The 57,671-nt window shown below is 28.9% G+C and carries 58 protein-coding genes, 1 tRNA gene and 1 other annotated feature (1 of these 60 running past the window's edge); of the genes, 9 read left to right on the top strand and 50 right to left on the bottom strand.

The window, feature by feature from the left end; all coding sequences use genetic code 11:
* The 6 genes from hrcA to gpr all read right to left on the bottom strand — a co-directional run.
* Window positions 1-274, bottom strand: partial view of a heat-inducible transcriptional repressor HrcA gene (gene hrcA, locus WJW32_RS08820; protein WP_340257465.1) — the start only. It extends 761 nt beyond the left edge of the window; the window shows 274 of its 1,035 coding nt (coding positions 1-274); it begins with the start codon at window positions 272-274; its stop codon lies off the left edge, out of view.
* Between the two features lie 92 nt (window positions 275-366).
* The gene (gene hemW, locus WJW32_RS08815) at window positions 367-1,503 is read right to left on the bottom strand and encodes a radical SAM family heme chaperone HemW (RefSeq protein WP_340257463.1); all 1,137 of its coding nucleotides are present in this window, start codon (window positions 1,501-1,503) and stop codon (window positions 367-369) included.
* A gap of 65 nt (window positions 1,504-1,568) precedes the next feature.
* On the bottom strand, window positions 1,569-3,368 hold the full coding sequence (gene lepA / locus WJW32_RS08810; RefSeq protein WP_340257461.1) for a translation elongation factor 4: 1,800 nt from the start codon (window positions 3,366-3,368) through the stop codon (window positions 1,569-1,571).
* Window positions 3,369-3,663: 295 nt separating this feature from the next.
* Entirely contained in the window at window positions 3,664-3,873 is a 210-nt protein-coding gene (locus tag WJW32_RS08805) for a hypothetical protein (RefSeq protein WP_340257459.1), read from the bottom strand.
* Window positions 3,874-3,878: 5 nt separating this feature from the next.
* Complete coding sequence (gene spoIIP / locus WJW32_RS08800; protein WP_340257457.1) at window positions 3,879-4,868, bottom strand: stage II sporulation protein P; 990 nt, start codon at window positions 4,866-4,868, stop codon at window positions 3,879-3,881.
* 78 nt (window positions 4,869-4,946) lie between these two features.
* The gene (gene gpr, locus WJW32_RS08795) at window positions 4,947-5,894 is read right to left on the bottom strand and encodes a GPR endopeptidase (RefSeq protein ID WP_340257455.1); all 948 of its coding nucleotides are present in this window, start codon (window positions 5,892-5,894) and stop codon (window positions 4,947-4,949) included.
* Between the two features lie 321 nt (window positions 5,895-6,215).
* On the opposite strand from gpr, the gene rpsT reads away from it, so the two are divergent.
* Window positions 6,216-6,482, top strand: a complete 267-nt coding sequence (gene rpsT, locus WJW32_RS08790) for a 30S ribosomal protein S20 (RefSeq protein ID WP_248478001.1) — start codon at window positions 6,216-6,218, stop codon at window positions 6,480-6,482.
* Between the two features lie 116 nt (window positions 6,483-6,598).
* On the opposite strand, the gene holA is transcribed toward rpsT, so the two are convergent.
* The 6 genes from holA to WJW32_RS08760 form a co-directional block, all read right to left on the bottom strand.
* The gene (holA, locus tag WJW32_RS08785) at window positions 6,599-7,630 is read right to left on the bottom strand and encodes a DNA polymerase III subunit delta (RefSeq protein WP_340257449.1); all 1,032 of its coding nucleotides are present in this window, start codon (window positions 7,628-7,630) and stop codon (window positions 6,599-6,601) included.
* Window positions 7,608-8,870: a ComEC/Rec2 family competence protein gene (locus tag WJW32_RS08780; protein ID WP_340257447.1), complete on the bottom strand. Its 1,263-nt coding sequence runs from the start codon at window positions 8,868-8,870 to the stop codon at window positions 7,608-7,610. The genes holA and WJW32_RS08780 overlap by 23 nt, the downstream gene beginning before the upstream one ends.
* Window positions 8,871-9,080: 210 nt before the next feature.
* Window positions 9,081-9,599: an ECF transporter S component gene (locus tag WJW32_RS08775; RefSeq protein ID WP_340257446.1), complete on the bottom strand. Its 519-nt coding sequence runs from the start codon at window positions 9,597-9,599 to the stop codon at window positions 9,081-9,083.
* Window positions 9,600-9,693: 94 nt separating this feature from the next.
* A complete protein-coding gene (locus WJW32_RS08770) occupies window positions 9,694-9,927 on the bottom strand; it encodes a holin (protein WP_340257444.1) in 234 nt (77 codons plus the stop codon).
* 57 nt (window positions 9,928-9,984) lie between these two features.
* Window positions 9,985-11,133, bottom strand: coding sequence for a GNAT family N-acetyltransferase (locus WJW32_RS08765; RefSeq protein WP_340257442.1), 1,149 nt, complete (start codon window positions 11,131-11,133; stop codon window positions 9,985-9,987).
* Between the two features lies 1 nt (window position 11,134).
* Window positions 11,135-11,971: a DUF2156 domain-containing protein gene (locus WJW32_RS08760; RefSeq protein WP_340257440.1), complete on the bottom strand. Its 837-nt coding sequence runs from the start codon at window positions 11,969-11,971 to the stop codon at window positions 11,135-11,137.
* A gap of 228 nt (window positions 11,972-12,199) precedes the next feature.
* Between WJW32_RS08760 and WJW32_RS08755 the strand changes: the two genes are divergently transcribed.
* Together WJW32_RS08755 and WJW32_RS08750 are read left to right on the top strand one after the other, a co-directional pair.
* Window positions 12,200-13,075, top strand: coding sequence for a ComEC/Rec2 family competence protein (locus WJW32_RS08755; RefSeq protein ID WP_340257438.1), 876 nt, complete (start codon window positions 12,200-12,202; stop codon window positions 13,073-13,075).
* A gap of 5 nt (window positions 13,076-13,080) precedes the next feature.
* The gene (locus WJW32_RS08750) at window positions 13,081-13,296 is read left to right on the top strand and encodes a DUF3006 domain-containing protein (RefSeq protein ID WP_340257436.1); all 216 of its coding nucleotides are present in this window, start codon (window positions 13,081-13,083) and stop codon (window positions 13,294-13,296) included.
* Here the strand turns inward: WJW32_RS08750 and WJW32_RS08745 are convergent.
* Complete coding sequence (locus WJW32_RS08745; RefSeq protein WP_340257434.1) at window positions 13,286-13,996, bottom strand: tRNA threonylcarbamoyladenosine dehydratase; 711 nt, start codon at window positions 13,994-13,996, stop codon at window positions 13,286-13,288. The two genes, WJW32_RS08750 and WJW32_RS08745, sit on opposite strands and share 11 nt — an antisense overlap.
* Window positions 13,997-14,083: 87 nt before the next feature.
* Between WJW32_RS08745 and WJW32_RS08740 the strand changes: the two genes are divergently transcribed.
* Together WJW32_RS08740 and WJW32_RS08735 are read left to right on the top strand one after the other, a co-directional pair.
* Window positions 14,084-14,659 carry a hypothetical protein gene (locus WJW32_RS08740; RefSeq protein WP_340257432.1) on the top strand — a complete coding sequence of 192 codons (576 nt, stop codon included), beginning with the start codon at window positions 14,084-14,086 and terminating at the stop codon, window positions 14,657-14,659.
* A gap of 54 nt (window positions 14,660-14,713) precedes the next feature.
* Window positions 14,714-15,511, top strand: a complete 798-nt coding sequence (locus WJW32_RS08735; RefSeq protein ID WP_340257430.1) for a hypothetical protein — start codon at window positions 14,714-14,716, stop codon at window positions 15,509-15,511.
* A gap of 50 nt (window positions 15,512-15,561) precedes the next feature.
* Here the strand turns inward: WJW32_RS08735 and WJW32_RS08730 are convergent.
* The 7 genes from WJW32_RS08730 to WJW32_RS08700 form a co-directional block, all read right to left on the bottom strand.
* Window positions 15,562-15,658: transfer RNA gene (locus tag WJW32_RS08730), tRNA-Sec, on the bottom strand.
* 215 nt (window positions 15,659-15,873) lie between these two features.
* Window positions 15,874-16,776, bottom strand: coding sequence for a GerMN domain-containing protein (locus tag WJW32_RS08725; protein WP_340257428.1), 903 nt, complete (start codon window positions 16,774-16,776; stop codon window positions 15,874-15,876).
* A 29-nt stretch (window positions 16,777-16,805) separates the two neighbouring features.
* On the bottom strand, window positions 16,806-17,489 hold the full coding sequence (locus tag WJW32_RS08720) for a response regulator transcription factor (RefSeq protein ID WP_340257426.1): 684 nt from the start codon (window positions 17,487-17,489) through the stop codon (window positions 16,806-16,808).
* Between the two features lie 11 nt (window positions 17,490-17,500).
* Complete coding sequence (selB, locus tag WJW32_RS08715) at window positions 17,501-19,381, bottom strand: selenocysteine-specific translation elongation factor (RefSeq protein ID WP_340257424.1); 1,881 nt, start codon at window positions 19,379-19,381, stop codon at window positions 17,501-17,503.
* A 10-nt stretch (window positions 19,382-19,391) separates the two neighbouring features.
* Entirely contained in the window at window positions 19,392-20,795 is a 1,404-nt protein-coding gene (gene selA, locus WJW32_RS08710) for an L-seryl-tRNA(Sec) selenium transferase (protein WP_340257422.1), read from the bottom strand.
* Between the two features lie 81 nt (window positions 20,796-20,876).
* Entirely contained in the window at window positions 20,877-21,914 is a 1,038-nt protein-coding gene (gene selD, locus WJW32_RS08705; RefSeq protein ID WP_340257420.1) for a selenide, water dikinase SelD, read from the bottom strand.
* A 66-nt stretch (window positions 21,915-21,980) separates the two neighbouring features.
* Complete coding sequence (locus WJW32_RS08700) at window positions 21,981-22,673, bottom strand: helix-hairpin-helix domain-containing protein (protein WP_340257418.1); 693 nt, start codon at window positions 22,671-22,673, stop codon at window positions 21,981-21,983.
* Window positions 22,674-22,754: 81 nt separating this feature from the next.
* Between WJW32_RS08700 and WJW32_RS08695 the strand changes: the two genes are divergently transcribed.
* Window positions 22,755-24,020, top strand: a complete 1,266-nt coding sequence (locus WJW32_RS08695; RefSeq protein ID WP_340257416.1) for a D-alanyl-D-alanine carboxypeptidase family protein — start codon at window positions 22,755-22,757, stop codon at window positions 24,018-24,020.
* 29 nt (window positions 24,021-24,049) lie between these two features.
* Here WJW32_RS08695 and sdaAA read toward each other — a convergent pair whose 3' ends face one another.
* From sdaAA to nadD, 9 genes are all read right to left on the bottom strand, one after another.
* Window positions 24,050-24,922: an L-serine ammonia-lyase, iron-sulfur-dependent, subunit alpha gene (gene sdaAA / locus WJW32_RS08690; protein WP_340257414.1), complete on the bottom strand. Its 873-nt coding sequence runs from the start codon at window positions 24,920-24,922 to the stop codon at window positions 24,050-24,052.
* A gap of 25 nt (window positions 24,923-24,947) precedes the next feature.
* A complete protein-coding gene (sdaAB, locus tag WJW32_RS08685) occupies window positions 24,948-25,622 on the bottom strand; it encodes an L-serine ammonia-lyase, iron-sulfur-dependent subunit beta (RefSeq protein WP_340257412.1) in 675 nt (224 codons plus the stop codon).
* 304 nt (window positions 25,623-25,926) lie between these two features.
* Entirely contained in the window at window positions 25,927-26,310 is a 384-nt protein-coding gene (locus WJW32_RS08680; protein WP_340257410.1) for a RidA family protein, read from the bottom strand.
* Window positions 26,311-26,391: 81 nt separating this feature from the next.
* Window positions 26,392-27,609 (bottom strand): threonine ammonia-lyase, encoded by a 1,218-nt coding sequence (gene ilvA, locus WJW32_RS08675; RefSeq protein WP_340257408.1) that lies wholly within the window; start codon window positions 27,607-27,609, stop codon window positions 26,392-26,394.
* Window positions 27,610-28,043: 434 nt separating this feature from the next.
* On the bottom strand, window positions 28,044-30,452 hold the full coding sequence (gene leuS / locus WJW32_RS08670; RefSeq protein ID WP_340257406.1) for a leucine--tRNA ligase: 2,409 nt from the start codon (window positions 30,450-30,452) through the stop codon (window positions 28,044-28,046).
* Window positions 30,453-30,519: 67 nt separating this feature from the next.
* Window positions 30,520-30,709 (bottom strand) — a binding site (T-box leader).
* Between the two features lie 12 nt (window positions 30,710-30,721).
* Window positions 30,722-31,078 (bottom strand): ribosome silencing factor, encoded by a 357-nt coding sequence (gene rsfS, locus WJW32_RS08665; protein ID WP_340257404.1) that lies wholly within the window; start codon window positions 31,076-31,078, stop codon window positions 30,722-30,724.
* A 12-nt stretch (window positions 31,079-31,090) separates the two neighbouring features.
* Complete coding sequence (locus WJW32_RS08660) at window positions 31,091-32,302, bottom strand: LCP family protein (protein ID WP_340257402.1); 1,212 nt, start codon at window positions 32,300-32,302, stop codon at window positions 31,091-31,093.
* Between the two features lie 11 nt (window positions 32,303-32,313).
* A complete protein-coding gene (gene yqeK / locus WJW32_RS08655; protein WP_340257400.1) occupies window positions 32,314-32,889 on the bottom strand; it encodes a bis(5'-nucleosyl)-tetraphosphatase (symmetrical) YqeK in 576 nt (191 codons plus the stop codon).
* A 4-nt stretch (window positions 32,890-32,893) separates the two neighbouring features.
* Window positions 32,894-33,574 (bottom strand): nicotinate-nucleotide adenylyltransferase, encoded by a 681-nt coding sequence (nadD, locus tag WJW32_RS08650; protein WP_340257398.1) that lies wholly within the window; start codon window positions 33,572-33,574, stop codon window positions 32,894-32,896.
* A gap of 177 nt (window positions 33,575-33,751) precedes the next feature.
* On the opposite strand from nadD, the gene WJW32_RS08645 reads away from it, so the two are divergent.
* Both WJW32_RS08645 and recX read left to right on the top strand, forming a co-directional pair.
* Window positions 33,752-34,819 (top strand): M14 family zinc carboxypeptidase, encoded by a 1,068-nt coding sequence (locus WJW32_RS08645; protein ID WP_340257396.1) that lies wholly within the window; start codon window positions 33,752-33,754, stop codon window positions 34,817-34,819.
* 170 nt (window positions 34,820-34,989) lie between these two features.
* Window positions 34,990-35,622 carry a recombination regulator RecX gene (gene recX / locus WJW32_RS08640; protein ID WP_340257393.1) on the top strand — a complete coding sequence of 211 codons (633 nt, stop codon included), beginning with the start codon at window positions 34,990-34,992 and terminating at the stop codon, window positions 35,620-35,622.
* Window positions 35,623-35,678: 56 nt separating this feature from the next.
* Here recX and WJW32_RS08635 read toward each other — a convergent pair whose 3' ends face one another.
* The 10 genes from WJW32_RS08635 to WJW32_RS08590 form a co-directional block, all read right to left on the bottom strand.
* Complete coding sequence (locus tag WJW32_RS08635; RefSeq protein WP_340257391.1) at window positions 35,679-35,972, bottom strand: YhbY family RNA-binding protein; 294 nt, start codon at window positions 35,970-35,972, stop codon at window positions 35,679-35,681.
* 13 nt (window positions 35,973-35,985) lie between these two features.
* Window positions 35,986-37,263 (bottom strand): GTPase ObgE, encoded by a 1,278-nt coding sequence (gene obgE / locus WJW32_RS08630; RefSeq protein ID WP_340257389.1) that lies wholly within the window; start codon window positions 37,261-37,263, stop codon window positions 35,986-35,988.
* 12 nt (window positions 37,264-37,275) lie between these two features.
* Entirely contained in the window at window positions 37,276-37,833 is a 558-nt protein-coding gene (locus WJW32_RS08625; RefSeq protein WP_340257387.1) for a Spo0B domain-containing protein, read from the bottom strand.
* Window positions 37,834-38,050: 217 nt separating this feature from the next.
* Complete coding sequence (gene rpmA, locus WJW32_RS08620; protein WP_248484838.1) at window positions 38,051-38,341, bottom strand: 50S ribosomal protein L27; 291 nt, start codon at window positions 38,339-38,341, stop codon at window positions 38,051-38,053.
* 5 nt (window positions 38,342-38,346) lie between these two features.
* Window positions 38,347-38,667, bottom strand: a complete 321-nt coding sequence (locus WJW32_RS08615) for a ribosomal-processing cysteine protease Prp (RefSeq protein WP_340257385.1) — start codon at window positions 38,665-38,667, stop codon at window positions 38,347-38,349.
* 16 nt (window positions 38,668-38,683) lie between these two features.
* Complete coding sequence (rplU, locus tag WJW32_RS08610; protein WP_340257383.1) at window positions 38,684-38,995, bottom strand: 50S ribosomal protein L21; 312 nt, start codon at window positions 38,993-38,995, stop codon at window positions 38,684-38,686.
* 135 nt (window positions 38,996-39,130) lie between these two features.
* On the bottom strand, window positions 39,131-40,531 hold the full coding sequence (locus WJW32_RS08605; RefSeq protein WP_340257381.1) for an Rne/Rng family ribonuclease: 1,401 nt from the start codon (window positions 40,529-40,531) through the stop codon (window positions 39,131-39,133).
* 11 nt (window positions 40,532-40,542) lie between these two features.
* Window positions 40,543-41,241, bottom strand: a complete 699-nt coding sequence (locus WJW32_RS08600; protein WP_340257379.1) for a TIGR03936 family radical SAM-associated protein — start codon at window positions 41,239-41,241, stop codon at window positions 40,543-40,545.
* A complete protein-coding gene (locus WJW32_RS08595; RefSeq protein ID WP_340257377.1) occupies window positions 41,241-43,091 on the bottom strand; it encodes a TIGR03960 family B12-binding radical SAM protein in 1,851 nt (616 codons plus the stop codon). Before WJW32_RS08595 ends, WJW32_RS08600 begins: the two co-directional genes overlap by 1 nt.
* Entirely contained in the window at window positions 43,066-43,359 is a 294-nt protein-coding gene (locus WJW32_RS08590) for a hypothetical protein (protein WP_340257374.1), read from the bottom strand. The genes WJW32_RS08595 and WJW32_RS08590 overlap by 26 nt, the downstream gene beginning before the upstream one ends.
* A 237-nt stretch (window positions 43,360-43,596) precedes the next feature.
* Between WJW32_RS08590 and WJW32_RS08585 the strand changes: the two genes are divergently transcribed.
* On the top strand, window positions 43,597-44,778 hold the full coding sequence (locus tag WJW32_RS08585) for an FprA family A-type flavoprotein (protein WP_340257372.1): 1,182 nt from the start codon (window positions 43,597-43,599) through the stop codon (window positions 44,776-44,778).
* A 276-nt stretch (window positions 44,779-45,054) separates the two neighbouring features.
* On the opposite strand, the gene WJW32_RS08580 is transcribed toward WJW32_RS08585, so the two are convergent.
* From WJW32_RS08580 to WJW32_RS08530, 11 genes are all read right to left on the bottom strand, one after another.
* Window positions 45,055-45,840 (bottom strand): EFR1 family ferrodoxin, encoded by a 786-nt coding sequence (locus tag WJW32_RS08580; protein WP_340257370.1) that lies wholly within the window; start codon window positions 45,838-45,840, stop codon window positions 45,055-45,057.
* Between the two features lie 68 nt (window positions 45,841-45,908).
* Window positions 45,909-46,493, bottom strand: a complete 585-nt coding sequence (locus WJW32_RS08575) for a TetR/AcrR family transcriptional regulator (RefSeq protein ID WP_340257367.1) — start codon at window positions 46,491-46,493, stop codon at window positions 45,909-45,911.
* Window positions 46,494-46,974: 481 nt separating this feature from the next.
* Window positions 46,975-49,515, bottom strand: a complete 2,541-nt coding sequence (locus WJW32_RS08570; RefSeq protein WP_340257364.1) for a vitamin B12-dependent ribonucleotide reductase — start codon at window positions 49,513-49,515, stop codon at window positions 46,975-46,977.
* Between the two features lie 266 nt (window positions 49,516-49,781).
* A complete protein-coding gene (locus WJW32_RS08565; protein ID WP_340257362.1) occupies window positions 49,782-50,249 on the bottom strand; it encodes a GNAT family N-acetyltransferase in 468 nt (155 codons plus the stop codon).
* A gap of 90 nt (window positions 50,250-50,339) precedes the next feature.
* Window positions 50,340-50,900, bottom strand: coding sequence for a hypothetical protein (locus tag WJW32_RS08560; protein WP_340257360.1), 561 nt, complete (start codon window positions 50,898-50,900; stop codon window positions 50,340-50,342).
* A complete protein-coding gene (locus WJW32_RS08555; protein WP_340257358.1) occupies window positions 50,893-52,197 on the bottom strand; it encodes a hypothetical protein in 1,305 nt (434 codons plus the stop codon). Before WJW32_RS08555 ends, WJW32_RS08560 begins: the two co-directional genes overlap by 8 nt.
* Window positions 52,198-52,345: 148 nt before the next feature.
* Window positions 52,346-52,915 carry a flavodoxin family protein gene (locus WJW32_RS08550; RefSeq protein ID WP_340257356.1) on the bottom strand — a complete coding sequence of 190 codons (570 nt, stop codon included), beginning with the start codon at window positions 52,913-52,915 and terminating at the stop codon, window positions 52,346-52,348.
* A 78-nt stretch (window positions 52,916-52,993) separates the two neighbouring features.
* Window positions 52,994-54,370 carry a pyridoxal phosphate-dependent decarboxylase family protein gene (locus WJW32_RS08545; protein WP_340257354.1) on the bottom strand — a complete coding sequence of 459 codons (1,377 nt, stop codon included), beginning with the start codon at window positions 54,368-54,370 and terminating at the stop codon, window positions 52,994-52,996.
* Window positions 54,371-54,589: 219 nt separating this feature from the next.
* Entirely contained in the window at window positions 54,590-55,147 is a 558-nt protein-coding gene (locus tag WJW32_RS08540) for a hypothetical protein (protein WP_340257352.1), read from the bottom strand.
* On the bottom strand, window positions 55,140-56,438 hold the full coding sequence (locus WJW32_RS08535) for a hypothetical protein (protein WP_340257350.1): 1,299 nt from the start codon (window positions 56,436-56,438) through the stop codon (window positions 55,140-55,142). Before WJW32_RS08535 ends, WJW32_RS08540 begins: the two co-directional genes overlap by 8 nt.
* Before the next feature lie 162 nt (window positions 56,439-56,600).
* Window positions 56,601-57,422: a ZIP family metal transporter gene (locus tag WJW32_RS08530; RefSeq protein WP_340257348.1), complete on the bottom strand. Its 822-nt coding sequence runs from the start codon at window positions 57,420-57,422 to the stop codon at window positions 56,601-56,603.
* Between the last annotated feature and the right edge of the window lie 249 nt (window positions 57,423-57,671).

Below are 57,671 nucleotides of genomic sequence, written 5' to 3'. Positions count from 1 at the left end.
CTTGTCTTTCTGGGTCTGTTAAATCATCTTCTCTCATCAAGCTATTTACATATAGTTTATATCCCTTTTCAGATGGTACTCTACCCGAAGAGGTATGAGGCTGAATTAAGTAACCCATTTCTTCTAAATCAGACATCTCATTTCGTATTGTAGCTGCACTCACTCCTAATTCATACTTTTTTGATATGGTTCTAGATCCTACAGCTTCAGCATTCTCAATATAATCTTTTATTATTGCCTCTAGTATTTTTCTTTTTCTTTCAGTTAAACTCACAAGAATCACCTCTTCGCTGTTAGCACTCACCACACCCGAGTGCTAAAAACCTTATGCATCTAAAATACCACTATTATTCCATTTTGTCAAGATTACTTTTTCAAAAATTCTATAAATACTTTATTGCTTATATCTATTCCTTTGTTGGTCAAGCACATTTTAGAATTTTCAAGTTTTACAAGACCGTTATTCTTCAGAGCTTCTACTTCATTTTTATATATTTTCATAAAATCAACTTCAAATCCTTCATTAAATTTTTCCAAATCTATACCTTCATTCATTCTAAGTCCCATAATTATTTTTTCTTCCATCATATCTTGTTTATCAAGCTTTTCAATGTGTTCTATAGGAAGTTCAGAATTCCTTAGTTTTTCACAATATGTTTTTATATCCTTATAATTTGAATATCTTTTTTGATTTAAATAAGAGTGAGATCCTGGCCCAAGTCCTAAGTACTGAGCACATTTCCAATATAATATATTATGTTTACAACTCTTTTTATTTTTTGCATAATTTGAAATTTCATATTGATTATATCCATTTTCTTTTAAATAATCTCTTGTGTAATAATACATTTTTAAATATAATTCTTCATCTAATAGTTCTAATTTTCCTTCATCATATAATCTCCCAAATACTGTTTCATCCTCTATTATAAGAGAATATGCAGATATATGAGTTGGATTTAGCTTAACAACATCTTTAAGAGTTTGTTTCCACTCATCAAAAGTTTGATTAGGAAGAGAAAACATTAAATCTACGTTTATATTTTCAAACCCTATTTTTCTTGCTATTTCAAAGTTCTTTTTGAATTCTTCATATGAATGTATTCTCCCAAGAGATTCTAGATGTTTTTGATTACTCGATTGAAGACCCATACTAAGCCTATTGACACCCGCTAAATACAAAGTCTCTAATTTTTCTTTAGTTAAAGTTCCAGGATTTGCTTCAATACTGATTTCAGCATCATCTGCTATATTAAAGTTATCATGTATATTATCTATCAACAATTTAAGTTCTTGATTTTCTAAGATACTCGGAGTTCCTCCTCCTATAAATACAGTCGAAAAATAATTTTCATTCAATTGTTTAGAATAGAGTTGCATTTCAGTTATTATTCCTTCAATATAGTCTTTCTTATCTTGTGGATTTAATTTAAAAGAATTAAAATCACAGTAATTACACTTTTTTATACAAAAAGGTACATGTACGTAAAGTCCTTTTTCCAATATAATTCCTCCTAATATTAAAGTCCTAAAATACTACATTATAGTATTTTAGGACTTTTTTATTGTTAATCTATTTTTAATACTGACATAAATGCTTTTTGAGGAACTTCTACAGATCCTATTTGTCTCATTCTCTTCTTACCTTCTTTTTGCTTTTGAAGTAGCTTCTTCTTACGAGAAATATCTCCACCGTAGCACTTAGCTAAAACATCTTTTCTAAGCGCTCTTACTGTTTCTCTTGAAATAACCTTATTTCCCACAGAAGCTTGTATTGGAATTACAAATTGATGTCTTGGTATTTCATCTTTTAATTTTTCACACATAACCTTACCCCTATTATATGCTGTACTTTCATGCACTATAAAAGATAGGGCATCTACTTGCTCTTTATTTATAAGTATATCTAATTTTACTAGATTAGACTTTCTGTATTCTTTAAATTCATAATCTAAAGATCCATATCCTCTTGTTCTAGATTTTAAAGCATCAAAGAAATCATATATAACCTCGTTCAGTGGAAGTTCATAGTGAAGCATAACTCTTCTTGTATCTATATACTCCATATTTTTCATTTCTCCACGTCGTTCTTGTGCAAGTTCCATAACAACTCCTACATAATCATTAGGAACTATTATATTAGATTTAACAATAGGTTCTTCCATCATTTGTATTTCAGCAACCGGAGGAAGATTAGTTGGATTTTGTATCATTAATACTTCTCCATCATTTTTAGTAACTCTATATATAACAGACGGAGCAGTAGTTATTATGTTAAGATCAAACTCTCTATCTAGTCTTTCTTGTATTATTTCCATATGAAGAAGTCCTAAAAATCCACATCTAAATCCAAATCCTAAAGCCGCTGATGTCTCTGCTTCAAATTCAAGTGCAGCATCATTTACCTGTAATTTTTCAAGTGCATCCCTTATATCTTCGTATTTTTCCCCTTCTGCTGGATAAATACCACAATAAACCATAGGTGTTGCCTTCTTATAACCAGGCATATGCTCATCTGTTGGATTCTCATCATCTGTTATAGTATCTCCAACTTGACAACTTCTTATCTCTTTTATACTAGCAGCAACATAACCTACATCCCCTGCACATAATTCATCTACAGGTACTTGTCCAGGTGCCATAACTCCAACTTCTGTAACTTCAAAAGTTTTTTTAGTGTTCATCATTCTTATTTTCATACCTTTTTTTAGAGTTCCTTCAAACACTCTTATATATGCCACAACACCTTTATAGCTATCATAGTATGAATCAAATATTAATGCCTTTAAAGGAGCATCCGTATCACCTGTCGGTGCAGGTATATTTTGAACTATAGCCTCAAGTACATCTTCTATATTAAGACCTTCTTTTGCAGATACTAACGGTGCCTCTGATGCATCAATTCCGATTATGTCCTCTATTTCTTCCTTTATCTCATCTGGTCTAGCGCTTGGAAGATCTATTTTATTTATAACTGGTACTATTTCAAGATCTTGATCTATTGCTAAATACACATTAGCAAGAGTTTGTGCTTCAACTCCTTGAGCTGCGTCAACTACTAAAAGTCCACCCTCACAAGCCGCAAGACTTCTTGATACCTCATAGTTAAAATCGACATGCCCTGGAGTATCTATTAAATTTAAATAATATTCATTTCCATCCTTAGCCTTATATATCAATCTTATATTTTGAAGCTTTATAGTTATTCCTCTTTCTCTTTCCAAATCCATATTGTCTAAAAGCTGATCTTTCATATCTCTTTCGCTAACAAGTCCTGTATGTTGAATCAATCTATCAGCTAGAGTAGATTTTCCATGATCTATATGAGCTATTATACTGAAATTACGAGTTCTACTTTGTTTACTCATTACTTTATGTTTCCTCCTCATCTATATTAAAAAATTCGATTCATGCTAACGCATGACTCATGTCGCAAACGAATCCTACAGGCTTCGCCGCTTAAAAATAATTGCAAATGTAGATATTTAATCAACGTTATTCACATATTAAAAATTATATAATTTCATTATAGATTAAAATATGTATATTTATATGCTTATTTAAATAAGCAATATAATCTTTATTGTATAATGTAATTATCTATATTTCAATAAATTTTTATTCGTTTTATAATACATATTTTTAATATCAATAAAACAAGGCTTATCTTACTTTATAAGATAAGCCTTCAACAAATGTATATACTTTATAATAAATAGATTCATCGTAGATACCCATAAAAGTTCTAGTTCTATAATCAACTATATTTATACAGTATAAAAATATTATAAAGGTAACCCATGTAAATATTCTTCTAGTCCTTCTGTTTTTCTTGTTCTTTTTATTTTCAATAGTTTTTTCTAGTCTTCCCATAAAGATCACCTTTTCATATTTTTTAAAACCTCATCTAATATCTCTGATAAATACTTAGCAGTATTCAAAGATTCCTGTATAGTATTTGCATTTCCTCCTATCTCTATTAAAGCGTAATTATTTGATAAAAATTGATTAAATTTTCCATATGGCTTTACTATAACCTTTTTTGCAAGTCCTGGATATTTTTTATTACTTATATTTATTATATAATTCGCAAACTTTTCTACTTCTTTTCGGTTAGGACTCTCAGGTCCTACTACTATGGAAAATCTAGCTACTTTTTCTCCATTTATAGTTGTTGTTTCCTGTTTTCTTACATTTTTCCTCATTTCTCCATTCTTTATATCTATTCCATCTCGATGTATATCAAATATGAATTTTATACTATCGTATTTACTCAATAAACCTCTAGCTGTTTTTAAAGATCTTGCATAAGATCCATTAAAAGATGGGTAATCATGATAATCTTGATTATGTAAAACACTATATCCTTTTGTCTCTAAGTTCTTTTTTAACTCTTCGCCTACAGCTATTACTGAGTATTTCCTATTTAGAGAGTGGTAATTACCAGTTCTTTCCGGTTCATAACTTTCAGTACCATGAGTATGGTATATCAAGATTTGAGGCTTTCCATTAACAAGTTCTACTTTTTGAGGTACCTGAGGTTTCATCTGATTTGCTTTTTTTGCAATTTTATTATTAGTTTCTATTTTGTTATTGGTTTCTACCGTTTTTTTATCATTAACAGTTATTTTTATGAATTCTTCATTTTTATGAGCTTCAATTTTCTTATCATCTTTTTTTAACATATTAACACCGATCTTAATAATCCCTTTGCTTTTTTTTTCTTCTTTTAGTTCCGGATATGTTTTAGTTATGAGATATTTCAGAAAATCTTCTTCATTTGAACTAATAGCCTTGCTTGTAATAGAAAAAATAGCAACAAAAGATATACTCAAAATAATACTTAATATTATTGATTTTCTTTTCATTTGTATACCTCCCCTAATTCTTGTCCTCTTTTGTGAATCAATATTAAATTCATTTATACATATATATGAGAAAGTATATTAATTTATTCCTGGATGTAGTGATTTATTTAAAGACATACTAAGTATTATCGCTAAATTATCTATTATTTCATCTATATCTTTAGGTGTAACTACTACATTTTGATCAAATGGCTCTAATAATTCTTTAATTAATCTGTATTTTTCTTCTTCTTTTAATTGTTTTAACATACTGTAAAATTCTTTTCCAGTTGAACTTTCTTTTATCAGACTATCTATCGTCATATCTATAACATCAGATGTTAAAGTTGCAGCATCAACAACCGTAGGAACCCCAATTGCAATCACAGGAACATTCAGATATTCTTCATTTAATGATTTTCTTATATTTCCAATTCCAGCTCCTGGAGATATTCCAGCAGTAGATATCTGTATGGTTTTATTGACTCTTTCTAACTTTCTAGAAGCTAAAGCATCTATAGCTACTACTCTATCAGGTTTTATCATGTCTACTAAGGCTTTAACCGTCTCACTAGTTTCTATACCTGTTATACCCATAACTCCAGGACTAAGAGCTGCTACTTCGCTTAAATCTTTATCCTCTTCTTTATTATAGGCTTTGAATAGATGTCTAGTAACCAATGTCTTAGATACAGTTTTTGGACCCAATGCATCAGATGTTATATTCCAGTTTCCAAGACCTATTATCAGTGTTTTTTTATTATTTTCTGCTCCAAATAACTTGTTCAATTCTTTACTCATACATTCAACGATTGTATTTCTAGATTCTTCATCATCAAATGTCAAATACTTAGATTCTATAGTAATATAAATACCTTTTTCCTTTCCCATTACTTCTTTTCCTCTATCATCCATAATTTCAATTCTAGTAACTGTATAATCTTCATTTTCTTCGTTATCAACTTTAACCCCAGGTATTTCAACATTTCTATCTTCACTATACATTTCTCTTGCTTCAATAGCCAAATCAGTTCTTATATTCTTCAAAAGTACACCTCCATAATCTCGGATAAATATTTACTATAAATATATTTTTTACAATTTTTATTTTTTTATAACTTTATATGCACATATATTATTTAAAATTGAAGTATATAAAATGAAACTTAATTCAAATATATTTTTTTATTTTTTAAGACAAATTAAAAGAATTTATTATATTTTATTCAATTTTTGTCTATTATATTAAAAGTCACTATTTTAAAATATCATTAATATATATTTATCCTTGATTTTTAGTTTTTTTTCTGATAAAATCTACTTTGTTGATATTTGAAGAACCATTATACATACAAGGGGGTGAACAGATTGGCTAACATTAAATCGGCTAAAAAAAGAATAAACGTTATAGCTAAGAAAACAGCTTTAAATAAAGCTAGAAAATCTCAAGTTAAAACTGCTATAAGAAAATTCGAAGAGTCTTTAGTTGCAGGAAACAAAGAAGAAGCAATAAACAACTTTAGATCTGCTGAAAAGAAAATATATCAAGTAGCTGCTAAAGGAACTATGCACAAGAACGCTGCTGCTAGAAAAGTATCTAAACTAGCTAAAAAGTTAAACACTATAGCAGGTTAATATACTAAGAAAACCCCAGAAATCTCTGGGGTTTTTATTATTTATAAAGAACTCATATGATTTTTAACTATTTTTGATCAACAAAGCCCGCAGGACTCGTTAGCATGAAACGAATTTTATATACAGAACTTAGATATTATAATTTCTAATGCCAATATATCTTTTTTAAGCCCATTCTTTATACTATAATCAGCTCTCAAAAGCTCATTTTGTAATCTTATTATTGTAGAATTATCAAATTTTCTACTTTGTATCAATGCTTTTTTTATAACATATGGATGAATCCCTAACGATTTTGCTATACTATTTTCTGATTCACCTTTACCACTTAATGCCTTAGCCTGCATTATTATTTTGAACTGTCTCGAAATCATGCTCAGAACCATCAAAGGAGATTCTCCTTTAACAACCATATCATTAAATATTTTTATTGCTTCACTACCATTTTTATTTCCTATAAAATCTATCAATTTAAATATATCATTTTCTATTTTTTTAGAGGACAACTGATCTACATCACTTGTAGAAACTTTTTTTCCTGGTCCTACAAATGAAGTTATCTTTATAATTTCATTTTCCACATCACGCAAAGTTTTATCCGAGTTCTTATTTTGATAATCTAAATTATTCAAAAAGTAATTCAATGTAGAATTATCTATCTCTACATTTTCCTTTTTAAATCTTTTTTGAGCCCATTTTAAAAGCTCATTATTATCTAGTTTATTACAATTTAACAAAATTCCATGTTTTCCAAGTATCTTACTAAACTTCTTCCTCTTATCTATATCAGAATAACTCGCAAATATTAATATTGCATGATCCGGAGTATTTTTTATATATTCACAAATTTCTTCTTCGTCTTGTTGTGTAAAATTCTTTTTTTTATTAGTCAAAATCTCAAAATTCTTAACGACTATAATCTTTCTATCATCCATAAAAGGAATAGTTTCTAAGCTACTTATAATTTCATCTAAACTAGTTTGACTCCCATCTATTGTAGAAAAATTAAAATCTATAAACGTACTATTTAAGCTTTCCTTGAATTTTTTTATCAATCCATCTATAAGATAACTCTCTTTTCCATAAAATGTATATATTTTTTCGTATTTATTCGCTTTTATATCTTTAATTATATCCCCGTACTTCATTTAATTGCTCCTTTACTGTTTTTCTTTCGTTATATATCATATATGTCATTAAAAGTATATAATAAAGCACAACTAATTTCAAACTAACAGTTTCAAATTCTATATATGAATATTTTATACTAGATAAATAAAATACAACAAATTTTATATAAAATATTATAAAACAAACTATTTTAGATATCATCAAATATATAATGTTAACATTAATATAATAAAAAATAATTCCCATAAAAATCAACCCTATAAGTATTCCTACTGTAGGCACTACCAAAACATTACTTATTAAAAATACATTGGATATAATATTGAATCTATAATAAACAACAGGTATAGTCAATATACTTGCAGATATTGTTGTTGATATTAAAGGACATCTTATATACTTATCAATTTTATTGTAAAAATATATTATAGATAACGTAGCTAAAAAAGACAACTGAACCCCTATGTCGTATATATTGAAGGGATTTGTGATACATAAAATAATTCCCACAAAACAAAGCGCAGATATACCATCATACTCTCGTTGTACAAATATAGCTAAATATATTATAAAACTAAAAATACATGCTCTAAACATAGACCCTCTAAAACCAACAACAATGCAATATATGAATATTAATATACTTATTGTAAAAAATTTTACTAAATTATTAATTCTACCAATCATCAACGTAATAATATATATAACTATACCTATATGAAGACCCGACAAGGCTATTATATGACTCACTCCTGCCCTTGAAAATGCTTCCTTAATGTTTATATCCAACTTAGACTTATCCCCTAATATCAAAGCATTTACAAACGATGAATTTTCTCTGAAAATGTCTTCTATTGCATATTCTAAACTATTTTTTGAATTTTTAATGTAAGAATATATATTGTGAGATTTATATAATTTTATATACTTAGAATTTACTATGCCATCTATCCCTCTCGATTTCAAGTACATTCCATAATTAAATTCATCTATCATCATATTATATGAAGTTTTAAAAGTTCCTTTTACTCTAATATATTCTCCTATATTTGTTTTTTCAGTTTTATTAAAATCTCTTATCAAAAAATTACCCACTACATACTCATAATAGTATTCTTTATAAATAGCATCTTTAACAATACCTTCAACTTGGATATATTTATCCTCTATATCATAAAATTTATCATTATAGTTTTTTGTATATACAAATGAAATTACAATACTTATCAATAAAATCAATACAATAGGTCTTCTCATATATATCATTCCTTTTTATCCGAAAGCTGACATCTATAGATTGGTTTACCCCAAGGACACGCGAAGCTAAAATTCAGTTGGAGTAAAAACTCCATCTGAATTAAGTTTCACTTTATGTAAGTATTTAATATTATAATCAAATATATATATGTACAAACAAAAATCCCCGAATTATTTTTTATAATTCAGGGATTTCAAATATATTTAGATTTAATTTTTCAAAGCCTTGTTTACTTTCATATAGTTGGTCTTCATTATTGCACTAGACACCAAAACTCCTATTATAGTACTTGAAACTCCCTGCACTACATTCCAAGGAATAGATTCTAAAGATACTATAAAGCTTCCTTTTAATATTCCTCCACCAATATAATAACCTACTACCATAACTATAGATCCTATAATCATTGATAAAGATAATATAAATCTGTTTTTATATTTTTTAACTAAAATTCCTACTACCGCCCCTTCAAGTCCTTTTATTATCAATGTAAATAATGCCCAATGAGCATAACCACTTAATATATCAGCAAGAGCCGAACCTATTCCACCAGCTACCATACCAGCTACAGGTCCAAACAAAACAGATGTAATAAATATTATACTATCTCCAATATTTATAAAACCATTAGTCGCAGGTACAGGAATTTGAATTAACATTGTACCGACACAAACCATTGCAGTCATAAGCCCCATAAGAACTAAACTAGATAATTTTATATTTTTCATAAAACTCCCCCCATAACATTATTTCAACTTTATTATACCAGGGGAAATATCATATAACAATAATTATTGAACCGATACAATTTCACTTTTTATCTCATTTAGAAACACTTTTATATCCAGAGAACAAACCACTAGCAGTAAGCCCTGCTATTATACCATCTAATATGCTCTTTTTTATATCTGTATTACTTTCATAAAATATACATAATACTATTCCTACAACTAATGATACTAGTGGTGCAAATTTTTTAGGAACGCCTGCTGTTTTTATAACTTGAGTTATACCTACTATTAAAGATATTATTATAGGACTTGAATAACCTTCCATTTAATACACCTCCTATAATAGGTGTATTCAAAAAACTAAAAAAGGGCACTAAACCCTTTAAATATATTCATTTATATAGTTAGTTTTCTTATTAAATATTTTCTTTAAAACATTAATGTAAATAGTATCTTCCATATCTATATTTCCTAAAAACACTGCTTCTTCTATATCTATATATGAAAAAGCCAATTGGCTAAATGTATTTATATCCATTGAAATATCTTCTTTTTCATCAATAGATTCTACTATTTCCTTATTATTTATCAAAAACGTCTTATTGTTCTGATCTATAAATCTATCTTTTACTCTCAATTTTAAGTTTATATCTTTCTCTATATTCAAACCTTCTATGAATTTTTTAACATTTATTACCCTTCCCATCATAAATGGCTTTATATTCATATTTATTTTTTTAAGTGCTGGAATTATAAGTTTTATTTTGTCATCTATAATAGAGTTAATACTAACTTTTTTAAATTGAGTATTATGGTTGTATATAAATTTTAATATAGATTTTAATGCATCTATATTTTTGTAGGCAATTTCTCTTATGAACATAGTGTCATCCATTTTAAAATATATTACGTATCCATCCATCTGTTCCTCATTTTCATGTATATATATATATCCATTTTCTGATTCTATTTCTTTAAACAATGTATCATAATAAGTTCTATCCCTTTTTACGTATCCATTTTTATCTTTTAAGAAACAATCGTAAATATCTATAATAGAATCTATATGTTTATTTAATGCTTTTTTAAAAACACCTTTTGATTTAAAATCTTTCAAAAGTTCTATATTTATTTCATAATTTATCTGATCGTAACAATGTTCATATCCAAATTTTCTATACAATCTATAATCTATAGGCATAAGTATAGATACTACTTGCTTTTTATTATAAAGTTGATTAAGTGTAGTACTTATCAAATCTTTCATAGCACCACCACCTCTAGCTTCAGGGAGTGTAGCTACACCTACAACATAAGATGTATCATATATATTGTTATTTATTTTTATTTTATATTGATTTAGTTGAAGTGAAGATATTATTCTTCTATTATCTTCAACCACCAATGTATTTTCACATTTATATTTATTGTCAAAATAATAATCCATAAACATCTCAGTATCGCCAAAGCAGTATTCCCACATATTTTTTATTTCTTGTAAATCCTCATTATATGCAAATCTAATTTTCATATTAAACCTCCAATACAGTATACTTCTCTACGAATTTATGAGGATAATAAGATAATTTAGCTTTTCTTAAACCTGCAACCCCTAAGTCTTCTTCTCTGTTTACAAATTCAACATCTGCAAATTCATTTTCTAAAAACAACTTGTTTATTATAGGATACAATCCTCTTATTTCTGCATTAGCTTTTTCTACATGTATAAGTGCCATATTATCATTTAAATACTCTCCAAATGTAAATGCTTCTAATTTAGAATCTATATAGATTCCTCCCACTTTCACATCCAGTTTGTCGTAGTTTTCAAATACCTTCTCAATTGCAATTTTTTCACTTAATATACTTTCATCATCTTCTTTATTTTCAGTCCACTTTTCTAAAAGATTTAGGCATTCATCAAAATCATCCTCATTCAATCTTTTATATTCGAACCTTCCCTCATACTCTTTTAAAAAATAATTAACATGATTTCTTTTCTTTTGATATTTTCTACCTTTAAGAGTTCTTAAACTTTCACCTAAATAAATATAGTCAAAATAATCTCTTTCTTCTATATAATTAAATTTTTCGTTATAATTTTCCTTTAAAAATCCAACAAATTCTCCTGTTACAGCTCTTAAATGAATCTTTTGATTATTATCATTGAAATGATTTTCAATGAATTCAAATGCATCTTTTAAATCCTCTTTTCTAGCAAGAGGTATCACGGTGAATTTTTGATCCTCGTACTCACCTATAATAACTATAAAGTTTTCTCCTTTATAGTACATAGTTTTATATAAATGCTGCCACATGAATAAAGTTGTAAAGTTATATTCACAAGCTTCATGATTTAAGTTTTTCAAATATTTGTCTAGCTCATTTTTTGCTTCTATATCTACTGGTTTAAAAATTTGAATCTACCTCCTTTATACCTTATCCATTCTATCATATATTCTTATATACCCTCAAGAGGTATTTATAATCACAAAGTTAAACTCTTTATCAACTTTTTTAATATATTCCCCATTTTATTATTCGATACACTTATTAAATCTATAAAATAACTCAATAATGTTAAATGGAGGTGACTTATGAAAAGAACACTCTTACTAACATTTATTATATTATCGATTATTCTTTGTAGTTGTACTCAAACAAATAAAGAATCTATAAAATGTAGTTTAGATAATAATCTATTTTCTGTTCACTTTATAGATGTGGGACAAGGGGATAGTACTCTTTTGATTTCTCCAGACAACAAAACCATGTTAATAGATGCTGGAGATAACTCTCAAGGGTCAAAAGTAGCTGATTACCTAAACAATCTCAATATAAAAAAAATAGATATTCTAGTAGGAACCCATCCCGATGCAGATCATATAGGAGGTCTTGATTATATAATAGACAATTTTGATATAGGGTTATTCTATATGCCTAACAAGGCACACAATACAAATACATTCAAAGATGTTTTATTAGCTGCTAAAAATAAAAATTTAAAAATTAACAAAGCTAAATCAGGAATGAATTTCTCATTAGGTAAATTCATTAAATGCAGTATTTTAAGTCCTACAAAAAATTATAGTGACAACAATCTATGCTCATTGGTGATAAAATCAACTTATAAAAACAAAAGTTTTTTATTCACAGGAGATGCTGAATTCGAAAATGAACAAGATATGATAAAGTCAAATTACAATATAAAATCAAATATTTTAAAATTAGGGCATCACGGTAGTTCATCTTCAACTAGTGAAGATTTTTTATTAAAGGTAATGCCAGATATTGCAGTCATTTCTTGTAAATACAACAATAAGTACAATCATCCAAGTGAAAAAATATTGACTCTTTTAAAAAAATATAATATACCTTTATATAGAACCGATAAGCAAGGAGATATAGTGCTCCTTTGTGATGGTTATGAGATTTTTAGTTATAAGAAACCATTAACTCTATATAGGAGATGATTTTAATGAGAGGTATAATAGATAGATTCGAAAATCAATTTGCAATAGTAGAACTCTACGATAAATCATTAGTAAATATACATAGATCAGAAATCCCTAAATCAGCCAAAGAAGGAGATGTCATATTAATAAATAAAAATGGCATCTCCTTAGATTTGAATGAAACAAACAAACTAAAAAAAGAAGTAAATGATTTAATGGATGAGCTTTTTATAGATTAACGATATCATTAACTACAACAGATGCTATAACAAGACCTCCCACAGACGGAACAAAAGATGTACTTCCAGGAGTTTCTCTCTTTGACTCACTAAATATACTTACAACAGGCTTTATTGGTTTTTCTGTTGAATATACAACCTTTAATCTTTTGATATTTCTAATCTTCAATTCTTTTCTCATAACCTTAGCTAAAGGACACATGTGAGTCTTAGTTATGTCTGTAACCTCTATTTTAGTAGGGTCTAATTTATTTCCCATACCCATAGAACTTATTATTTTTATATCATTTTTATAACATCTCTCTATTAAATCTATTTTAGACGATACCATATCAATAGCGTCTACTACATAGTCATAATCTTTGCTTAACAATTCATCTGCACTATCTTTGTCGTATAATCTCTTATGGTCTATTACATTTATATCAGGATTAATATCAAGCACTCTTTGTTTCATACATTCAACCTTACTTTGGCCCACTGTGCTGTGAAGAGCTGGTAATTGTCTATTTATATTTGTTATATCTATATCATCATGATCTATCATTATTAAAGTTCCTACTCCAGCTCTAGCTAAAGCTTCACATGTAAAACTCCCAACTCCACCTACCCCAAAAACTGCTACTTTTGAATTTTTAAGCTTATTCATTCCTTCATTTCCTAATAAAAGTTCTGTTCTCATAGAAAAATCTTTTTGCATATTATACCTCCTATTTTTATTTTTAATCTAAAATCCCTATATAAATCATATAATATTAACGATATATCATTAAAGGAAGGTGATATTATGATAAACAAAGTAAATAGTTCTAGAATCAACATTATGAAAATCACGAATAAGTCTCCAGTTAATAATATACCCCAGATCGATCCAATAAATAAAGTAAATAAACCTACAAATAATACTTTAAGCTCTAATTTTGTATTAAATTCGGACCATTTTTATAGTAAACTACAAAACAAGAAAAAAAACAATATAAAATTCAAAAAAACACCTATAAATATCACTTACAAAAAACCAAATAAAAAAAATATCATTTTAACAAAAGCAGATAAAGATATAATCTTTGCTCTAAGAAATTTCGTAAATAAGTATAATGAATCTATCCTATATTTTAAAAAATCAACGAAGTATATAAATAATTACCCTATAACAAAAATATCCAAACTAATATCAACTTATAAAGATATTTTGAGATTATCAGGGATATACTTAAGTAATGAAAATTATTTATTGTTCAATGAAGAAATTTTAAAATCTAATTTAAATGAGAATAAAAAACAAATATACTCTTTATTTGATCTTGACAACGGATTTATAAAAAAAATATTAGATGAGATAAATGACCTCAGAAATATATAAAATTATTAGAATATGCCCAAGCCTTATATTAATAAATATGTAAGGGGTGATTTTTTGAAAAAAATAGTATTTATTTTAAGTATTTTAATAGCAATCAACTGTTTTATGCTTTTTCCTAAGTGCTATAATAGCTTAATAGATAAAAGTATAGTGAATAGTTATTTAAAGTCTTCTGAGGACGAACCAAAGAACGAGGTTTTGAGAAAACAAATAATAAAGAATGTGCTAAATGCTACTGGATATAACAATTGGAATGAATACATAGATTATATAGACCTTAAAATATATAAGGTAGATGTTTTACCCAATGATAAACAAGACATTCTATTTAATTTAAACTTATCCAAAGATAACGCATTAATAGCCGTATATGAAGATACTATGAATGATAAGTATTTTTATAAAACTAAAATAACAAATCTGTCTCCAGTAAAAAACATATCTTCATTTAAAGATTTTTTAGTAGTGGAGCAATTATTAGATGAACGTTTAGGTGCTTTTTTTATAGATAATTTTGTTCAAGTATTCTATTTTGATAAAAATTCATTTAAAGATACTTTCAAAAAATCTATTTATTACGATGAAATATATAAGGACATTTGGCTTGATAAAAATGCTCCTAATGATCTTTGGAATAAAAATATTCAACAGACATCAATAGATTATCTAGATGAAGATATTCCTAAAATACTTGCAATAACTACAAATATTCAATCAAAAGCAAAATCTACCAATACACCTAAGAAAGAAGAATTTAAAGAAATTAGTAAAACTTCTCAACAAGAACTATATACCTGGGATGAAAATGAGAAGATTTTTAAATTAACAGAAAAAAAACAATTAAACGAATAAAATAAAAAAACGGCTACAAGCTAAATAGCTGTAACCGTTAATTTTTTAATTGGCGGGAATATGTAGGAATCGAACCTACCCAGGAAGCTCTTAACTCCCCGAACTGGTTTTGAAGACCAGAGGCAACACCAGCCACCATCTACTCCCATAAAGTACCTTTACAATGGTACTTCTATATAATAACATGCATATTGTGTTTTTACAAGTATTTTTTCGTCATTTTTACTTTTATTTTGTCATTTTTTTGAACGGATTATTATCTATAGCTGTTAAAAATAATACTTAGAACAATATAATAAATTTCTTCAAATATTTTTCTAAGTATTATTCTTTATATTAAAATTTCATATTAACATCTTTCATTAATGCTTTATTAAGCTTTCATCTCTAGAAAAAGGTTTATTAAATTCATAGTGAGAAAAATTTTCTACACTTTTCCCTTCTATCAAAAATAATACACTATTTATATTTTCAAATTCTGTTAAAGAATTTACTATGCTGTATATAGCTATAGTCTCAGATGTCGATCCTCCACTTGAATTTGTTACAAACTCTTGGCTTAAATCTACAGTTGCTATTCCCTTATCCTGTGAATAATTCAATAATCTAGTTCCTTTAGGTATTACATTATATCCTTGCTTATCAGATTTATCTATTAGCGCCTCAATAACTTTTTTACCTATTATATCGCCTTCTTTAATCTCAACATTACTTTTTATAGGAACAAGATATTCAAAATTTTCATCTGGAATATATATCGTAAGAGCTACATTTTTTTCATCACTTAAATCAAATGGTTTTAATACTCCATATTTTTCTCCATCAGAAGATATCAAATCCTTACCTTCAACTTTTATTTCTACACCATTTATTTCTTCAAATTGGTTTAAAGTATTACTAATAGTTATTACAGAGTTAACTTCATCCATATCTGATTTAAAGTTTAAAAAATCTTTAGATAAGTCTATATACAATATATCGTCTTTTTTGTTTATAGATAATATTTTTGTTTTTTCATTTATACTTCTAACCATATCAGAAGTATACGGTCCATTTAATAAGGCATTTAAAGTAATCTCATATTTTTCACCATTAATGTACTCAATAGGTCTTGTAACCCAATATATTTTTGAATTATCATTACTAGAGTAATAAAGTTTAACTTCTTGTTTTTTTATATCGCTATTTAATGTTTTATCACCACATCCAACTGCAAATATCATCAAAATGGATATCATCATTATAAAATATATTTTTTTTCTCATTTTTACCTCCTAAACTAAATAGGTCTTTCTTAACTTTTTTTAAAGTAGTATCCCTTTCCCCATTTAGTTAATATGTATCTAGGGCTTGAAGCATTCATTTCTATTTTTTCTCTAAGTCTTCTTATATGAACATCTACAGTCCTTAAATCTCCATAATATTCATAACCCCATATTTTCTCAAGTAAATATTCTCTATCAAATACTTCTCCCGGATTAGTTACTAAAAATAATAATAAATCAAATTCTTTTCCTGTTAAATTTATATGTTTTTTTTGGTACATAACTTTTCTACCCAGTGTGTTTATTTCAAAGTCTCCAACCTTAAATTCAGATGTCATTCCTACGTCTTCTATTTTTTGAATTCTTCTCAATATAACCTTTATTCTAGCTTTAAGTTCTAATATATTAACAGGATTTGATAGACAATCATCGGCTCCAATTTCAAGTGCCATTATCTTTTTATAGTCTTCTCCTTGCGGGGTTATCATTATTATAGGTACTGTTGATACCTCTCTTATTTCTTTACACAACTGAAATCCGTCTTTTTTTCTTATTTGAGAATCTATTATAACTACATCATAATTGCTATATTTTTTACTTAAAGCTTCTTGTGAGCTGCAGACTTTATCAATTCTATAATGCTCATCTTCAAATGAATATTTTATTTCCTTTATTAATAACGACCGAGAATCAATTATTAATATTTTAACCATAAACATTCCCCCTAGAAAAGCATTCTTTTGTCTCCTAGCCTTCTTGTTATCTTGTTTCTATCAAAATCTTCTAAAAGCGCCATGGCATATTTTCTACTCGCGCCTATTAAATCCCTAAATTCCGATAAAGTCAAAGACTTATTTTCTTCCAAATGTTTTCTTACCATATCAACTGCTATATCATAATTTTCTTTATAATATACAATATCCTCAGTAACCATAACAAGAGTATCTCCTAATAAAGCTTCTAAAACTTCTTGATTTTCTTTCTTATCTTGTATAATTTCATTTATATTTCTAGGTGTAAACTTATCATTTTTCAACTTATCCTCTATATATTTTTGTATATTCAATTGTGATTTACTAAACGTAACTTCAAAATCATATAAACTTGCTATATTATCTACAATCTTTATATCATTATCATTTACTATAAGATTTAGTAAAACGTCAAAATCCTTAGTCTTTAAATTCTTCTCTATTCTAGTTCTTAATTCTTCTTTAGATATTCCTTTTTTAAGAGGATTGTTCTTATGAGAATTAGATAGTACTTTTATAATATTATTTTTTAAATCATCATAAAAGCTTTTGTGTATATATATATTGTTTATATTCATAATCTTGTTTTGTTCACACAATGTATCTATCTCTTGTTGTATTATTTCCCTTTTTTCACCAATATAAACAGCAATATCATTTAAAACAGGATATTCTTTGCTATGTTTTTTTATGATTTCCTCTATTATCTCTTTTAAATCGCCTTTTTCCTTTAAGTGAAGAGAATTAAGAACATCTTTATCAAATCTTTTATGTTTTTTAGGATTTGAATCAAGTATAATTCCTCCACCTATAGTTTCCATTGGAGAATAAAATCTTATTACAAACATATCCTTATTCTTAGCTACAATAGATTCTTCAAGTCTTATTTGACAATAGCCCTCTTCTCCTGGATTTAAAACTTCCTTATCCATAGGAACTATTCTACCTAAGATTTCTCTAGTCCCATGATAAAATCTTATTCTATCCCAATATTTTACCATTCTAGATGAATGTTTAACTAAAGAAAGCTTCACATCTAACATCATTGATTCATTTAATGATTCAGGATAAGCTAATACATTTCCTCTTTCAACTTCATCAACCTTAACATTAGATAAATTTATAGCTACCCTTTGACCTGCATAAGCTGTTTTTACAGATTTTCCATGAACCTGTATACTTCTAATTTTTGTAGGTTTATTTTGAGGATATATATTTAAAGTATCATCTACATCTATACTACCTTCTATCAATGTACCAGTAACTACCGTTCCAAACCCTTTAACAGAAAAAGCTCTATCTATATTTAGTCTAGGTTGAGCATTTAAATTCTTAGCTTTAACCTCATCACTTATTTTATCAATCTCACCTATTAATTCATCCATTCCTCTTTTACTTATAGAATCCACTTCTATTATAGACACATCTTTTAAGAAAGTATCTCGAACCTTCTCCTTTACATCCTCTTTTATAAGTTCCAAGAACTCATCTTCTACTGTATCACACTTTGTTATTACTATGATTCCTTTTTCTATATTTAAAAAATTCAAAATATCTAAATGTTCAACAGTCTGAGGCATAACTCCCTCATCAGCAGCAACAACAAGTAAAACCATATCTATACCTGATATACCTGCCAACATATTTTTTATAAACTTTTCATGACCGGGAACATCTACTATACCAGCTCTTTTGCCACTAGGCAAATCAAAGTATGTAAATCCTAAATCTATTGATATACCTCTTTTTTGTTCTTCCTTTAATCTATCCGTCTCTCTTCCTGTAAGAGATTTTATAAGAGTTGTTTTTCCATGATCTATATGTCCTGCTGTTCCTATTATTATATTTTTCATACTAAACCTCCTATTTTAGTGCAGTCGCCAGTTGTTTCGATATAACCTCTAATTCATCATCAAATATAGTTCTAACATCTAAAACATATTTGTTATCATATACCCTAGCTATAATACTATCCTCGCTAAGTCTTAAGCTTTTCTCAAGCTCAGATACACCCATATTATTAGGAACTATAGCTATAACCTTTGTATCTATAGTTTCAAGAGGCATAGATCCTCCTCCAACCTGAGAATGACCATCTTCTATAATAACATCAGCATCTAAGTTTTGATTCTTTATCATTTCATAAAATTTCTGTGCTTTATCATTTAATTCATCCATAGAATAAGTCAGCATTCTTAAAGTAGGTATTTCCTTAACTGCCTTTTTCTCATCTAAATAAAGTCTAAACGTAGCCTCAAGAGCTGCTATAGTCAACTTGTCTACCCTTAACGCACGAGTTAACTGATTTTTTTTCATCTTTTCTATATATTCTTTCTTACCTACAATTATTCCAGCTTGCGGTCCTCCTAATATTTTATCTCCACTAAAAGTTACTATATCAGCACCCTTTTTAAGAGAATCTATAACTGTAGGCTCATAGCTAAGACCATACTTTGATATATCAACAAACAATCCGCTACCTAAATCCTCAATTACAGGTATATCATATTCCTTTGATAATTTAGACAATTCCTCTATATCAACACTATCAGTAAAACCTAAAACTCTATAATTACTAGTATGCACCTTAAGTAATACTCCTGTATTTTCATTTATAGCTTCTTCATAATCTCTCAAATGAGTTTTATTAGTAGCACCTATTTCTTTTAATATAGTACCACTTTCCTCCATAACCTTAGGTATTCTAAATGATCCTCCGACCTCAACAAGTTCTCCTCTTGAAACTATTGCTTCTTTATTCTTTGCCATAGTGCTTAAAACCAATAAAACAGCAGCAGCATTATTATTTACTACAAGTACATCTTCAGCTCCTGTTATTTTCTTGATTATTTCTTCTAAGTGAGAATATCTAGATCCTCTCATTCCCTTATCTATATCATATTCCAAATTAGAATACCTTGACGCTACCTGCCAAACTTCCTCTTTTATACAATCAGCCAAAAGAGATCTACCTAAATTTGTGTGTATAACTACTCCAGTTGCATTTATAACCTTTTTCAATGAAAGAGAATAAGATAATCTTAATTCATTTATAATATCATTTATAAATCTATTATAATCAATAAAAAAATCTTTCGCTTGTTCTTCATTTAAATTCAATATAGTTTTTCTTATTATATCTATATTTTTTCTTATTATATCAACAACTAAACTTCTAGGGTATTCTTCTATTAAATCTATTATAGTTTTATCATTTAGTATCTCATCTACAGATGGTAATAAAGAAAATAGCTTCTTCTTATTCAAGTTAATCGCTCCTTTATATTTTTTTCATACTCAATTATAACATATTTTAAAGCATAAAAAAATAAAGAGGGGTTAGCCTCTTTACTTCACTTTTATATATTTACCTTCTTTTTTAACTACATTTCCTATTATTTTAGCATCTATTGACTTATTCTTTATCATTCTCTTTATTAACTCATCTGCTTTTTCTTTTTCAACTGAAACTAATAGTCCACCAGATGTTTGTGGATCATATAAAATATCGATTATATGCTGATCTATTTTTTCACTTTCTACATCAGGTGATATATAACTCATATTTTTATACATTCCCTCTGGAATTATTCCCATCTTAGCAAAATCAATTGCAGCGTTTATTATAGGAACCTTATTCGAGTCAATCTCAATGCAAACATCAGACGCCTTTGCCATTTCAAGAGTATGTCCTAAAAGTCCAAACCCTGTTATATCTGTTACTGAGTTTACATCTACTTCATCAAATGCCATAGCCGCATACTTATTCAAATGAGTCATAACCCTAATCGCTTCATCTTCTACAGATTTATCTGCCATATCAGCTTTTATAGCTGTATTTATTATACCGGTTCCAATAGGCTTTGTTATAACTAACACATCTCCAACCTTAGCCCCTGCATTAGATAAAACTTTATCAGGATGCACAAGTCCAGATACAGAAAGACCATATTTAGGTTCCTTATCATCAACCGTATGTCCTCCTACCAGTAACGCTCCAGCTTCCTTTACTTTATCAAATCCACCCTTTAATATTTCACCAAGTATACCCATATCCTTACAAGATGGAAAACATACTATATTCATAGCAACAGTAGGTTTTCCCCCCATCGCATATATATCAGATAGTGAATTCGTAGCTGCTATTTGACCGAATAAATAAGGATCATCTACAACAGGTGTGAAAAAATCTAAAGTCTGTATTAATGCCATTTCTTCATTTAATTTATAAACAGCAGCATCATCTGCTGTATCAAGACCAACTATAAGTTTATCACTTTCTATTTTCGGCAGATTACTAAGAGCTTTAGCCAGATCCTCTGGCCCAATTTTTGCGGCTCATCCTGCAGAAGTTGTCATCTGAGTTAATCTTATTTTGTTTTCCATTTAGCTCCACCGTCCTTCTTAATACAATATAAATATATAATATCATATTTTGTTTTATAGTTGTATTTAATTTACTTTTATATCATTTTTTATCGATTCAAACTTTTTCTCACCTATTCCTTTCACATTCATTACCTCATCTATAGTTTTGAATTTTCCATTCTTACTTCTATACTCTATAATTTTTGAAGCTGTAACATCTCCAATTCCCGTCAAAGATTTAAGTTCACTAGAACTTGCTTTATTTATATTAATCTTAGACGTTGCACCTTGACTTGAATTAGAATTATTGTAGCTATCCTGATTTACATATTCTTCACTATCATTACTATTTACTTCATCACCTATCACTTGACTTTCATTATTAGAAACACTTGGAATTATATAATGAGCTCCATCCTCTAATTTTATAGCTAGATTAACTCTATTCATATCTGCATTTTGGGTAAGACCTCCAAGTTTTTCAACTGCATCTACAAGCCTTGAATTAGATTCCATTTTTACAACTCCACAAGTACTTACCTCTCCACTTATAAATACTACAATTTCTGAATCCTCATTTTCAGCATCTAACTCTTCACTTTCTAAACTTATTTCTTCTGTCATATCACTTTCTTCTTTATCAATATACTTATCTTCTTTAGGGCTTACTACGTATGTAGCTTTTCCAAAGTTTATTTTATTGTTTACAAACATACTTATAATCACAATCAATAATATACTCACAAATACCGTTAAATTTCTTTTATTAAAATTCATAAAATATCCCTCCTATTCTATATTATTGACAAAAATATGATATACTAAAATCATATTGCATTTTCAAATAAGGGGGTATATATGAAAAAAATCATATCATTAGTTATAGCAATATTTTTAATATCATCTTCCTTTGTAACTTCTTTTGCAGATGAAAAACCTAATGTTCTAGGTGAATCTGCTATTTTAATGGATTATGATACAGGAAAAATTTTATATGGTAAGAATATACATGAAAAAATGTATCCAGCTTCAACAACAAAGGTCATGACAGCTCTTTTAACTCTTGAAAATTGTAATCTAGATGAAGTAGTAACTGTAGATTATGATTTAGGATATATAGATGGTAGTGGCATTTATATTAAGCAAGGGGAATCATTTACAGTAGAAACACTTTTAAGAGCTCTTCTTGTTAAATCTGCAAATGATGCTGCTGTAGTTTTAGCTAATCATATCTCAGGTTCAACAGAAGAATTCGCTAATCTTATGAATAAAAGAGCACAGGAATTAAAAACAAAAGACACTCATTTTAACAACCCAAATGGACTTCCAGATGAAAACCATTACACTAGCTCATACGATTTAGCTTTAATAGCAAAAGAAGCTATGAAACATGACAAATTTAGAGAAATAGTTAAATCTACATATATTAAAATGCCTGCAACCGAGCAATATCCATACGACAGAGTTTTTAAGAGTACAAACAAGTTTTTATGGGGTGTTGGAGGAGGCAATACAATAGAGTATAAAGGTTCTATTGTAAATATAAAGTATGATTTAGTAGACGGTATAAAGACAGGCTATACAGATGTTGCAAGAAAATGTTTAATATCCAGCGGACAAAAAGACGGGTTCAGATTGATTTCGGTGGTATTAAAATCCGAAGGAAATGAAGTTTATAAGGACTCTAGAACTCTATTAGATTACGGATTTGACAATTATACAGAGCACAATATTATAAATAAAGATACAAATATAGGAAGTAAAAAAATATTATTTACTAAAGAAAAAATTCTAAAATACAAGGCAGAAGAAGCTTTCAATATAGTAACTGAAAAAGATGAAAATATAGACAATATAAAAACTAAAATAATATTGAAAGAACCACTTGAAATACCTATAAGAAAAGGTGATAATGTAGGAAAAATCCAAATTTTAAGAGATGATAAAGTAATATCTTCTATCAACTTAGTTGCATCAGAAGATGTAAACTCTATATTAGGTAACATAGACATAAATAAAATTTTAAGAATATTATGGTTTGCAGTCAAAGCCATACTATCAATCTCATTTATAGTTTTATCTATAATATTTTCTATAAGATACATAAATAAAAGAAAAAAATAAGCTGTTGGGAATTCCCAACAGCTTTTTAGCTATCCAAATACTCTTTTAGTTATACTACATCCTGTACAAGTAGCTGCTACACCACCTAAAGCCGTTTCTCTAAGTTCCATAGGAAGAGCTTTTCCTACCTTATACATAGCCTCTACAACCTCATCAAATGGTATTATACTCTCAACTCCAGCAAGTCCCATTTCAGCAGATATTAATGCATTTGCAACTCCTATTGCATTTCTCTTTTGACAAGGAGCCTCTACAAGTCCCGCTATAGGATCACATACAAGTCCCATTACATTTTTTAATGTAGTAGCTGCTGCATGCATAGCTTGTCTAGGAGTACCACCCATCATTTCAACCACACCAGCTGCTGCCATAGCTGCTGCTGCTCCAGTTTCTGCTTGACATCCACCTTCTGCTCCTGCAACAGTAGCATTTCTTGTTATTATAGCCCCTATAGCAGCTCCTGAAAATATTGCATTTATCATATCTTCATCACTTAATCCATATTCATTAGCAACTGTTATTATAGCAGCTGGAAGTATTCCACAAGAACCTGCTGTAGGCGCTGCAACAATAAGACCCATAGAAGCATTAACCTCTAAAACTCCCATAGCGGCACTTATAGCCTTTGACATTAAAGACCCACATACAGTCTTTCCAGTTTCTAATCTATTTTTTATAAGCTTTGCTTCTCCACCTATAAGTCCTCCAACTGACTTTATATCTTCTGTTAAACTCTTGTTAATAGAATTTTTCATTATTTCTAAACTGTGAGCCATTCTTTCTATTATTTCATCTCTAGTTTTTGAAGTTAAATCTATTTCTCTCTCTATACAAACTTCATATATCGTTTTATTTTGCTTTTCACATATATCTAATAATTCTTTACCATTAGTAAAATTCATAAACGTCACCTTTTCCTTATAATTTTTACATTTCTTCTATTATAATTGCATCTTGTATTAACTTATTATTAGACTTTATATCAACTATTACATGAGAATTTATTATGTCATCAGCCTCTATTATAGTAAATGCTTCATTTCCTTTTTCTTCTCTATATATACTCATAAATGCTATATTAATATTATTCTTAGCAACACAATTAGTTATATGAGCTGCTGCTCCCGGTAAATCCCATTGTTTAACTACTAAAGTTGGATATGCACCTGTAAACTGTATAGCTAATCCATTTAATTCAGTTATTTTTATGTTTCCGCCTCCGATTGAAGCTCCCATAACTTCTACTTTTCTATTATCCTCTGTCTCTATTATAAACTTAACAGTATTAGGATGCTTATCATCTCCTAAATCTGTTGGAATCATCTCAAACTCTACGCCTCTTTCTTTAGCTATATCAAAAGAAGTTTTTATTTTATCATCATCAGGAGAAAATCCTAATATTCCTCCTACAAGAGCCTTATCAGTACCATGTCCTTTATAAGTTTGAGCAAAAGATCCATGAAGTAAAAACTTTACCTTTTTAACATTTCCCCCTGCCATTTTTCTTGCCATACTTCCTAACTTTGCAGCACCTGCTGTATGAGAACTTGAAGGTCCAATCATATTAGGCCCTACTACATCAAAAACACTATAGTCTTTCATTAGTTTCTCCTTTCGAATTACACAATATAATAGTTTAATTATTACAAATTAATTATACTACAAAAATTATCATTATACTATATTTCTTTTCAATATTTTGCATATAATTTGTTTTGTATTTTTTTCAAACTCTACCAATTATAGTCTATGTCTTCGTGTAATAAATCGTTTTCCCCATTTTCTTCAAGAAATTCATATATATTATTTGCTATTTTATTGATATTATTAATTTAAAAAAAATATGTTTTTTAAGAAACATCAAAAAAAAATGACCAAGTTAAACTTGGTCATTAATAATTAATTATTATTTTACAACTGCTATAACTTCGATTTCAACTTTAACGTCTCTTGGAAGTCTAGCAACTTCTACACAAGCTCTAGCTGGCTTGTTTTCTCCAAAGTACTCAGCGTATACTTCGTTGATTTGTCCGAATTCATTCATATCTTTGATGAATACAGTACTTTTTACTACATCTGCAAAAGTAGCTCCTGCTTCAGCTAATATAGCTTTTACACTTTCTAATGATCTAGCAGTTTGCTCTTTAACTCCACCTTCAACTACTTCCATAGTAGCTGGATCAAATGGAACTTGTCCAGATACGAATAATAAGTTTCCAGCCTTTACTGCTTGAGAATATGGTCCTATAGCCTTTGGTGCATTATCTGTGTGTATTATTTGATTGTTCATGTTAAAACCCTCCTAATAAATATTTAATCTTCTATATTATACTATAAATTTACAATAATAAAAGGTAAATTTTAGTTTATATTATTTATTTTTAACTTTTACTTTGTATCCATTTTCCTCAATCTTAGCTATTATCTCAGTTATATGCTCTTTATCAAAAGTTTCAAGAACTATATCTACTTCTTGAGTTCCTAGAATAACCTCATTACCCATTCTACTTTGGTTTATATGAAGTATATTAGCCTTAGTTTCAGCTATTAAGTTTATGAACTTTAACATTTCTCCGCACTTATCTGGAAGTATAGTATTAAAGCATAATCTTCTTCCTTCTTTTTCTAAACCTTTATCTATTATTCTGTAAAGCATATTTACATCTATATTCCCACCAGAAATTATTCCTACTACATTCTTATTAGTTTCTTTTACTTTGCCACTCATTATAGCCGCAGTAGCAACAGCACCAGCACCTTCAGCAACTATTTTATCTTTTTCTGTTAAGAAAAGGATTGCCTGAGCTATCTCTTCTTCAGTTACAGTTACTATTTCATCTACTAACTCTTCTATTATTTCAAAAGTTAAATCTCCAGGAGTTTTTACAGCTATACCATCAGCTATTGTTGGAGCTTTAAAGAATGTTGTAACCTTTCCAGCTTCTCTTGATGCCTTCATAGAACCTATATTTTCTGATTGAACACCTATTATCTTAACTTTTGGATTTAATGCCTTTGCAGCAACAGCAATACCAGATATTATACCGCCACCACCGATTGGTACTAATATTATGTCAACGTTTTCAAGATCTTCAAATATTTCAAGTGCTATAGTCCCTTGTCCTGCTATAACATATGGATCATTGAATGGATGAAGGAATGTAGCTCCTGTTTCCTTTTGTATTTCTACAGCCTTTGCATAAGCATCATCGTATACAAGTCCGTTTAATACAACTTCTGCTCCATAAGATTTAGTAGCAGCTACCTTTGCAAGTGGTGCAGTAGCTGGCATAGCTATTGTAGCTTTAATACCATTCATCTTAGCTCCTAAAGCAACCCCTTGTGCATGGTTTCCTGCGCTTGATGCTATAACTCCACATTGTTTTTCTTCTTCAGTTAAGTTAGCTATTTTATTAACAGCTCCTCTTATTTTAAAAGATCCTGTTTTTTGTAAGTTTTCTAATTTTAAAAATACTCTATTTTTGCTCATCTTGCTAAGAGCTGAACATTCTAGTAATTTAGTTTTAACCGCTATACCACTAATTGCTTCTCTTGCTTTTTTAACATCTTCTAAAGTAACTTTTGCCATTATTATCACTCCCTAAGTTAATTATTCTACAAGATGTATTTTACATGGTATTTTGCTAAAAATCAACAAGAAAATCGTTTTCACAATTTTATAATTTATCCAACGATTATAATTCCACAACAAAAGCACTGTTGTTCACAAGAACTAGACATTTTCTTTTGTTTTTTCAGTATTTTTACACTTATTTTATCACCTTTTAATTTCATTATTATGTGCTTTTATTATATTTTTTTATTTATTTTTTTCTATCAAACGATTATATTTTTGCATCTTTCAAACAAAGTTGTATTCACCTTCATTCTTTAGTCCTACAGAAGTTTCATAAATCAAAATAGTTGATAATATAGTTCTATCTATAAATTAAAAATTATATAATTTCGTTAAAAACAAAACAGCTTAAGCATTATAAAAAATGCTTAAGCTGTTTTGTTTTTTTACTTAACAACTATATTAACTAATTTTTTAGGAACAGCTATAACTTTAACTATTTCCTTGCCATTAGTAAATTCTTTTATTTTTTCATCTGATAATGCCTTTTCTTGCATTTCTTCTCTTGTAACATTAGAACTCAATGTTAACTTTCCTCTAACTTTACCATTAATTTGAACTACAACTTCTACCTCATCCTTAATAAGTGCAGTTTCATCATACTCAGGCCACGGTATTTCTGATACACTACCTTCTTTTCCTATAATAGTCCAAAGTTCTTCTCCAACGTGTGGTGTAAATGGCGAAATTATAGTTATTATAGCCTCTATACCTTCTTTTAATATACAATCTTTTCTATTTTCATATTCCTTATACTTATACATTTCATTTACAAGCTCCATAAGAGCAGATATTGCAGTATTAAATCCAAATTTACCAGATATATCATCAGTAACTTTTTTAATTGTAGAATGTATAACAAATCTAGCTTGTTTGTCTTCTTTAGATAGATTTTCAAGATCAGTCTTTGCATTTACACAATCTTTAAGCTCTTCTATCAATCTAAATACTCTATTTATAAATCTGTAGCATCCTTCTACACCTTGTTCAGCCCAATCTAAATCCCTCTCAGGAGGTGCAGCAAATAATACAAATAATCTAGCCGTATCTGCACCATATTTTTCAATTATCTCTAAAGGACTAACTACATTACCTTTAGATTTTGACATTTTTGCTCCTTCTTTTAATACCATTCCCTGAGTTAATAAATGTTTAAACGGCTCATCAAAATCTACCATTCCTAAATCCTTTAAAACCTTAACAAAGAATCTTGAATAAAGTAGGTGAAGTATAGCATGCTCTACTCCTCCTATATATTGATCAACAGGCATCCACTTTTGTACTAATTCTTTATTAAAAGCTTCATTTTCATTCTTTGCATCTATATATCTTAAGAAATACCAAGATGAATCTATAAATGTATCCATAGTATCCATTTCTCTTCTAGCAGGCTTTGAACACTTAGGACATGTTGTATTCATAAAGCTTTCAGAAGTTATTAAAGGAGATTGTCCTTTTCCTGTAAATTCAACATCAGTCGGTAATTTAACAGGTAGATTTTCTCTTTTAACAGGAACTGTTCCACAATCTTCACAGTAAACTATTGGAATTGGACAACCCCAATATCTTTGTCTTGATATTAGCCAGTCTCTTAATCTATAGTTTATAGTCTTCTTACCAATCTTAGACTCTTCTAATTTTTGGACTATTTTTTCAAAAGCTTCCTTACAATCCATTCCATTGAATTCTTCTGAATTTATCATTTTTGAATCTTCATCTATAACAGGTACTATATCTAATTTATATTTGTTTGCAAATTCTTCATCTCTATCATCATGCGCCGGAACAGCCATTATAGCACCAGTACCATAATCTACCATTACATAGTTAGCTATATAAATAGGAATTTCTTGTCCATTTAAAGGATTTATACAGTATCTACCTATAAATACACCTTCTTTTTCAGTATCAGTAGAAGTTCTTTCTATTTCACTCATATGTTGAATTTTAGTTTTGAACTCTTTAACAGCTTCTTCATACTCTGTTCCTTTTACAAGATCTTCAACATATTCATGCTCCGGAGCTAGTACCATGTAAGTAACACCATACATAGTATCTGGTCTTGTTGTAAATATTTTTAACTTCTTATCGTATCCCTTTATCTCAAAATCAGCCTCTGCTCCAGTACTCTTTCCTATCCAATTTTTTTGCATTATCTTAACTTTTTCAGGCCATCCATCTAGCTTGTCTATATCTTGTAAAAGAACTTCTGCATAATCAGTTATCTTTAAATACCATTGTTCTAAATCTTTCTTAATTACTGCAGAATCACATCTTTCACATTCTCCACCAACTACTTGCTCGTTAGCTAAAACTGTTTCACAAGATGGGCACCAGTTAACAAATGATTTTTTCTTGTATGCCAGTCCTTTTTCATAGAACTTTAAAAATAAGTCCTGAGTCCATTTATAGTAATCAGGAAGACAAGTAGCTACTTCTCTATCCCAATCATAGCTAAGACCTAAAAGTTTTAATTGTTCTTTCATCTCTTGTATATTTTCTCTTGTCCACTTATCAGGATGAATTCCATGCTTTATAGCTGCATTTTCTGCTGGTAATCCAAACGAATCCCATCCCATAGGATGAAGTACATTATATCCCTTCATCTTCATGAATCTTGCAACTACATCTCCTATCGAATAGTTTCTAACGTGTCCCATATGAATTTTTCCTGATGGATAAGGGAACATTTCTAAAACATAATATTTAGGCTTATCATTTTCAACAGTTTCAAAAGTTTTTTCATCTTCCCACTTTTTTTGCCAATATGGTTCTATTTGTTTAAAATCATACATATTTAATCCTCCTAAATTTATATTGTAATTATTTTTTTGTATAAAAAAACCCCTCTATCCCTATATATTTAGGGACGAGGAGTTATATCTCGCGGTACCACCCTAATTGGCTAAAAGCCCTCTTAGTGTAGCTTATAAGGGAGCCAACCCTAATAGTATTAACTAGCAAGTTCAAAGGCATGCTCTACTAGTTTTCACCACACACTAGCTCTCTTAAAGAACAACTTCCCTTTACTACTCTAGACTATTATCTGTATATAATACGACTTTTAAACTAAATTGTCAACATCTACATTTGGTGCATCTTTCCATAATCTTTCTAAGCTATATACATCTCTTTCGTCATCATGGAATATGTGCACTACTATATCTCCATAATCAAGAAGTATCCATCTTGATGTATCTTGTCCTTCTTTTGATATAACACATACATCCTTCTTCTTAAGTTCATCTTCTACATTATGAGCTATAGCCTTTACTTGTCTTTCTGACGATGCACTAGCTATTATAAAGTAGTCAGCAACAGAAGATATTTTTCCAACATTTAAAACTATTGTATCTTCTCCTAATTTATCACCAATAGCATCATATGCCACTTTTACCATTTGTTCAACACTTTCTATCATTTAATTTCCTCCTTAAATGTCTTTACCTATTAATACTATTATATCCGTATTTTTATTTTCAATCTTAGATTTATCTTTTCTCAACTCGCCTTTACCTATAATCTGTCTTATTTTTTGAGCTTCTTCTTTTTTAGAATCATAATATATTATAGTCTTAGGATTATTAAATTCGTCAGCATTACCAACTGTATTAGGTTTTAATCCTTGACGTGCAAGCTTATCAGCAACTTCTGTTGCAACTCCAGATATACCAGAGCCATTAAGTACTGCAATTTTCAAATCTACATTAGTTTGATTATTATTATCATAATAAAGTTCATTTACTAATTTATTTATTTCATCATTATCAGGATTATAGTAAGATATTGAGTTTATGTACATAGGAGCTCCTGGAAGAGTCTCTTTTCTTATATTGTTTACATCCATTTTTTTAGCTTGCATACCAAGTGATGCCATCTCAGATACACTCATATCTGTATCTACATACGTATTAAAAGTATCTATATACCCTTTAATATTGAATATTGAAGATGGACTTAATACCTTTTTAGCAAGTGATTGTATAAATGCCTGTTGAACTTCTACTCTTTGTAAATCCCCTCTTGGATAACCTGTTTTTCCACCATTATTTTTTCTAAATCTTAAAAACTCCATAGCTTCTTGTCCATCTAAAACTTGTTTTCCTTTTTTAAAATGGATATGAAGAGGTGGTGTAGCATAACGATCATCATAGTTCATATTCATAGGTATATCGACCTCAACACCACCTACCTCATCAACAGTCTTATAAAGTGCTTGATAATCGACTTTTACATAATGGTGTATAGGTATTCCTAAAAGATCTTTAACAGCTTGTACTGATAATTCAACACCGCCATATGCATGTGCCGCATTTATCTTATCATATCCTTTTCTACCTCTTATCTTAACTCTAGAATCTCTTGGTATTGATAATATAGATGTCTTATCGTTTTTAGGATCCATACTCAGAATCATCATAGTGTCAGTTCTAATACCTTTTTTACCTCCATCTAAACTATCCACTCCAAGAAGCAATACATTAACCACTTCACCCTCTTGTGCAACAGTCGTTTCTGTGTCACCAGGCATTGGTATTTCTGCTAATTGCTTATTTTCTTTAGCTACAATCAAGTATAAACTCGTTCCAAATATCATACTGAATATAACAAAAAATACTATAAAAATTTTAAAAAAGTGCTTCAAAGTTATCACTCCTACATTTCATTTAATTCTTCAAGTAAAAAATTTCTAGCTTCAATAGTTCTAGGGTGAATAATCTTTTTTATAGAAATAACATATTTTATGGTGTTGTCAAATGCCACAAGTAAAGCTTCATTTAGCCCTTCTTTATAAGCTATGTTTCTAAGTTCATCAACTCCATCATAATTCCTGTTCGGTTCTATAAAATCCGCTAAATATATTATTTTTTCAAGTTTATTCATGTTTTTTTTACCTGTTGTATGGTATGTTATAGCTGATAATATTTCATTATCATAGACGCCAAATTTTTCTTTACATAAATAAGCACCTATTTTACCATGCGCAAGCTCAGTTTCTTTTTTTTCAATATCATCTAATAATATATCATACTTTTCAACTAAATGTAATACCTCTTCCTTGTTTAGACATTTTGCGCAGTCATGTAACAATGCTGCAGTCTCTACTTTTTTTAAATCTTCTTTGTAAATATGTGCCAATTTTTTAGCACTTTCAACTACTCCTAGTGAATGCTTAAGCCTCTTTAAAGTTATTGTTTTTTCTAATATCTGTATCATATCATTTAATTCCATATTATCACCTATATAAATTATTTTTATAAATATATTTTTCCACATTCTCAGGAAGTAAATACTTAATAGATTCTATTTTTTTAATTCTATTTCTCAAATCAGTAGAAGATATATCCAAAGATGGAACATATATATTCACTATATTTGCATTATATTTTTGTTTTAATTGATCTATTTTTTGATTCACTTTAGCTGATTCTATTCCTGGTCTTGTTGCTCCCACAAACGTAGCTAATTCGAAATTTTTATCAAGATATTTCCAACTATCTATATCGCATAGCGCATCTGCGCCTGTTATAAAGAATATCTGAGAATTCTTGTAAATTTTTTTTAATTGTTCAAGAGTATCAACAGTATACGTCATACCTTCTCTTTTTATTTCAATATCTGATGCTTCAAAGTATATATTACTCATAGTAGCAATCATAGTCATATTGTATCTATGTTTTTTATCTATTATTTCTTTTTTTGATTTATGAGGCGGATTTCCAGATGGCATAAATATAATTTTATCTAAATCATATTTATTTCTAACTGCTTCTGCTGTTGCTAGATGTCCATAATGAATCGGATTAAAGGTTCCTCCCATTACACCTATTTTTTTCAAACTTCTCCCAGCATGTACTTTCTTTGATTTTTTATTATTAATAATAATAGCTTTTTTTAAAATATAACTCGTATTCATTTAAACACCTCTTTTATATTACTAACCTACATATTATATAATATTTCTTTTGAAAATTAAAGATATATACACTAATTTAAGGAGTTTAAGTCAATATGCATCTATAACTATATCATTCACCAAAAAACTAAAATTTTATAAAATATTAATACAATATTATTTTCGGAGGTTGATAATATGAATCATTTCGAAGAATATAAAATAAAGCAAGATGATACACTTTCAAAAATAGCCAAAAAATTTAATACTACTATAAACTCTATATTAACATCAAATCCCAATATAAGTTTAAATGAGATAAAAGAAGGAGATATTGTTATAATTCCATATAATTTTGATATAGTAGATACTAATATAGACTATACTTATGATATTTTAGAAAAAGATTTAAAAGCTTTAAAAAAGAGATATCCATTTATAGAAATATCTACTCCTGGAAAAAGCGTTCTTGACAAAAACCTATATTCAGTTAAACTAGGAAATGGACCTAACAAGGTATTTTACAATGGATCTCACCACGCTATTGAATGGATAACAACTCCTCTTTTAATGAAATTTATAGAAAACTTTTCTAAATCATATTCTAAAAACAAGACAATAAGAGGATATAATCCAAGAGATATTTGGAAACAAAGTACAATTTATATAATGCCTATGGTAAACCCCGATGGAGTTGATTTAGTTTTAAATGGACTCTCGGAAAATAATCCTTATTACAATGATTTGATAAAATGGAATAATGGCAGTACAGATTTTTCTAAAAATTGGAGTGCTAATAATAGAGGTGTTGATCTTAATCATAACTATGATGCATCTTGGGAATTATCAAAAGAAGCAGAAGCTTTATACGGAGTTACAGGCCCTGGACCTACAAGGTACTCAGGAGAATATCCCGAATCAGAGCCAGAATCAAAAGCAGTTGTAGAATTCACTAGAAGCTTAGATCCTAGATTGGTTCTTGCTTACCATTCTCAAGGAGAGGTTATTTACTGGAATTATATGAATGAGGCTCCACCAGAAGCCAAAACCATAGGAGAATCTTTTTCTAAGATTAGCGTATACCGTTTAGATGAACCGTATGGAATTACTTCTTACTCCGGATATAAAGATTGGTTTATTAAAGAGTACAAGCGACCAGGATACACAATAGAAATTGGAAAAGGAGTCAATCCGCTTCCTATATCTCAATTTGATAAGATATACAATGATAACGAAGAACTTTTATTATTAGCCTCTGTTATATAGTTTCTTACTAAATATAAAAAATTCGCTTTATGCTAACGCATAGCTCATGTCGCCAACGAGTCCTAACGGGCTCCGTTGCTCAAAATAGTTGATACTTTCGCTTATCTATCAATATTATGTGCAAATTAAAAATTATATAGTTTCTTACTAAATATAAAAAGGATGATTTTATGCCAAAGATAACAAAAATAGAAAAACAAAAAAATAAAGATAGAGTAAATATTTATGTAGATGATGAATTTTTCATTGGAATATACGCAGATTTAGTCTATACTTTAAAACTTAAAAAAGGAAATGATATAGATAAAGAATCCATTCAAAAAATTATCGATGATGAAATGTATCTAAAAGCCAAAAACAAAGCCTTGAACATACTTTCTAGATCGTCTCAGTCTCAAAAAAATATAATATATAAACTTTCAAAAAGTGAATTCGATGAAAAAACTATAAATAGAGTTTTAGATTTTTTAAAAGAATATAAATTTATAGATGATGAAAATCTAGCCAAAAACATGGTAAAAGATAAACTCAATATAAATAAATACGGAAAAAATAAAATCAAACAAGCTTTGTATTCAAAGGGATTTGATAGTTCAACAATAAACAACACACTACAATCCGAGATAGATGACGAAAAAGAATTTGAGAACGCTCTTTATCTAGGAAATAAGAAATACGAAAAAATAAAAAGCGAAGATAAGAATAAAATATATAAAAAATTATCTAGTCACCTTACTTATAAAGGTTTTGGATATGAAATAGTAAGAAAAGTAGTCAACAAAATCATGAATACTGAATTTTAAACATAATAATACCCGTATTAATTAAAATTAATACGGGTATTATTTATAAAATCCCATTATTTAGGTAAATCTATTTTAGGATTTTCAATATTTTTCTTATATATAGTGAATTTTGATCCTATAGCTTGAACAAATTCTCCTCTTACAGCTTCCGCTACTTCATTTGCAGTTTGCTTTGCATCAAGCCCACTATTCTCAAGTACTGTAACTTTAACTATTTCTCTAGCTTCTAAAGCGTCTTCTAATTGTTTTAAAAACGCTTCAGTAACGCCTTCTTTACCTATTTGAGTTATAGATTTTGTTTTGTTTGCCATAGCCTTTAAATAAGACCTTTGTTTTCCTTTTAACATAATATCCTCCATCCTACTCGTAGTATTCAAATTCTAAGTCATATAATCTAACTGTATCTCCATCTTGAGCACCCATATTCTTTAACCTTTGGAATACGCCTTTTTTCTCCATTATCTTTTGGAAGTATTGAACAGATTCCATATCTTCAAAGTTAACAGAGTATAAAAGTCTTTGAAGAGATTTTCCTTCTATTACGAAAACTCCATCTTCATTAGTTATCTCTATTTCCTCTTTCTTAGGCTGTACATCTTCTTCTTTTAACATTTCTTCTTCAGATACCAATTCTATATCTTCTGTCTCTTTTACAATAGTACCCGCATAGTTTATTACCTCATCTATACCTTCTCTTGTAGCAGCAGACATAGCAAATACCTTATATCCTCTTTTTTCAATTTCTTCTTTGAATTTTTCATAATTTTCTCTAGCTTCAGGTATATCAATTTTATTTGCAACTACTATTTGAGATCTAGTAGTTAACTTATCATTGTATAATTTTAATTCTTCATTTATCTTATCAAAATCATCTATAGGATCTCTACCTTCTATTCCAGATACATCTACTATATGAATAAGTACCTTAGTTCTTTCAACATGTCTTAAAAATGCGTGTCCAAGACCTACTCCTTCATGTGCTCCTTCTATAAGTCCAGGAATATCTGCAAGAACAAAAGAATCCCCAAATTTAGTTTGGACTACGCCTAAATTAGGCTTTATAGTAGTAAAGTGATAGTTTGCAATTTTTGGTTTAGCCTTTGTTACAACAGATAAGAATGTTGATTTTCCTACATTTGGGAATCCAACCAGTCCAACATCAGCTATCATCTTAAGCTCTAATATAATCCATCTTTCTTGAGCCGCTTTACCAGCTTCTGCAAAGCTTGGAGCTTGTCTTATAGCAGTTGTAAAATGCGTATTACCTCGTCCTCCGGCTCCACCTTTAGCAACTATAGCACGGTCTCCATGCTTTCTAAGATCTGCTATTATAAGATTTGTCTCCTCATCTCTTATCAAAGTTCCTGGAGGAACTTTAAGAACCAAATCTTCTACAGACTTACCATGCATTCTTTTCTTTTTTCCATCTTCTCCATTTTCAGCATTGTATTTTGTCTTATATCTAAAGTCCATCAATGTTCTTAATCCTTCATCAACTTCAAATACAACATTACCTCCGTTACCACCGTCTCCTCCAGCAGGTCCTCCAGCAGGAACATATTTTTCTTTTCTAAAAGCTACTGCTCCATTTCCACCTTTTCCAGATTTAACGAATATCCTAGCCTTGTCTATAAACATTTTTATCACCCTTTATTCAAGCTCAATTTCATATATCAAATAATCTTCTTCAATAATAATTTCCGCAAGATCTGAATCAAGCTCTTTTTTTATACTTTCAATGTCATTTAAATATTCAAGAGCAACTTTCAATACGAAACACTCTGATGTTTCTTCAATATAGATTATATATTTTTCAAATTTGTTATTATTATTATTTATATAATCAAATATTATATTCAATGCTTTTTCCATATATGTCAACATTTTTGATACTTCTTTATTCTTAAAGTCTTCTCTTTTCGCATTCGTATATACATTAAAATCTATATTAACGCCTTCTTTTCGGCACTGTTTTAGTTTTTTTTCAAACATCAAATACAAGTCAACACAACTTAAATTTGATAATTTAGAATTAATAGATGCTTCATTTCTAATTTTATTTATATATTCAACAGCTTCATCTATTTTATTAAGCTTTATGTATCCAAATATTATTTGTATTTCATTCAAGTAATCATGTCTTTGATGCTTCAATAAATCATCTATTAAATTCCAGTATTTTAAATCTAAATCATTAATCTTTCCCAAATAAAGCCCTCCTTATTTTAACTTATAATTATGTTATTCTCTAAGCGAAAGGGCAATCCTTTTTTAATTTCCTATTCATTATAAAGTAACCTTTATTTAAATATCTAAAGTAGGTTACTTTGAAATTCATAACGGAAATTATACTGTCTCTATTTTTAAAGGTATATAATTTCCTATTCATTATAAAAAGGAGTGTTTAAAAACACTCCTTTTTTGATTATTCAGCAGCAGCAACTGGATATATGCTAACTTGCTTTCTTTTTTTATCTTTTCTTTCGAACTTAACTACACCATCAACCTTAGCAAATAATGTATCATCTCCGCCTCTTCCTACATTATTTCCTGGGTGAATTTTAGTTCCTCTTTGTCTAACTATTATACTTCCAGCAGTAACAACTTGTCCGTCATATCTCTTAACTCCAAGTCTTTTTGATATAGAGTCACGTCCGTTCTTAGAAGAACCAACTCCTTTTTTGCTGGCAAATAACTGAAGGTTCATTTTTAACATCATAATTACACCTCCTCTTCTTTAATTTTTATATAAGAAGAGTATTCTTCTTTTATATTTTTAAGTCCTAATACCATAGTCTCAAGTATAGGATTAATTATGTTTCTTTTATCATCCGAAATATCAAAAGGTATTTTGCATTTAAGGTTTCCATCACTAATTTGATACTTTGACTCTACTTTCGCATATTCATGTATCCCAATTAGTGCTGTTTGAGTCAATACAGAAACTGCTGCGCAGACAATATCTTGTCCATGTTCTGCAAAACCTGCATGACCTTTTACATTAAATTCAACTATATCACTTTTAAAATCTCTTCTTATCACAATTTTAATCATAGAATTAAGCGTTTATCTTTTCTATAACTAATTTAGTGTAAGGCTGACGATGTCCTTGCTTTCTTCTGTAGTCTTTCTTCGGCTTGTATTTGAAAACTACAACTTTTTTAGCTTTTCCTTGCTCTAAAACTTTAGCCTCAACTTTAGCTCCATCAACTACTGGGTTTCCTACTACAAGATTTCCGTCTTTAGAACAAACTAATACTTTATCTAAAGTAACGACTTCTCCTGCATTAGCTTCTAATTTTTCAACGAATATTACGTCTCCCTCAGAAACTCTGTATTGCTTTCCACCTGTCTCTACTATTGCGTACATTATGTAACACCTCCTCAAACCAGTCTCGCCAATTCTAGGTACCTAATTAGGATTTTGTAACCCGGATTGTGCGGCTACTTACTACAGATATAAATATTATCAAAGTTTTGATTCGTTGTCAAGAAAATATTTACTTTAATATATAGTTATTATCTCGTTTGGATTCAAATCCTTATCCTCTGAAAATTCAATGTTAATATCATAGTATTTAGATATTTCTTTTGTATGCTTAAAATCGTCTTCTTTTACTAAATTAAATATATAATTTGAGCACTTAAATAAAGCTTTTTTAAGATTTGTATGATTCTTAAGTCTTATTATTTCCTTTTCTATATCATTTAGTATTTTATTTTTAGATTTTAAACTACCTTGTCCACTACAATAAATACATGGTGCTTGAAAATACTTATCTAGTGTGTCATTAGATTTTTTCCTAACAACTTCTACAAGCCCTAAATTTGTCATCCCTAATACTTGAGCTTTTGTTTTATCTTTGTTTAAATATATTTGAAGTTTTTTTAGAATTTGCTGTTTATAATTATCTTTTCTCATATCTATAAAATCTATAATTATAATTCCAGCTACATTTCTAAGCCTTATTTGCCTAGCTATTTCTTTACACGCTTCTAAATTTGTTTTAAATACAGTTTCATCAAGCCCTAATTTGCCTGTAAACTTACCAGTATTAACATCTATAACGGTCATAGCTTCTGTCTTATCTATTATTATATAAGCACCGTTTTTTAGCCATACCTTCCTATTTAAAGCTGTTTTTAAATCTTTTTTTATTTTGTAATAATCAAATAAGTCAAGTCCTTCATCGAAGTGTTCAACTTTATTTTTAAACGATTTATCTATTTTAGTTAAAACATCAACTACTTTTTCATACTCTTGTTTATTGTTTACAACTATCTTTTCAAAATCACTTGTGAAAACATCTCTTATTACCTTTAATGTTATATCTAAATCCTTATACAAAGCTTTAGAACCCATACCTAACTTATTACTACTTTGAATTTCATCCCAGATTTTTAAAGTTTCATTTATATCATTTTCAAAATCTGTTTTTTGTTTATCTAAAGCATCAGTTCTTATTATAAGTCCCATACCCTTAGTATCTATTTCCTCTATTACGGATTTGATTCTCTTTACTTCTTCTTTATCTTTTATCTTGTTTGATATAGCTATATCATCTCTAGTAGGCATTAATACTAAATATCTACCAGGTATACTTATCTCTTGAGTGATTTTAGGTCCTTTATCGTTTATTGCTTCTTTGTTAACTTGAACAAGTAATTCTTGTCCTGTTTTTATATTATGACCTTTAGAAAGCTTTAAATACGCATTTTTATTAATCCCTATATCCACAAATGCAGCTTCCATTCCAGGAAGCACATTTTTTACTATTCCTCTATATATATTGCCTTGTAGTTTTTCATCCATTTTATCTTCAATGAATAAATCTACTATTTTATCATCCTCAACATAAGCAACTTTAGATTGATATAAGCCGATATCTACTAATAATCTTTTCATTAAATCACATCCTACATAGGTGCTAAAAGTTTATTATTGTCTTCTATATATAAATCAGTTCTAGTTATTTTAAGATTTTCAAGGTCTATACCTATATCATAAAATCCATTTAACTTATCTAATAAAACGCTTGGATTTAAGTTTGCACTTGATCCAGTTGCAATTAACATGTTTAAAGTAAGTATATTTTCTTCTAGAGATACCACTTTTAATGTTTTTATTAAAGGTCTTATATTTACTTCTTTTAATTTCCCTTTTTTATTCTTTTTTATGTTTATTATTTCATCAAGCTTCATAAATTCATCAACCTTAGTTTTTATATCTTCAACTTCTATATCAGAATTTATATTCATGCTTATTAGGTATGAGCCATGGCTTATAGAAGAACTCAATGACGGAGTTAATGTTTTATCTATAAACTTCACCTTTTGAATTTTTATTCCATCTGGAAGCGCACCATTTACCCTAGTTAAAAATTCATCTGCCTCAACTATCTCCTCAAGTTCGACATCTATATACTCTCCATAACTTGTAACACCTAAAGATAGTGCCTGTCCAAATGAAATTTTCGGATGAGGATTAAAGCCTTGAGAATAAGCTACCTTTATTCCAGCTTTTCTTAAAATTCTTTGTAAAAGTCTTTGAAGATCTAGATGCGATATATATACCATATCTTTTTCTTTAGTAAACTTACATCTTATAACATTCATTAGCATAACCCCCTTGCTAAGTCAGTATTTATACCACAAGCATTACATTTATGTCTACAATCAGGAGTTAAAGCTTCAGTCTTAGAAAGTTCATTCTCTCTTTCTAAGAACTTCTTACTAACACCTACATCTATATGATCCCAAGGGAATACTTCATCATACTCTCTATGTCTGTTAGCATAAAAAGCCATATCGATATTGTTCTCTTCAAAAGCCTCTACCCATAAATCAAACTTGAAGTGCTCACTCCATCCATCAAACTTACATCCTTTTTTATATGCATCATAAATAACCTTACCTATTCTTCTATCTCCTCTTGCCATTACAGCCTCTAACAAGCTTGTCTTACTATCGTGGTAATTATACTTAATATTTCTATTCTTTAATTTTTTAGTTAAGTGTATTTGTTTTTCTCTAATTTCATCTTGAGTATCTTGTCCATGCCATTGGAATGGAGTAAATGGTTTTGGAACGAATGTAGATGTACTCACTGTAACCCCAAAGTTTCTAGTTAACTTTCCTTCGTGAACATCTCTGTATATATCTATTACCTTATAAGCAAGATCCTTTATTCCATCTAAATCATCATAATTTTCCGTAGGAAGTCCTATCATAAAGTAAAGTTTCACACTATTCCATCCTTTTCCAAATGCTTTTCTAGTTGCATTCTCAAGATCAAATTCAGTAATTCCCTTATTTATAACATCCCTAAGTCTTTGAGTTCCAGCTTCTGGTGCAAATGTTAATCCACTCTTTCTAACCTCTTGAACCTTATGTGCAAGTTCTAAAGAGAAGTTATCAAGTCTTAAAGATGGAAGAGATAGAGCTACTCTTTGTTTTTTAGAATACTCTTCAATTAAATGATCTGTTATCGGTCCAAGGTTTGAATAATCACTAGTACTTAAAGACGCTAAAGACATCTCTTCATGTCCAGTGCTTTCAACTAGTTTTTTAGCAATATCTTTTAATCTATCTACACTTCTCTCTCTTATAGGTCTGTATATCATTCCAGCTTGGCAGAATCTACATCCTCTTGTACATCCTCTGAACAACTCAAGCATTATTCTATTGTGTACTATATTTATATAAGGAACAACTATTTTTTCTGGGAAAAAACATTCATCCAAATTCTTTATTATTCTTTTTTGAATTTTTTTAGGTATATCATCTTTTGATGGATTAACACTTTTTACTGTATTATCCTCATTATATTCAACTTCATATAAAGAAGGAATATATATACCATCTACATTTTTAGCTAGATCATATAAGAATTCTTCTCTAGACTTATCTGTATTCTTCCACATTTTATATCTATCTACTACTTCTAATAAAACCTCTTCTCCTTCTCCAAGAGAAACTATATCAACAAAATCTGCTAAAGGCTCACTATTATAAGCACAAGGTCCTCCAACTAATATAAAAGGATCATTTCTTTTTCTGTCTTTAGCCAAAATTTCAACCTTAGCTAAATCTAATATATTTAATATATTTGTATAAGAAAGCTCATATTGTAGAGTAAATGCTAAAAAATCAAAATTAGTAATACTCTCTCTTGATTCCAAACCAAACATTGGAATATTATTTTCTCTCATTTTTTCTTCCATATCAATAGCTGGAGAAAATATTCTTTCACATAAAATATCATCTCTTTCATTTAAAACTCCATATAATATTTGAAGTCCTAAATGACTCATTCCTACTTCATATACATCAGGAAAAGAAAAACCAAACCTAATTAAATCTTCATTCGATGTATCCTTATGATAAGAATTTATTTCATTTCCCAAATATCTTGCAGGCTTTTCAACCTTCATTAAAATATCATTCAAGTTCACCTTTTTGGTCATATATTTTCAATACCTCCGTTACTTTTTTGTGTAATACATTTGAATATTCTTTAAAGTCTACATTATATTCCAAGACTGTTTTAAGCTGATTTGTATATCTTTGACTATTATATATATTTAATTTTGTCCCAAAAGCCAATAAAACAATTATACATGAAATTACAAACTGTATCAAAACTTTATTGACTCTATTTCTATTTTTGTTAAATCCTGTTTTTTTAAACCTATTTTTTCTTAAATTTCTTTTAACCTTATTTTTTCTAATCATAATAACTCCTCCTTATATAAATTACATTTTCAATTTGCAGTCAAATAAATAACTCTGTAACACTTATGTAATAGCCTTATATTTAATTGTATGAATATTATTCCTATATTATTTTAATAATTAACTTATACAACAAAAATTAATCTGAATTAAGTTTTAATTTATCCATATTTTGTGATTAAACTAAATTTATACGGGTATATAGGAAATATAATAAATTTGAGAGGGGTTTTATAAATGGAATCATTTAAGATAAAAAACAATATTCACTGGACAGGAGTATTAGACCCAGGTCTTGAAGTATTCGATATTATAATGAAAACAGAGTTTGGAAGCACTTATAATTCATACTTTATAGATGATGAAAAAAAAGTTTTAATAGATACCGTTAAAGCAAATTTTAAAGATGAGTATCTTGAAAAACTATCTAAATTAACTGATATTAAAAACATAGATTACGTTATAATAAATCATACTGAGCCTGATCACTCTGGATCTTTGAAGTACCTACTAGAGATAAACCCTGATATTGAAGTATACTGTACTAAGGCTGCCAGTATATTCTTAAAAGAACAAGTAAATCAAGAATTTAAATGTCATGTTATAAAGGACGGAGAAGAACTTGACATTGGAAGCAAGAAATTAAAATTTGTAACAGCACCATTCCTTCACTGGTCTGATACTATGTTTGTATACAGTGAATCAGACAAGGTATTATTCTCATGTGATGCTTTTGGTTCTCACTACGCAAGTGTAGACCCTAAGATTGTTCATACTGATGATTACAAAAAATCATTAAAGCATTATTATGACTGTATAGTAAAACCTTTTGCAAAGCATGCTTTAAGTGCTATAAATAAGGTTAGAGATTTTGAAATAGATACAATACTTACTTCTCATGGTCCTATATTATCTGAAGATATAAGCTACAATATACAAAAGTATACTGAGTGGTCTAATGAGGTAGTTGAAACTTCAAACCAAAAGAAAGTAGCCCTACTTTACCTATCAGCTTATAGAAATACTGTTTTAATGGCTGAGAAGATAAAAGAGGGATTAGAGTCTGAAGGAGTTGAAGTAGAGTTTTTAGATATAGAAAATGAAAGCTTAGAGACTATTCATGATGTAATAAATATGTCTAAAGGACTTTTACTAGGATCTCCTACTATAAATAAATCTATGGTTAAGCCTATGTGGGATGCTTTATCAATAATAGATCCTATGGCTAATATGGGTAAGATAGCTGGAGTATTTGGTTCATTTGGATGGAGTGGTGAAGGAATCAAGATGGCAGAGTCTATGGTTAAGATAATGGGCTTTAAGATGCCTGTTGAATCTATAACAAAGAAATTCTCACCATCTGAAGAAACTTTAAATCAATGTGTGGAGTTCGGTAAGGAATTTGCAAAGAATATGTAAGTAATAAAAATCCGTAAATCATTGTGATTTGCGGATTTTTTATTTAAGATTAATTTTTTATTTAAGATTAAAAGAATATATTAAATTAATTGTGCTTTAATCTCAAAATATGACTATAGAAATAACAGTAATGCTACGATATTTTGAAGATAACTAAGCCTTCGTCTTATTGGTAATCCTATAATTTCTAAACTCCCTATGGTCAAACAAACGCAATTTTTTAACAGATTATCAAACGACAAAAGCTAAATTATCTCAGTCAAATAAACTCCAAGTTTACTGCTTTTGATCAATTATCTCCTTCATCGTTACATTTGGATGATGATATACATTTTCTTTATTTACACGAATCATACCAAATGATATCGCTTGTTTTGGACACCAATGAATACAAGCCATGCAATCTTCACATTCTCCGTTCCAAACTGGGTATCCATCTTTTATTGTAACAATACTTCTAGGACATACTTTTTCACATATACCACAATGAACGCAAATATCTTTCTTGCATTTCTTTCGATCCAGTCCCGCTAGCTTTTTTAATACAAACTCTAACACTTTACTTTTCATTTGATGTCGTGTTTTACTCTTACTACTAACCTGTCTCATTTCTTTATTGCTTATGACTTTTATTATTTCATTCACATGCCCCTGTTCTTGATTTAATCTTTCCCTTATTACGTCTTCTGATAATTTAAGAACAATGCTATTCTCCACCATATCTAGTTCAAAGCCAGCATCTAAGTTTTTTCCTTTCCTATTCAATAATTCCTCTGCTTCGTTTAAAACATAACCAGCACCTCCACCACATGTTGCAATAACGGCTATATAGTCAACCTTCTCTAAATTTATTTTATTTATAAATTTTCTTACTATATTCGGCAACTTTATGTAGTATGTTGGCGTTACAATAACCAGTCTTTCACTGTCATCCTCTACAACTTTTTGATTTTGAAGAGATGCAATTGATACTACTTTTGCATTTTCTATTCCCTTAGCAATATGTTTTGCAACATTCAACGAGTTCCCCGTTCCTGAAAAATAATAAACTGATGTTTTCATATCTTCTTCTCTCCTTTACCGATCATTCGGTCAGTTTCTTTTGCAAAAACAAAAGGCAATTTCATGCCTTAGTTTTGAGTTCTAAAATCTCTAATATACATTTGGGATTTTATATCCCAATATCTTTTATATTTTTCTTTATCCTCATCTCTCAAATATGCTTTAACAAGTCCCTCAATATCAAGTACCAGAAGTTCAGCCAAGTCATCTGATAAATGAGTCTTTTCCACTGCAAATACAACCGATTTTACCAGTTGGATTGTTTCATTCTGTTGCCTTTCTAAAAGTTCCTTAAAACATTCGTGATATGACATGTCACTACTTAGTGCAATCATGACTCTATAGTAAGTCATCAAATGAGCATCGCCACCTAATATCTGCTCACCAATTCTCTCAAAAGTTTCTTCAAGGCTATTGAATTCATCTCCATCGGCAAACACATCCATATTATTGCATAGTTCATAAACTACACTCTCAATAATATCTTGAATCGAACTGAAATGATGAAATAAATTGCTCTTGCTAATTCCCGCCATATCTGCAATTCGTTTTGTGCTGATCTGCGATATGCCTTCAAAAGAGATAATATCAATCGTTGAATTAATAATCTTAATCCTTGTCTCTTCACCTTTTGCTTTTCTCAAATCGCTCATAGTACCTCCTATCTGCATAAAATAGATAAAATATTCCTAAATTGTTCTACTCCAATATCATAAATGCACTATAAAACTTAGATTATGCTGTTAAAATATCCGTTAAGAAAGTTCGTTGTCTGACCTCAGGGAGTTTAGAACTTTTAGGATATTTTATAAAGCGAAACTTAATTCAGATGGAGTTTTTATTCTAACTGAATTTTTAGTTGCGTAAGTGCCCTAGGGGTAATCTAATCCAGAAGCTGTTAAGTTCTTAACTCCAGCCCTAAGTGGATGTAGTGTTATTTTAATGTGCATTATCTTGAGTCTAAGTACAAACTCTATCTCTATCCACACACTCATATACATACTATCAAATAGATATAAATTATTCCATACAGTTTTATATATTGCAATAAAAAAAGATGTAAGCAAAAATAACTATTGAATCAGCGTTATTTTCGTATACATCTTTTTCATATATATTTATATCATTTATATTTTAACTACATCCCGTTGTTGTGCCACAATTCCTACAAATATAACAAGTTCCATTAGGTATAATACTAGTACTTGCACAGTTTGAGCAGGTTACTTTCTTGTATTCTGTTGAGTTTTTCTTCTCATCTATTTCTATAGAAGTTTGTTTATTATTTTCTTTTAATGCCTTAGCATATTCTAAAAGTTCATTATATGTCATATCTTCTAACTTTTCACTTTTAGTACGCTTAGCTTGATTAAGTGGCTGACTGGCTTTAGATCCATCTCTGTATAAAGAAATACATTTTACCCCTAACTCAAATGCCTTTTTATATACATTTTTAAAATCATCTATACTAGCTTCATTAGGAAGATTAACTGTTTTACTTATTGCTCCTGAAACAAATGGAGTCAATGCTGCTACCATCTTAACATGTCCTATTGATGATATGAACCTTTTTCCACTTCCACATTTATTCGCTGTATCGAATATAGGAAGATGCTCTTCTTTTATATGAGGGGCTCCTTCTATTTTCCCATCTATTATTTTTTTATACTCATAACCATTTTCATTTATAGTTTCTTTTTCCATTACATAATTCACTATATCTTCTATCTGTTGTTTACTATAGCCTAGTTTTTCAAGTGTTGTAGGAATATATGGATTTATAAACTCCATAAATCCTCCTCCTACTAATTTTTTATATACTACATGTGCAAAGAATGGCTCTATTGAAGTAGTAGCACAATCCATGGCAAGAGATATAGTCCCAGTTGGAGCAATAACACTCACTTGAGCATTCCTATATCCATATTTTTTCCCACCTTCAATTGCCTTTTCCCATACAGCTTTTAAAGTAGTACTTAAATCACTTTGTTTTTCATGTATTAATATTTCATGATTTACTTTAATTGGACTATACCCTAGCCCTTCATAAGAAGAATCAATTGCTCCAGCAGCTATAGAATGATTTTTTATAACATTGATCATATGCTTTTTATTTATTTCATATTTTGAAAAACTTCCTACTTCTTTTGCCATTAATGATGATACATAATAAGATTGACCTGTCATAATTCCAACCAAAGAAGCTGCTATTGCTCTTGCACTGTTTGAATCATAAGGATGTCCCATCATAATATGAAGAGAACCAGTATTAGCAATTCCAAGTCCTGTAGTTCTAAAAAAATGTGATCTTCTTGCAATATCTTCTGTTGGAAATTGACCCCAATTAATAGTTGATTCAAGAACTAATTGAATAAGACTTATTGCATGTAAATATCCATCTATATCGAATTTATTAGTTTTTAGATCATAAAATTTCACTATATTTATACTAGCCAAATTACATGCAGTATCATCTAAAAAGTGATATTCACTACAAGGATTTGATCCTTTTATTTCTTCATTTTCACCATTTTCTCCTAAAGGACATGTATTCCAATCATTTATTATATCGTGAAATTGAAGTGCTGGATCTTCGCATCTCCATGATGAATAATTTATTTCATCCCATAAATCTTTTGCATTTATAGCTTTATTTACTTTTGAATCTACTCTTCCCTTTAACTCCCAAGAATAATCTTTATCTTTTCCTATCATTTTTTTCATCAACTTATTCGTAATTCTAATCGAATTATTTGAATTTTGACCCGATACAGTTGAATATGCTTCTGAATTAAAATCGGTATCATATCCCATTTTACCAAGTGCTATTACCTTATCTTCTTCTTTTGCCTTCCATTTTATAAAATCTAAAATTTCAGGATGATCTGCATCCATGATTACCATTTTAGCTGCTCTTCTTGTTGTACCACCTGACTTTATAGCTCCTGCGTTAGCATCAAATACCTTAAGAAAACTCATAATACCAGATGATGTTCCTCCTCCAGATAAAGCTTCTCCTTTTGCACGAATACTACTAAAATTAGTTCCTGTTCCTGATCCATGTTTAAAAAGTCTTGTTTCAGTCACTATTTGATCCGTTATAGATTTATCTCCAAGTAATGTATCCTTTATATTAAGTATAAAACAAGCACTACCTTGTGTTCTTGTATAGGCATCTGTAGATTTTACTACCTTTTCCTTTTTTGTATCATAATAAAAATGACCTTCTGATTCCTTATCTATTCCATAAGTTAGCTTAAGTCCAGTATTAAACCACTGAGGAGAATTCGGCGCAAACATCTGATTTATAAGCATATAAGAAACTTCATCATAGAATATATTTTTATTTTCGTTATCTATTAAACCTTCATCTAAAGCACTTTCCATCCAAAAATTCACCATTCTGTGAACAACTTCTTTTAATGATTTTTCATAACCATATTCATTATTAACACCAGTTTTTCTAAAATATTTACTAGCAATGATATCACAAGCATTCTGACTATAAAATACAGGAAACTCTAAATTTTCTTTTTGGAATAATATGTTGTTAGTTTTGTAATCAAACATTCTTACCTCAACTTTTTTCCACTCAAATAAATCATATACAGTTAAATTTTTATTTTCTTCTAACTCTTTTGTATAATATCTTTTAATTAAACTTTTTATATTCATAAATTCAGCTCCTACTTAAAATAATGATCCCTTTAAACTATATACCAATATAAAATAAAGCTAAACACTTTCATCATTATATTGTGTTTATTTTTATATTTTTCTATTTAAAACACAATATATAGTATTTACTTCAATGGAATTTTTAAACATTAGCTGATATTTAAATAGTCATATTTTTCAGTTTTATTGTATATACAAAACATTAGGATAAAATTCAATTCAATTTGCTAAATCTCTATTCAGTCATAACTATAGCTTGTAGATTATAAAATACTTTTCATAAAGATATGAGTTTTTTCCCCAATATTATTATCAAATGTTTCTTCTACATAATCCCATCCTAATTTTTTATAATAATCAACAGCTTTTTCAGTTCTTAAATATAATTGCTTGTAATTTCTATCTTTTGCTATTTCTATTATTCCATCAACAAGAATTCTACCTACTCCTGTATTTCTAAACTCTTTGGTAACAATAAGAGAAGCTAGCCATGGTTTTAAGTCAGGTCTATTTTTTAAATCATTATCAAACAAAGAAACAGTTCCTAAACACAAATCATCTTCTAAAGCTACTAGCGTTACAGGCATATCATTCTTTTTCCTTTTCTTAAGCTTACTAAGTACCATATCAAATGTTATTTCAGGTTTTATATCTTTTACAAATTCCTCAAATATCCACTTTGCCACTATTTCTGTATATTGAGGATACTCACATAAATAAACTATATTCATTAAAATTTTCCCCCCTAATTCCTCTAACACATTCACACTCTAAAAAACTATATTTCATTTGTACGAAATATCTCTAACTATGATGCCTGTTTATTTATTAACTTTGTATTTAAATATTCCTTTATATTTTTCGTCAATAGTTATCTTATTAGCCTCTTCCATAAAATTCTTATATTCCTGTTTAGCTTTTTTATAATCCTTGTTTATATTTTTTTCTTCTATCACTCTATAGTAGGCCTTTATCAGATCTTGATTATACATGTGTACACTTTTTAAATATTTTTCATCCTCTTTACTCAACCTACCCCTTCTCTTTATATCAAGAATATTAATCCACATCCGTTCCAACCTAAACCAATTAAATACGGCTTTATCTATACCAAACATTTTGTTTATTTCAATATCTAATGTATCTAAAGTCCATATATGATCTATATGAAACTCTTTTTCAAAATCATTGTCGTTATACATAGCATATATAACCTTATTAATATCAAATAGCCTATCAATATTATTATTCAAACTTACATGTGCATTTTTATAAGCATATTCCTTTATATTCTTATTAATCATATAAGAATTAATCATTAATACTAACATAACTACACTAAAAATTTGAAGAAATACTTTATTTGAAAACAGCTTACTCATTGTAACCACCTCCAATACTTACAGGTAAATCTTTTAAAAGCTTCACAAAATAGCAGCTTACAAAAGGTATTATAAACAAATCTAAGACTATTCTTATATAAGTTATTTTGCCTATTGTATTAATAAAACTGTACAAGTCTTTGTAATTCATAATTCCCAAAACTATAATAGGTATCAATTTAATATAGGATATGAAAAACATAAACATAACCTGTTTATAATATTTTTTTATTACAATTCCATTTAAAGACATATACGACTCATTCGTATCAGCTATACTGGATATATAAGTTATTAAATATATTCTAGATAGACTAAGTATACATACTAGTGATATTACTATACTCAAAATAATTTTATAATTAAATTCTAAACTACTAGTTATAATAAGATACTCTATTCCTATAAATATAAGCATACATACTTCGAAAATCACACTTGCTCCAAAATACCTTCCTATCCTATCTTTAGCAAACTCCCAACCAGTATCAAAATCTATCTTTTCTCCATTGTAAGACATATAAGCCTTATAATTCAAAGCTATTAATGCTCTATATCCAAAGAATATTTGAGCTATGAATACAATTAAATTTGCAATTGGATTCTTTATTAATTCTTTTAATAAATCAAATGTAAGTATAATAAGACTGTATTTCATATAAACATCAAATCCATTTTTATACTCTTTATACGAACCCTTTAAAAGTTCAGTAATACTATAAGTTTCTTCATTGTTTTCAATAACCTCGACGTTATCATAATAATTCATCACCGTATCTGAAATTTCTTTATAATTTACAAATCTTTCAATAGGTATGAATATACTTTCTTTTTTAATCATCTTTATTTTCATTCCATATGAAGGAATAAATCCCCTTATGTCCTCTCCATATTGAAATCTTATATTGTCAATATCCTCCCAACTGTATATATTACTAGGCTTCTTTTTGTATAAGTTATATACTTTTATACCCTGTTGATCTACAACTATCTTAGTATTTTTCAAAAAATATAAGTAAAGTATTATAACTTCTATTCCACATATAAATACAGTTCTAAGTACTCCTCTATTATAATTTTTACTATCCTCCATGCTGTAGCCCATTTCTTCGATAAAATCTGATCCGCCCCATACATCTAAACTTCCTTTTTTTTCACCATCATCATATTTTTCTAATATCTTTTTCTGATTTATATTATCTTTTATAGATATATATGTAAGTGTACTTCCTGATAATAAAAATATTAATAGAAATATAATCATTTTTCTGTTATTTAAGTTGTATAACTTTTCCATTATTTAATCCCTCCTCGCAAATCTTCTTCATTATAACCATTTTGTTAATATTTGTAAATAAGCTTTCAGACTTATAAAAATAAGGTATTGACACTCAAAAAAAAGCATCCATACCTTATTACAAAAATCATAAATTCTCTTCTTGAAATTATATTTTTTTATTGTTCTCAATTCTTTCTAATATTCTTCCTTCTATACCTTCATTCATTTCAACAGGCATATATTTCGTATCATAATACTCTATCTCATCAATTACATCTATATCAAGTTCCAAAAGAGCCTTTTTCATCCCTTCAACAGTATATCCCATACTTTCTTTACTCTTACCTTTACAAGTACCTACAACTATGGCTTTCTTATTTGATGATAGTCTACTTTTCCATCTTCCCTCACTATAATCATTAAGACAAAATGTTCTATCAAGTAATGCCTTCATTTGAGCCGTCATATTGTAATTATAAGACGGAGAAGCTAGTATATAACCATCGGATAATTTCATATTTTCTATTATTTTTGATACATCATCATTTATATTACATTCACCTGTTTTTATACAATACTCACATCCAGAACAAGTTGATATATTCTCACTACTAAGTATGTACTTTTCAACATCAATCTCTTTTTCTTTAAGAGCTTTTATAATATAATCAGTTATTAACTCTGTATTTTTTCCTTTTCTAGAACTTCCTACAATAGCAATCCACTTTTCAGCCATATATTAACCCCTTCAAAATTCATTTATCTTACATATATGGTCTTTTTTATCACCATATAATTAGTAGCATTTACACCATTACTCTACGACAAAACTTTTTATTTTATACAGTAGCAGATCGACTTCCTCTATACTTGTTCTATAATTTGAAAAACATGCTCTTATGCAATGTTCTCCCATAAGATTTGCAGGAGACAAGAAAAATTCTTCTTCTATTTCTATTAAAAAAGATTGATTCATGGTAGCTCCTTTATCAAATGAAAAACAAACGGCACTTGTTTGTGGCTTATGTAATATCCTTACCCCATCCATTTTTTCAATCTCGTCCGCAAAATAAATTGCCATCTCTATATTAAAATCCACAACCTGTGAAAGTTTCTGTATTCCATACGTCTTAATGGCAAACCATGTTTTTATGGCCCTTGAAGTTCTAGTTGACTGTATTCCATAATCCAAATAATTTATAGGTGCATTTTCATCAAATTCTGCAACACCTGTGCTATATGCATTGTATAAATGTCTTTTGTCTTTTAAAAGCACACATCCAGCCTCTGTAGGAACAAAGAACCACTTATGAGGGTCAACTGAAATTGAATCCGCTTTTTCTATTCCTTTTAGAATCTCCCTACCTTTTTTTGATAGTATTGCCCCTCCACCATAAGCTCCATCTACATGAAGCCACATTCCATATTTCTTAGCAATATCTGAAAGAGTATCTATATCATCAACAGCTCCTGAAAGAGATGTTCCCGCCTGAGCAATTATACAGAATGGTCTTAGTCCCTGTTTAATATCATTTTCTATCTCTTTTTCTAGGCTATCAATATCTATCTTGAAAAACTCATCTACATTCACTTTTTTAAGCATATTCTTTCCAAATCCCAAAACACCTACAGCCTTATCTATTGAAGAATGAGCTTTTTTAGAAGTATAAAGAGTAAGTGGATTTGAAATATTCTGAATTCCATTTTCAGTACTTCCAGGTAAAAATGCCTCTCTTGCAGCTCCAAGAGCAGTAAGAGTTGAAACACTTCCACCGCTTACAAGTATTCCTCCCGATTCTTTTTTATATCCGAAAAGCTGTCCCATCCAACCTATAACCATTTCCTCTATTACTGTAGCTGCTGGACCAGCCTTAAAATTAAATGGTGCCTGACTTATTCCTACATTTGCAATTTCTCCCAAAATACCGGCCTGCGAAGGGCTTGTTATTATCCACGAAAGAAATCTTGAACTTCCAACCTTTGTTGAATTTAAAACAACCTTTTCTTTAAACTCATCTATTATATCCTTTGCATCAGAGCCTTCTATTGGAAGCGTTTCAAATAAAAGCTCCTCCATATCATTCCTTGAAGCCTTTGGCACAACCCGTCCAACAGATATATCTCGTTGATACTCCTTTATTACATCAGAAAGCTGGTCTAAATATTCATCAAATCTTTCAAGCTTTAGCACATCGCCACCTCCGCCATATTTTTCAAATTATACACCTATTTCCATTTTATCATTAATATTCTTTTTTAAGTATAGGCATTATAATTAATAAGATACAAGCTTAGTTGTATTCAAAATTTCGTTGTATTTACGGTATTTTCATAGAAAGTTTTTGATAACCCACATACGCTAAAAACCTATATTTCGTTTACACGAAATATAGGTAACTATGATACTAATTTATTTATCAACCTTATACTCAAACATTGCTTTATATTTTTCATCCTCACTTATCTTATTAGCTTCTTCTATAAAGTCCTTGTATTCCTGTTTAACTTGTTTATGATCACTTCTACTTTCCGTCACCCTATAATAAGCATTTATCAAAGCTGTATTGTACCTATGCACATTCTTTAAATACGCTTCATCTTCTTTACTCAAGCTACCTTTTTCTTTTATATCCTTAACATTAAACCATATACATTCTAACTCAAACCAATGGAATGGGTATGTTCTCGTACCAAACATATCATCTATCCTCATCTCAAGTCTATCTAAATAATCTATATATCCATGTCTTGCGTCATAATCTTTTTCAAAATCATTATTTTTATACATTCCATATACAACCTTATTAATATCTACAATTTCCTCTATAGCTCTATCCAAGCTTATAGACATACTTTTATAAGCATATTCCTTATAATTTTTATTAATCATATACGAATTAACCATTAATATTAAGATTACAACACTAAAAATTTGAAGAAATACTTTATGTGAAAATATCTTATTCATTGTAACTATCTCCAGAACTTACAGGTAAATCTTTTAAAATTCTCATAAAGTAACAACTTATAAAAGGCATTAAAAATAAATCTAAGACAATTATCATATAAGATGATTTTTGTATCATATCAGTACCTGTATTCAAATTTTTATAATTAATAATTCCTTCAATTATAATAGGTACTATTCTAAGAGTTGATACAAAAAACATAAACATAACTTGTTTATAATACTTTTTAATTATTATTCCATTTAAAGACATATACGACTTGTCTTTGTCAACTATACTTGCTATATAAGTTATTAAATATATTCTACATATACTAAGTATACATACTATCCCTAATACTATACTCCAAATAACTTTATAATTAAATCCTATACTACTAGTTATAAAAAAATACTCCATTCCTATAAATACAATCAGAGATATTTCTAAAATTAAACCTGCTACAAAATATCTTCCTATCTTATCTTTTGCAAACTCCCATCCAGTATCAAAACCTATATTTTCTCCATTATAAGACATATAGGCCTTATAATTTAAAGCTATCAATGCCCTATATCCAAAGAATATATTTGCTATTAATACAATCAAGACTACAATTGGATTTTTTATTAATTCTTTTAATAAAGCAAATGTAAGTACAATAAGGCTGTATTTAATATAAATATTAAATCCATTTTTATACTCTTTATACGAATCCTTTAAAAGTTCAGTAATACTATAAGATTCTTCATCGTTATCACTAAGTTCTACATTATCATAATAATTCATTACCACAGTTGCAATTTCTTCATTATTTAAGAATTTTTTAATAGGTATAAAAGCACTTTCTCTTTTAATCATCTTTATTTTCATTCCATACGAAGGAATAAATCCCCTTATATCCTCTCCATATTGAAAGCTTATATTTTCAATTTCATCCCAGTTATATACCTTACTAGGCTTATTTTTATACAAGTTATATGCCTTTATACCCTCTTGATCTACAGCTATCTTACTATTTTTAAAAAAACATAAGCACAGTATTGTAATTTCAATACCACATATCACTATAGTTCTAAGTATTCCCATATTATGATTTTGACTAGCTCTACCGTAATTCATTTTTTCAATAAGATCTGATCCCCACACATCAAAATTTCCTTGTTTTACACTATCATCATATTGTTCTAAGATCTTTTTATCTTCTATATTATCTTTTATAGATATATATGTCAGTGTACTTGCTGCTAATAAAAATATTAATAAAAACATAATCATTTTTCTCTTATCTAATTTGTATAACGTTTCCATAGTTCCATCCCCCCCAACATATCTTCTTCATTATAACTTTTTTAGATATATTTGTAAATAAACTTTCAGACTTATAAAAATAAGGTATTGGTGTTTTTATAAAAACACCAATACCTTATTTCTACTATTCTACCCACGATTTCTTCATTCATTTTAGTTTAATTAACCTAATGCAACATCTAAAACCATCATCACAACAAAGCCAATCATACATCCAATTGTTGCAATATCAGTTCTTATATGTTCTTCACCTTGTTGAGCTTCTGGAATTAATTCCTCAACTACAACATAAATCATTGCTCCAGCAGCAAATGCTAATGCATATGGTAATAAAGGACGCATCCCTATAATAGCAACTGCTCCAATAACTCCTGCAATTGGTTCAACTATACCAGATGCCTGCCCATATAAAAATGCTTTTTTACGAGAGAATCCTTCTCTCCTAAGTGGTATTGAAACAGCTGCTCCCTCTGGAAAGTTTTGCAAACCAATACCAATTGCTAAAGCAACTGCTCCTGCTAATGAAGCTGAAGGTAATCCATAGGCAACAGCACCAAAAGCAACACCTACTGCAAGACCTTCTGGAATATTGTGTAATGTAATGGCTAGTACAAGAAGTACACTTCTTTGCCAACTTGTTTTTACACCTTCTGCTTGAGCAGTATCTTGACCTATATGCAGATGAGGCAATAACTTATCTACAGAAAATAAAAAAGCTCCTCCAGCTAAAAAACCAATTGCAGCCGTCAACCAAGCTGTTTGCCCTAGTTCTTCTGCCATTTCAATACCTGGTGCTAGTAGTGACCAAAAACTTGCTGCAATCATAACCCCTGCTGCAAAACCCAGCATACCATTTAATACTTTCTTGTTAATCGTTTTAAAGAAAAACACTAAAGATGCCCCAAGTGCTGTAACACCCCAAGTGAATAATGTCCCAATTAAAGCTTGTGTTACTGGTGAGAATTGAGATAACCATCCAAGCATAGTTTTGTCCTCCAATACTTTTTATTTAACCTTTTACATTATCTATACCCAAAATAATGAAATATCTTCAATTTAGATTTAAATAATTTATGGTTTTTTATAAGTATAAGTCCTACATGTTACTTACTCTTTCAACATACATTCGTAAACGTAAAAAAATAGACGGATATATATTTTAAATTTTCTTTGCTACAATTATAGAAGAAAGTAAGGAGGTCTTAGTTATGGCAAAGGAAACAACTAAAATTA

This window comes from Tepidibacter sp. Z1-5 (assembly GCF_037844525.1).
Classification (GTDB): Bacteria; Bacillota; Clostridia; order Peptostreptococcales; family Peptostreptococcaceae; genus Tepidibacter_A.
The sequence above is the reverse complement of the archived record's forward strand: the minus strand, read 5'-3'. Positions and strand labels throughout refer to the sequence as shown.

Excerpts from the sequence above, each read along its gene's own strand:
- lepA (WP_340257461.1), bottom strand. The coding sequence starts at position 3,368 with ATGAGTAAACAAAGTAGAACTCGTAATTTCAGTATAATAGCTCATATA.
- WJW32_RS08805 (WP_340257459.1), bottom strand. The coding sequence starts at position 3,873 with ATGGGAAGACTAGAAAAAACTATTGAAAATAAAAAGAACAAGAAAAAC.
- spoIIP (WP_340257457.1), bottom strand. The coding sequence starts at position 4,868 with ATGAAAAGAAAATCAATAATATTAAGTATTATTTTGAGTATATCTTTT.
- holA (WP_340257449.1), bottom strand. The coding sequence starts at position 7,630 with ATGAAGTACGGGGATATAATTAAAGATATAAAAGCGAATAAATACGAA.
- WJW32_RS08780 (WP_340257447.1), bottom strand. The coding sequence starts at position 8,870 with ATGAGAAGACCTATTGTATTGATTTTATTGATAAGTATTGTAATTTCA.
- WJW32_RS08775 (WP_340257446.1), bottom strand. The coding sequence starts at position 9,599 with ATGAAAAATATAAAATTATCTAGTTTAGTTCTTATGGGGCTTATGACT.
- WJW32_RS08770 (WP_340257444.1), bottom strand. The coding sequence starts at position 9,927 with ATGGAAGGTTATTCAAGTCCTATAATAATATCTTTAATAGTAGGTATA.
- WJW32_RS08765 (WP_340257442.1), bottom strand. The coding sequence starts at position 11,133 with ATGAAAATTAGATTTGCATATAATGAGGATTTACAAGAAATAAAAAAT.
- WJW32_RS08755 (WP_340257438.1), top strand. The coding sequence starts at position 12,200 with ATGAAAAGAACACTCTTACTAACATTTATTATATTATCGATTATTCTT.
- WJW32_RS08750 (WP_340257436.1), top strand. The coding sequence starts at position 13,081 with ATGAGAGGTATAATAGATAGATTCGAAAATCAATTTGCAATAGTAGAA.
- WJW32_RS08745 (WP_340257434.1), bottom strand. The coding sequence starts at position 13,996 with ATGCAAAAAGATTTTTCTATGAGAACAGAACTTTTATTAGGAAATGAA.
- WJW32_RS08740 (WP_340257432.1), top strand. The coding sequence starts at position 14,084 with ATGATAAACAAAGTAAATAGTTCTAGAATCAACATTATGAAAATCACG.
- WJW32_RS08725 (WP_340257428.1), bottom strand. The coding sequence starts at position 16,776 with ATGAGAAAAAAAATATATTTTATAATGATGATATCCATTTTGATGATA.
- WJW32_RS08720 (WP_340257426.1), bottom strand. The coding sequence starts at position 17,489 with ATGGTTAAAATATTAATAATTGATTCTCGGTCGTTATTAATAAAGGAA.
- selB (WP_340257424.1), bottom strand. The coding sequence starts at position 19,381 with ATGAAAAATATAATAATAGGAACAGCAGGACATATAGATCATGGAAAA.
- WJW32_RS08700 (WP_340257418.1), bottom strand. The coding sequence starts at position 22,673 with ATGAATTTTAATAAAAGAAATTTAACGGTATTTGTGAGTATATTATTG.
- WJW32_RS08695 (WP_340257416.1), top strand. The coding sequence starts at position 22,755 with ATGAAAAAAATCATATCATTAGTTATAGCAATATTTTTAATATCATCT.
- sdaAA (WP_340257414.1), bottom strand. The coding sequence starts at position 24,922 with ATGAATTTTACTAATGGTAAAGAATTATTAGATATATGTGAAAAGCAA.
- sdaAB (WP_340257412.1), bottom strand. The coding sequence starts at position 25,622 with ATGAAAGACTATAGTGTTTTTGATGTAGTAGGGCCTAATATGATTGGA.
- WJW32_RS08680 (WP_340257410.1), bottom strand. The coding sequence starts at position 26,310 with ATGAACAATCAAATAATACACACAGATAATGCACCAAAGGCTATAGGA.
- ilvA (WP_340257408.1), bottom strand. The coding sequence starts at position 27,609 with ATGGCAAAAGTTACTTTAGAAGATGTTAAAAAAGCAAGAGAAGCAATT.
- leuS (WP_340257406.1), bottom strand. The coding sequence starts at position 30,452 with ATGTATGATTTTAAACAAATAGAACCATATTGGCAAAAAAAGTGGGAA.
- rsfS (WP_340257404.1), bottom strand. The coding sequence starts at position 31,078 with ATGATAGAAAGTGTTGAACAAATGGTAAAAGTGGCATATGATGCTATT.
- yqeK (WP_340257400.1), bottom strand. The coding sequence starts at position 32,889 with ATGGAATTAAATGATATGATACAGATATTAGAAAAAACAATAACTTTA.
- nadD (WP_340257398.1), bottom strand. The coding sequence starts at position 33,574 with ATGAATACGAGTTATATTTTAAAAAAAGCTATTATTATTAATAATAAA.
- WJW32_RS08645 (WP_340257396.1), top strand. The coding sequence starts at position 33,752 with ATGAATCATTTCGAAGAATATAAAATAAAGCAAGATGATACACTTTCA.
- recX (WP_340257393.1), top strand. The coding sequence starts at position 34,990 with ATGCCAAAGATAACAAAAATAGAAAAACAAAAAAATAAAGATAGAGTA.
- WJW32_RS08635 (WP_340257391.1), bottom strand. The coding sequence starts at position 35,972 with ATGTTAAAAGGAAAACAAAGGTCTTATTTAAAGGCTATGGCAAACAAA.
- obgE (WP_340257389.1), bottom strand. The coding sequence starts at position 37,263 with ATGTTTATAGACAAGGCTAGGATATTCGTTAAATCTGGAAAAGGTGGA.
- rpmA (WP_248484838.1), bottom strand. The coding sequence starts at position 38,341 with ATGTTAAAAATGAACCTTCAGTTATTTGCCAGCAAAAAAGGAGTTGGT.
- rplU (WP_340257383.1), bottom strand. The coding sequence starts at position 38,995 with ATGTACGCAATAGTAGAGACAGGTGGAAAGCAATACAGAGTTTCTGAG.
- WJW32_RS08605 (WP_340257381.1), bottom strand. The coding sequence starts at position 40,531 with ATGAAAAGATTATTAGTAGATATCGGCTTATATCAATCTAAAGTTGCT.
- WJW32_RS08600 (WP_340257379.1), bottom strand. The coding sequence starts at position 41,241 with ATGAATGTTATAAGATGTAAGTTTACTAAAGAAAAAGATATGGTATAT.
- WJW32_RS08595 (WP_340257377.1), bottom strand. The coding sequence starts at position 43,091 with ATGACCAAAAAGGTGAACTTGAATGATATTTTAATGAAGGTTGAAAAG.
- WJW32_RS08590 (WP_340257374.1), bottom strand. The coding sequence starts at position 43,359 with ATGATTAGAAAAAATAAGGTTAAAAGAAATTTAAGAAAAAATAGGTTT.
- WJW32_RS08585 (WP_340257372.1), top strand. The coding sequence starts at position 43,597 with ATGGAATCATTTAAGATAAAAAACAATATTCACTGGACAGGAGTATTA.
- WJW32_RS08580 (WP_340257370.1), bottom strand. The coding sequence starts at position 45,840 with ATGAAAACATCAGTTTATTATTTTTCAGGAACGGGGAACTCGTTGAAT.
- WJW32_RS08575 (WP_340257367.1), bottom strand. The coding sequence starts at position 46,493 with ATGAGCGATTTGAGAAAAGCAAAAGGTGAAGAGACAAGGATTAAGATT.
- WJW32_RS08570 (WP_340257364.1), bottom strand. The coding sequence starts at position 49,515 with ATGAATATAAAAAGTTTAATTAAAAGATATTATACAAAAGAGTTAGAA.
- WJW32_RS08565 (WP_340257362.1), bottom strand. The coding sequence starts at position 50,249 with ATGAATATAGTTTATTTATGTGAGTATCCTCAATATACAGAAATAGTG.
- WJW32_RS08560 (WP_340257360.1), bottom strand. The coding sequence starts at position 50,900 with ATGAGTAAGCTGTTTTCAAATAAAGTATTTCTTCAAATTTTTAGTGTA.
- WJW32_RS08555 (WP_340257358.1), bottom strand. The coding sequence starts at position 52,197 with ATGGAAAAGTTATACAACTTAAATAACAGAAAAATGATTATATTTCTA.
- WJW32_RS08550 (WP_340257356.1), bottom strand. The coding sequence starts at position 52,915 with ATGGCTGAAAAGTGGATTGCTATTGTAGGAAGTTCTAGAAAAGGAAAA.
- WJW32_RS08540 (WP_340257352.1), bottom strand. The coding sequence starts at position 55,147 with ATGAATAAGATATTTTCACATAAAGTATTTCTTCAAATTTTTAGTGTT.
- WJW32_RS08535 (WP_340257350.1), bottom strand. The coding sequence starts at position 56,438 with ATGGAAACGTTATACAAATTAGATAAGAGAAAAATGATTATGTTTTTA.
- WJW32_RS08530 (WP_340257348.1), bottom strand. The coding sequence starts at position 57,422 with ATGCTTGGATGGTTATCTCAATTCTCACCAGTAACACAAGCTTTAATT.